The sequence below is a fragment of the Macellibacteroides fermentans genome (assembly GCF_013409575.1).
Lineage (GTDB): Bacteria > Bacteroidota > Bacteroidia > Bacteroidales > Tannerellaceae > Macellibacteroides > Macellibacteroides fermentans.
The window spans coordinates 692,058-749,728 of the sequence record NZ_JACCCY010000001.1 but is presented as its reverse complement, the minus strand read 5'-3'; the positions used below and the strand labels follow the sequence as shown (position 1 = coordinate 749,728).

53 protein-coding genes and 1 pseudogene (2 of these 54 cut by a window edge) are annotated in these 57,671 nt (G+C 40.5%); 26 read left to right on the top strand and 28 right to left on the bottom strand.

Annotated elements, in window-relative coordinates:
- Positions 1–132, top strand: partial view of a hypothetical protein gene (locus F5613_RS03145; RefSeq protein WP_179398653.1) — the 3' portion only. 87 nt of this gene lie to the left of the window's left edge; the window shows 132 of its 219 coding nt (coding positions 88–219); its start codon lies off the left edge, out of view; it ends in the stop codon at positions 130–132.
- A 24-nt stretch (positions 133–156) separates the two neighbouring features.
- Entirely contained in the window at positions 157–762 is a 606-nt protein-coding gene (locus tag F5613_RS03140; protein WP_079683499.1) for an OmpH family outer membrane protein, read from the top strand.
- Positions 763–871: 109 nt separating this feature from the next.
- Here F5613_RS03140 and F5613_RS03135 read toward each other — a convergent pair whose 3' ends face one another.
- Entirely contained in the window at positions 872–1,198 is a 327-nt protein-coding gene (locus F5613_RS03135) for a hypothetical protein (protein WP_079683500.1), read from the bottom strand.
- Complete coding sequence (locus F5613_RS03130) at positions 1,199–1,504, bottom strand: FtsB family cell division protein (RefSeq protein WP_179398652.1); 306 nt, start codon at positions 1,502–1,504, stop codon at positions 1,199–1,201.
- 93 nt (positions 1,505–1,597) lie between these two features.
- Between F5613_RS03130 and F5613_RS03125 the strand changes: the two genes are divergently transcribed.
- The gene (locus F5613_RS03125; protein WP_179398651.1) at positions 1,598–3,364 is read left to right on the top strand and encodes a DNA polymerase III subunit gamma/tau; all 1,767 of its coding nucleotides are present in this window, start codon (positions 1,598–1,600) and stop codon (positions 3,362–3,364) included.
- 52 nt (positions 3,365–3,416) lie between these two features.
- Here the strand turns inward: F5613_RS03125 and F5613_RS03120 are convergent, their stop codons facing one another.
- Positions 3,417–4,211 (bottom strand): 3-keto-disaccharide hydrolase, encoded by a 795-nt coding sequence (locus F5613_RS03120; protein WP_179398650.1) that lies wholly within the window; start codon positions 4,209–4,211, stop codon positions 3,417–3,419.
- 135 nt (positions 4,212–4,346) lie between these two features.
- Complete coding sequence (gene queF / locus F5613_RS03115; protein ID WP_079683504.1) at positions 4,347–4,799, bottom strand: preQ(1) synthase; 453 nt, start codon at positions 4,797–4,799, stop codon at positions 4,347–4,349.
- A 196-nt stretch (positions 4,800–4,995) separates the two neighbouring features.
- On the opposite strand from queF, the gene F5613_RS03110 reads away from it, so the two are divergent.
- The gene (locus F5613_RS03110; RefSeq protein WP_179398649.1) at positions 4,996–7,014 is read left to right on the top strand and encodes a beta-L-arabinofuranosidase domain-containing protein; all 2,019 of its coding nucleotides are present in this window, start codon (positions 4,996–4,998) and stop codon (positions 7,012–7,014) included.
- 69 nt (positions 7,015–7,083) lie between these two features.
- Here the strand turns inward: F5613_RS03110 and F5613_RS03105 are convergent, their stop codons facing one another.
- The 8 genes and pseudogenes from F5613_RS03105 to F5613_RS03070 all read right to left on the bottom strand — a co-directional run bounded on the left by F5613_RS03105 (position 7,084) and on the right by F5613_RS03070 (position 18,086).
- Entirely contained in the window at positions 7,084–7,608 is a 525-nt protein-coding gene (locus tag F5613_RS03105; RefSeq protein ID WP_179398648.1) for a hypothetical protein, read from the bottom strand.
- Between the two features lie 237 nt (positions 7,609–7,845).
- Positions 7,846–10,245, bottom strand: a complete 2,400-nt coding sequence (locus tag F5613_RS03100; RefSeq protein WP_179398647.1) for an alpha/beta hydrolase family protein — start codon at positions 10,243–10,245, stop codon at positions 7,846–7,848.
- A gap of 87 nt (positions 10,246–10,332) precedes the next feature.
- Positions 10,333–10,557, bottom strand: a pseudogene (locus tag F5613_RS03095) (RagB/SusD family nutrient uptake outer membrane protein); the annotation flags it as partial.
- Positions 10,558–10,770: 213 nt separating this feature from the next.
- The gene (locus F5613_RS03090) at positions 10,771–11,592 is read right to left on the bottom strand and encodes an IS3 family transposase (protein WP_179398646.1); all 822 of its coding nucleotides are present in this window, start codon (positions 11,590–11,592) and stop codon (positions 10,771–10,773) included.
- Positions 11,589–11,888 carry a transposase gene (locus tag F5613_RS03085; protein WP_179398645.1) on the bottom strand — a complete coding sequence of 100 codons (300 nt, stop codon included), beginning with the start codon at positions 11,886–11,888 and terminating at the stop codon, positions 11,589–11,591. The genes F5613_RS03090 and F5613_RS03085 overlap by 4 nt, the downstream gene beginning before the upstream one ends.
- 76 nt (positions 11,889–11,964) lie before the next feature.
- A complete protein-coding gene (locus tag F5613_RS03080; RefSeq protein ID WP_179398644.1) occupies positions 11,965–13,239 on the bottom strand; it encodes a RagB/SusD family nutrient uptake outer membrane protein in 1,275 nt (424 codons plus the stop codon).
- 29 nt (positions 13,240–13,268) lie between these two features.
- Positions 13,269–16,433, bottom strand: a complete 3,165-nt coding sequence (locus tag F5613_RS03075; RefSeq protein WP_179398643.1) for a SusC/RagA family TonB-linked outer membrane protein — start codon at positions 16,431–16,433, stop codon at positions 13,269–13,271.
- A 972-nt stretch (positions 16,434–17,405) separates the two neighbouring features.
- On the bottom strand, positions 17,406–18,086 hold the full coding sequence (locus F5613_RS03070; protein WP_079683510.1) for a queuosine precursor transporter: 681 nt from the start codon (positions 18,084–18,086) through the stop codon (positions 17,406–17,408).
- Between the two features lie 239 nt (positions 18,087–18,325).
- Here F5613_RS03070 and F5613_RS03065 point away from each other — a divergent pair, with 239 nt between their 5' ends.
- Positions 18,326–19,294, top strand: a complete 969-nt coding sequence (locus F5613_RS03065; protein WP_079683511.1) for a hypothetical protein — start codon at positions 18,326–18,328, stop codon at positions 19,292–19,294.
- 233 nt (positions 19,295–19,527) lie between these two features.
- Complete coding sequence (locus F5613_RS03060; RefSeq protein WP_179398642.1) at positions 19,528–20,901, top strand: OmpP1/FadL family transporter; 1,374 nt, start codon at positions 19,528–19,530, stop codon at positions 20,899–20,901.
- 91 nt (positions 20,902–20,992) lie between these two features.
- Here the strand turns inward: F5613_RS03060 and F5613_RS03055 are convergent, their stop codons facing one another.
- The 4 genes from F5613_RS03055 to F5613_RS03040 form a co-directional block, all read right to left on the bottom strand.
- The gene (locus tag F5613_RS03055; RefSeq protein ID WP_246303324.1) at positions 20,993–22,654 is read right to left on the bottom strand and encodes an IS1182 family transposase; all 1,662 of its coding nucleotides are present in this window, start codon (positions 22,652–22,654) and stop codon (positions 20,993–20,995) included.
- 288 nt (positions 22,655–22,942) lie between these two features.
- Complete coding sequence (locus tag F5613_RS03050; RefSeq protein ID WP_179398641.1) at positions 22,943–24,391, bottom strand: IS1182 family transposase; 1,449 nt, start codon at positions 24,389–24,391, stop codon at positions 22,943–22,945.
- 158 nt (positions 24,392–24,549) lie between these two features.
- Entirely contained in the window at positions 24,550–27,120 is a 2,571-nt protein-coding gene (gene glgP, locus F5613_RS03045; RefSeq protein ID WP_179398640.1) for an alpha-glucan family phosphorylase, read from the bottom strand.
- A gap of 83 nt (positions 27,121–27,203) precedes the next feature.
- The gene (locus F5613_RS03040; protein WP_179398639.1) at positions 27,204–28,880 is read right to left on the bottom strand and encodes a glycosyltransferase; all 1,677 of its coding nucleotides are present in this window, start codon (positions 28,878–28,880) and stop codon (positions 27,204–27,206) included.
- 144 nt (positions 28,881–29,024) lie between these two features.
- On the opposite strand from F5613_RS03040, the gene F5613_RS03035 reads away from it, so the two are divergent.
- The 3 genes from F5613_RS03035 to F5613_RS03025 are packed head-to-tail and all read left to right on the top strand — an operon-like array spanning position 29,025 to position 30,684.
- Positions 29,025–29,333 (top strand): hypothetical protein, encoded by a 309-nt coding sequence (locus F5613_RS03035; RefSeq protein ID WP_179398638.1) that lies wholly within the window; start codon positions 29,025–29,027, stop codon positions 29,331–29,333.
- On the top strand, positions 29,314–29,856 hold the full coding sequence (locus F5613_RS03030) for a 1-acyl-sn-glycerol-3-phosphate acyltransferase (protein WP_179398637.1): 543 nt from the start codon (positions 29,314–29,316) through the stop codon (positions 29,854–29,856). The genes F5613_RS03035 and F5613_RS03030 overlap by 20 nt, the downstream gene beginning before the upstream one ends.
- A gap of 42 nt (positions 29,857–29,898) precedes the next feature.
- Positions 29,899–30,684 carry an amidohydrolase gene (locus F5613_RS03025; RefSeq protein WP_179398636.1) on the top strand — a complete coding sequence of 262 codons (786 nt, stop codon included), beginning with the start codon at positions 29,899–29,901 and terminating at the stop codon, positions 30,682–30,684.
- A gap of 75 nt (positions 30,685–30,759) precedes the next feature.
- Here the strand turns inward: F5613_RS03025 and dnaK are convergent, their stop codons facing one another.
- From dnaK to F5613_RS03010, 3 genes are all read right to left on the bottom strand, one after another.
- Positions 30,760–32,676, bottom strand: coding sequence for a molecular chaperone DnaK (dnaK, locus tag F5613_RS03020; protein ID WP_179398635.1), 1,917 nt, complete (start codon positions 32,674–32,676; stop codon positions 30,760–30,762).
- Positions 32,677–32,891: 215 nt separating this feature from the next.
- The gene (locus F5613_RS03015; protein WP_079683519.1) at positions 32,892–34,463 is read right to left on the bottom strand and encodes an Rne/Rng family ribonuclease; all 1,572 of its coding nucleotides are present in this window, start codon (positions 34,461–34,463) and stop codon (positions 32,892–32,894) included.
- A 229-nt stretch (positions 34,464–34,692) separates the two neighbouring features.
- Complete coding sequence (locus tag F5613_RS03010; protein ID WP_068180855.1) at positions 34,693–34,965, bottom strand: HU family DNA-binding protein; 273 nt, start codon at positions 34,963–34,965, stop codon at positions 34,693–34,695.
- A 187-nt stretch (positions 34,966–35,152) separates the two neighbouring features.
- On the opposite strand from F5613_RS03010, the gene mutY reads away from it, so the two are divergent.
- The 4 genes from mutY (at position 35,153) to F5613_RS02990 (ending at position 38,818) form a co-directional block, all read left to right on the top strand.
- Positions 35,153–36,238: an A/G-specific adenine glycosylase gene (mutY, locus tag F5613_RS03005; protein ID WP_179398634.1), complete on the top strand. Its 1,086-nt coding sequence runs from the start codon at positions 35,153–35,155 to the stop codon at positions 36,236–36,238.
- Between the two features lie 44 nt (positions 36,239–36,282).
- Entirely contained in the window at positions 36,283–36,762 is a 480-nt protein-coding gene (locus tag F5613_RS03000; RefSeq protein ID WP_079683521.1) for a single-stranded DNA-binding protein, read from the top strand.
- Between the two features lie 82 nt (positions 36,763–36,844).
- The gene (gldE, locus tag F5613_RS02995) at positions 36,845–38,161 is read left to right on the top strand and encodes a gliding motility-associated protein GldE (RefSeq protein WP_179398633.1); all 1,317 of its coding nucleotides are present in this window, start codon (positions 36,845–36,847) and stop codon (positions 38,159–38,161) included.
- A 36-nt stretch (positions 38,162–38,197) separates the two neighbouring features.
- The gene (locus F5613_RS02990) at positions 38,198–38,818 is read left to right on the top strand and encodes a 4'-phosphopantetheinyl transferase family protein (protein ID WP_179398632.1); all 621 of its coding nucleotides are present in this window, start codon (positions 38,198–38,200) and stop codon (positions 38,816–38,818) included.
- A gap of 6 nt (positions 38,819–38,824) precedes the next feature.
- On the opposite strand, the gene F5613_RS02985 is transcribed toward F5613_RS02990, so the two are convergent.
- From F5613_RS02985 to F5613_RS02970, 4 genes are read right to left on the bottom strand one after another with little or no spacing between them, the layout of a single operon-like run.
- Positions 38,825–39,568, bottom strand: a complete 744-nt coding sequence (locus tag F5613_RS02985) for a shikimate dehydrogenase family protein (protein ID WP_179398631.1) — start codon at positions 39,566–39,568, stop codon at positions 38,825–38,827.
- Between the two features lie 16 nt (positions 39,569–39,584).
- Positions 39,585–40,322, bottom strand: coding sequence for a bifunctional demethylmenaquinone methyltransferase/2-methoxy-6-polyprenyl-1,4-benzoquinol methylase UbiE (gene ubiE / locus F5613_RS02980; protein ID WP_079683525.1), 738 nt, complete (start codon positions 40,320–40,322; stop codon positions 39,585–39,587).
- The gene (locus tag F5613_RS02975; protein WP_079683526.1) at positions 40,322–41,269 is read right to left on the bottom strand and encodes a phosphoribosylaminoimidazolesuccinocarboxamide synthase; all 948 of its coding nucleotides are present in this window, start codon (positions 41,267–41,269) and stop codon (positions 40,322–40,324) included. The genes ubiE and F5613_RS02975 overlap by 1 nt, the downstream gene beginning before the upstream one ends.
- A gap of 4 nt (positions 41,270–41,273) precedes the next feature.
- Positions 41,274–42,269, bottom strand: coding sequence for a PhoH family protein (locus F5613_RS02970; protein WP_079683527.1), 996 nt, complete (start codon positions 42,267–42,269; stop codon positions 41,274–41,276).
- 230 nt (positions 42,270–42,499) lie between these two features.
- Here F5613_RS02970 and F5613_RS02965 point away from each other — a divergent pair, with 230 nt between their 5' ends.
- Positions 42,500–43,147, top strand: a complete 648-nt coding sequence (locus tag F5613_RS02965; RefSeq protein WP_179398630.1) for a DUF5715 family protein — start codon at positions 42,500–42,502, stop codon at positions 43,145–43,147.
- Here F5613_RS02965 and F5613_RS02960 read toward each other — a convergent pair.
- A complete protein-coding gene (locus F5613_RS02960; protein WP_079683528.1) occupies positions 43,144–44,457 on the bottom strand; it encodes an anaerobic C4-dicarboxylate transporter family protein in 1,314 nt (437 codons plus the stop codon). The two genes, F5613_RS02965 and F5613_RS02960, sit on opposite strands and share 4 nt — an antisense overlap.
- A 94-nt stretch (positions 44,458–44,551) precedes the next feature.
- Here F5613_RS02960 and F5613_RS02955 point away from each other — a divergent pair, with 94 nt between their 5' ends.
- The 8 genes from F5613_RS02955 to F5613_RS02920 all read left to right on the top strand — a co-directional run bounded on the left by F5613_RS02955 (position 44,552) and on the right by F5613_RS02920 (position 52,023).
- The gene (locus tag F5613_RS02955) at positions 44,552–47,047 is read left to right on the top strand and encodes a DUF4982 domain-containing protein (protein ID WP_179398629.1); all 2,496 of its coding nucleotides are present in this window, start codon (positions 44,552–44,554) and stop codon (positions 47,045–47,047) included.
- A gap of 127 nt (positions 47,048–47,174) precedes the next feature.
- Positions 47,175–47,933, top strand: a complete 759-nt coding sequence (truA, locus tag F5613_RS02950; protein WP_179398628.1) for a tRNA pseudouridine(38-40) synthase TruA — start codon at positions 47,175–47,177, stop codon at positions 47,931–47,933.
- 3 nt (positions 47,934–47,936) lie between these two features.
- Entirely contained in the window at positions 47,937–48,836 is a 900-nt protein-coding gene (locus F5613_RS02945; protein ID WP_179398627.1) for a DMT family transporter, read from the top strand.
- 7 nt (positions 48,837–48,843) lie between these two features.
- Positions 48,844–49,476 (top strand): DUF3256 family protein, encoded by a 633-nt coding sequence (locus F5613_RS02940; protein WP_179398626.1) that lies wholly within the window; start codon positions 48,844–48,846, stop codon positions 49,474–49,476.
- Positions 49,477–49,583: 107 nt separating this feature from the next.
- Positions 49,584–50,081, top strand: a complete 498-nt coding sequence (locus tag F5613_RS02935) for an RNA polymerase sigma factor (RefSeq protein ID WP_179398625.1) — start codon at positions 49,584–49,586, stop codon at positions 50,079–50,081.
- 4 nt (positions 50,082–50,085) lie between these two features.
- Entirely contained in the window at positions 50,086–50,583 is a 498-nt protein-coding gene (locus tag F5613_RS02930; RefSeq protein WP_179398624.1) for a hypothetical protein, read from the top strand.
- Positions 50,584–50,629: 46 nt separating this feature from the next.
- A complete protein-coding gene (locus F5613_RS02925; protein WP_068181154.1) occupies positions 50,630–51,085 on the top strand; it encodes a DUF6108 family protein in 456 nt (151 codons plus the stop codon).
- Between the two features lie 35 nt (positions 51,086–51,120).
- The gene (locus F5613_RS02920; RefSeq protein ID WP_179398623.1) at positions 51,121–52,023 is read left to right on the top strand and encodes an outer membrane beta-barrel protein; all 903 of its coding nucleotides are present in this window, start codon (positions 51,121–51,123) and stop codon (positions 52,021–52,023) included.
- Between the two features lie 7 nt (positions 52,024–52,030).
- On the opposite strand, the gene F5613_RS02915 is transcribed toward F5613_RS02920, so the two are convergent.
- The 4 genes from F5613_RS02915 to F5613_RS02900 form a co-directional block, all read right to left on the bottom strand.
- Positions 52,031–52,591 carry a phosphatase PAP2 family protein gene (locus F5613_RS02915; protein WP_179398622.1) on the bottom strand — a complete coding sequence of 187 codons (561 nt, stop codon included), beginning with the start codon at positions 52,589–52,591 and terminating at the stop codon, positions 52,031–52,033.
- A complete protein-coding gene (locus tag F5613_RS02910) occupies positions 52,585–52,962 on the bottom strand; it encodes a diacylglycerol kinase family protein (protein ID WP_179398621.1) in 378 nt (125 codons plus the stop codon). Before F5613_RS02910 ends, F5613_RS02915 begins: the two co-directional genes overlap by 7 nt.
- A 115-nt stretch (positions 52,963–53,077) precedes the next feature.
- Positions 53,078–54,172: a phosphotransferase enzyme family protein gene (locus F5613_RS02905; protein WP_179398620.1), complete on the bottom strand. Its 1,095-nt coding sequence runs from the start codon at positions 54,170–54,172 to the stop codon at positions 53,078–53,080.
- Between the two features lie 126 nt (positions 54,173–54,298).
- Positions 54,299–54,556 (bottom strand): type B 50S ribosomal protein L31, encoded by a 258-nt coding sequence (locus tag F5613_RS02900; RefSeq protein WP_068180925.1) that lies wholly within the window; start codon positions 54,554–54,556, stop codon positions 54,299–54,301.
- A gap of 218 nt (positions 54,557–54,774) precedes the next feature.
- Between F5613_RS02900 and F5613_RS02895 the strand changes: the two genes are divergently transcribed.
- From F5613_RS02895 to F5613_RS02880, 4 genes are all read left to right on the top strand, one after another.
- Positions 54,775–55,770 (top strand): class II fructose-bisphosphate aldolase, encoded by a 996-nt coding sequence (locus tag F5613_RS02895; RefSeq protein ID WP_068180929.1) that lies wholly within the window; start codon positions 54,775–54,777, stop codon positions 55,768–55,770.
- A 94-nt stretch (positions 55,771–55,864) separates the two neighbouring features.
- On the top strand, positions 55,865–56,935 hold the full coding sequence (gene mnmH, locus F5613_RS02890; protein ID WP_246303323.1) for a tRNA 2-selenouridine(34) synthase MnmH: 1,071 nt from the start codon (positions 55,865–55,867) through the stop codon (positions 56,933–56,935).
- Between the two features lie 21 nt (positions 56,936–56,956).
- Complete coding sequence (gene yedF, locus F5613_RS02885) at positions 56,957–57,556, top strand: sulfurtransferase-like selenium metabolism protein YedF (RefSeq protein ID WP_179398619.1); 600 nt, start codon at positions 56,957–56,959, stop codon at positions 57,554–57,556.
- Between the two features lie 4 nt (positions 57,557–57,560).
- A protein-coding gene (locus F5613_RS02880) for an aminotransferase class V-fold PLP-dependent enzyme (protein ID WP_179398618.1) crosses the window boundary here: on the top strand, positions 57,561–57,671 show its 5' end (the start). 1,017 nt of this gene lie beyond the right edge of the window; the window shows 111 of its 1,128 coding nt (coding positions 1–111); it begins with the start codon at positions 57,561–57,563; its stop codon lies off the right edge, out of view.

Below are 57,671 nucleotides of genomic sequence, written 5' to 3'. Positions count from 1 at the left end.
CAATTTCCTAATACGCATGTTGGAGGGAATAAAGCTCTTGCGGAGAAAGGAATTCATTGTCACACTTCGCAAGATAAGGAAGCCGAAAACAATAAAAATTTGTTTGAGCGTTTGGAAGAAATAAAAAAATAATATAAAGATTTTAAATTACACTTTATGAAGAACATTAACTACATTATTAATGGTGTACTTGCGTTAGCAGTCGTGATTTTGTTTGTATTGCAATTTACAGGTAAAAAAGAATCTGGTGTTACCAAAACATTTACGGCTGAAGAAAGTGCCTCCGGCTTACTTCCAATAGCTTATGTTAATGTGGATTCTCTGCTTCTTAATTATAATTATTCGAAGGATTTGAATGAAATAATAATAAAGAAACAAGAAAATTCCCGTGCGAGCGTTAATCAGAAACTACGTTCGTTACAAACAGAAATGCAGGATTTTCAACGTAAGGTAGAAAACAATGCTTTCCTTACCCGCGAACGCGCAGAGCAGGAACAGGCACGTTTGATGAAGAAGCAGCAGGAACTTCAGGATTTCGACAATCGTTTGGCACAGGAGCTGGTTTCCGAGCAACAGAGATTGAACGAACAACTTCGCGACACATTGGTTTCTCAGCTTCGTGTCTATAACAAAGACAAAGGTTATCAGGTTATTCTAAGCAACACAATGGGTGATAATATCTTGTTGGCTGGTGATGCATATGATATCACAAAAGAGGTTATAGAATACCTTAATAAGAATTATGCACCTGCAAGCAAGTAATTCAATCAATAAAATAGAATAAAAAAGGAGTCTCTTTCGGGACTCCTTTTTTATTCTATCTAAAATATACTGATGTCAGCGACTGTAATCGTATTGACAGTAAAGCAGATTATTTTTCCTTGGGTGTAACAAATGCCGTATAGACCTGCAGCAATGCTGCGATGGATAAGCATAAAATCCATTCGGTCCGGTGTTTGAACATAAATGCCGAAGATGCCAACATGAGTATTCCGGCAAAAATATTAAAACGATGCAATCTCCTCCGTCTGAAGTCGAGAACCTGATAGGGAGCTGTAAGGTAACTTAGACAAATCCCTGCCGATCCGAATGCAAATACGTACGGAGCATAAATCCATTGGGTAAGATAAAGAATAGTCCCTGTAAGTACCAGTATCCCGGAAAAATTGTAAATGGTAGTTCTTATTTGCTTGTTCATTTATTTCTCTTTAATAATAAAAACATCTTCGTCGGCTTTTTTCATCAGATACTCTTCGCGGGCAAAGCGTTCCAATCCTTCCTTATCGGTTCGAAGATCATTTAATTTTTTAGTGTTGATTTCAATCTCTTCTTTGTATTGTTTAATCTCTTTTTCCAGCTCCTGTATTTTCTTGATATAGACGTATCGTTTATACAGATTACTGTCTCCTGCCGTAAAGGTAAGGCCGAGGAAAAGAATCGTAACCAGCCAATACTTGTTGATTCTGGAAAGATACCGATCATAAAAATCTTTTAAACGCGACATACAAGTAATTTTTGCAAAGGTAAAAAATTTTCCCTGTATAGTATTGCATGAAGGATTTGTTTATCTTTGTGTGATTAATAAAAAGAGCATAGAATGGATAACTACATAGTTTCGGCAAGAAAATACAGACCCTCTACGTTTCAAAGTGTTGTTGGTCAGCAATCTCTCACCACGACCCTTAAAAATGCAATCCACAGCAACAAACTGGCACATGCCTACTTGTTTTGCGGGCCTCGTGGAGTAGGGAAGACATCCTGTGCCCGTATTTTCGCAAAGACTATCAATTGTATGAATCTTACTTCGGAGGGAGAAGCTTGTAACGAATGTGAATCTTGTAAGGCATTCAACGAACAACGCTCATACAATATTCATGAATTGGATGCTGCGTCTAACAATTCGGTAGACGACATCCGTTCCTTGATCGAACAGGTTCGGATTCCTCCACAGATTGGAAAATATAAAGTGTATATAATTGATGAGGTTCACATGTTATCTCCAGCCGCCTTCAATGCTTTCCTGAAGACGCTTGAAGAACCTCCGCATCATGCATTATTTATTTTGGCAACCACAGAAAAGCATAAGATATTACCAACCATCTTGTCGCGTTGTCAGATTTACGACTTCTCCAGAATTTCTATTTCGGATACGGTTGCTCATTTGCAATATGTCGCAGCCAGCGAAGGGGTTACGGCCGATGCCGATGCTTTGAACGTTATCGCTCAGAAATCGGATGGAGGAATGCGTGATGCACTTTCTATTTTTGACCAGGTTGTGAGTTATACAGGTGGTAATATTACATATCAGACTGTAATTGATAACCTCAATGTGCTGGATTATGAATACTATTTTAAACTAACAGAAGCCATTCTGTCTTCCAAGGTTTTTGATGCGTTATTGATTCTGAATAATATATTAAATAAAGGATTTGACGGACAGCATGTGATTACCGGACTGGCCAGTCACTTCAGAGACCTTCTTGTTTGCAGAGACAAAGAAGCCCTGGTGTTATTTGAAGTAGGAGCAACCATTCGAGAAAGGTACCTTTCTATGGCAATGAACTGTCCGGATACGTTTTTATTTAAAGCCATTGAACTGGCTAATACATGCGACCTCAATTACAGAGCAAGTAACAATAAGCGCCTTTTGCTGGAACTCACTTTAATTCAATTGTGTCAGTTGCAAGCTCAGAACGAAGGTCCTGATTCAAAAAAAAAAGGAATAATTGAATCAATCCCTCAGCAAGCTCCCGTTCATTCCAATTCATCTGTTCAGCAGGGTCCGCAACGAACCGCCCCTGTAACGCAGCAAACAGCACCGGTAAATAATTCTGCTCAACCTATTCAGCAGCATCAGACTACCGTAGCAGTACAAACTCCTGCACCAGCAGCCAATGCTGGTAAAAAGCCAATGGGGATGCCCCGCGCTATTTCTATCAAAAATATAGGAGAAGAGAAGCCGGTGGAGGAAGTTAAACGAGAAGTTGTGCAGCATGAAATAGTCACATCGTTTCGTGAAGAAGAGTTGATTCGCTTTTGGGATTCATTTGCTGACGAGGCAGGTGAGAAGGTATATTTAAAGAATACCATGATTAACTGCAAACCGGTTCTTAAAGATAATTATGTTTTTGAAGTAGCTGTGCATAATCCCGGGCAACAGCAGGAACTGGAAAACTCGGCAGTCGACTTACTTCCGTACCTTAGGAGTAACCTTCGGAATACGCGTATCCAGATGTCTATACGTATTATCGAATCGAACGAAAAGCATCTGGCCTATACTTCCACCGAAAAATATGATTTGTTATTACGCACAAATCCTGTTCTTACCAAATTAAAAGAAGAGTTCAATCTTATTCTGGATTAGTAAATCAGATATATAATAAGGGCTGCATCCGTTAAAGATGCAGCCCTTATTCTTATAATTTACGTAACCAAACGTTACGGAAGCTGATTGGTTCGCTGGGGTCACCATGTGATTGAAGTATGATCGGACCGGCACCGTGTTTTTTTACCTGTGGAAATCCGATGTATTCGGTAGTACCCAAAATGGTGGTGTTGTTTTGAAGAACAATTCCATTCTGAATTACGGTTACACGTGGTGGTACACGATAGGTACCATCTTCTTTAAAAATGGGAGCAGAATAGATTATATCATACACATTCCACTCTCCCGGTTTACGCATAGCATTTGCCAAAGGAGGAGTCTGCTTGTAAATACTACCTGTTTGTCCGTTTACGTAGGTCTTATTATCGTAGCAGTCTAATACCTGTATTTCGTACATACCCTGCAAAAAGATACCGCTGTTGCCTCGTCCCTGACTCTTCCCAGTGATATTTGCCGGAATCTGCCACTCGATATGAAGCTGAAAGTCGTTAAATTCCTCTTTAGTCTGGATATCGCCAGCTTTTTTGTTTACAGTAAATGCACCGTTGTTTACAATCCATTCAGCAGGTCCGCCTGTTCTTGTGCTTTTCCAGGCAGAAAGGTCTTTGCCGTCAAAAAGGACAATAGCATCCGATGGTGCTGTTAAAAATGCATTGGGAGTTGTTGTTCCGGGGGTAACCACTGTAGGTTGTGGAGTCCAGTACTCAGACATGCCCGGTGTCATCTTTTCTTGTTTTGGAAACTCTTCTTGAGCCTGAAGACTAACACAGGCAGTACACGCCAGTGTTGCCAATACCGCTTTCACGGGAATCATTCTTTTAATCATGGTCTATTAAATTTAAGTTCTTTCGAATTTATTTGACGGCAAATTTACATATTATTTTATTAACGAACTGTTATATCAGCCGGAAAAGTAATATTGAGTTTAAAACTTTTCCGGCTTATATTCTATCTTTGTTTATTAAGAATTGTGCGCAAACAAACGTTTTTCTGCTAATTCTTCAAATTTGGTGCCTTTTCGTCCGTAGTTGCAATAGGGGTGAATGCTGATTCCTCCTCGCGGTGTAAAGATCCCGGTAACTTCGATATACTTGGGGTCCATAAGTTTTATAAGATCTTTCATGATAATGTTAACACAATCTTCGTGAAAATCGCCGTGATTACGGAAACTGAAAAGATATAACTTCAGACTTTTACTTTCAACCATTTTTATATCGGGAATATAATCGATGTAGATCGTGGCAAAGTCGGGCTGACCGGTTATAGGGCACAGGCTGGTGAATTCAGGGCAATTAAAGCGTACCCAGTAATCATTGTCCGGGTGTTTGTTGGTAAATGCTTCCAGCACTTCGGGAGCATAATCGCTTTTATATACAGTTTTGTTTCCTAACAGGCTTAATTCTTTTTCGTCCATGTCTTCTTGTATTAATTGGTTTGAAGTCTTGTTTACTCAGTTTGCAAAAGTAAGAACTATCTTTGGTCTGGCAATGGAACGATAATCTGGATTGAAGACACAGTTCTCACATATTTTTACCTGTCCTTTAGGGGATGGATTTCTTTTTTGCGTCTACTATGTATTGGTAAGTAGATTTATTGAATAATTTAACATCATGAAGAAGACATTTCTTTTACTCTCATTAACCTTGTCTATGGCTATTTCTGCAAAAAATCAGACCGTGGAAATGGTTAAAAGACTTCCGGGTGCTTCGTACAATTCGCATTATGTAAGTAACCGATCCCCGTTGCAACCACAACAGTTTATAAAACTTCCTGTAGGAAGCATTCAGCCCGAAGGATGGTTGCTTAAGCAGCTAGAACTTCAGAAAGATGGTTTGAACGGGCATTTAGGAGAAATCAGCGCCTGGCTCCAGAAGGATGACAATGCCTGGCTTAAAACCGGTGGGAAGTGGGGCTGGGAAGAGGTTCCTTATTGGCTGCGTGGCTATGGTAATCTTACTTACCTGATGAAGGATGAAGCAATGTTGAAAGAGACAAAATTCTGGATTGAAGGCATTTTGAAAAGTCAACGTGAAGACGGAAACTTTGGTCCTTTGGTATTAAACAATGGTAAACAGGATTTCTGGCCGAATATGATTGTACTTTGGATAGTTCAGTCTTATTATGAATATAGCAACGACGCTCGTATACTCGATTTTATGACTAAATATTGTCATTATCTGCTTACTGTTTCCGATGATGACTTTCTTTCCAGCTATTGGGAAAATAGTAGGGGAGGAGATAATCTGTGGAGTGTGGTGTGGCTTTATAATCGTACCGGTGACAAGCAATTGCTTTCCCTGGCAGATAAAATTCACCGTAATACAGCCGATTGGACAAAATCTACACAATTGCCAAACTGGCACAATGTGAATGTGGCACAATGCTTCCGCGAACCGGCAACCTACTATTTATTCAAAAAAGATACAGCCTTATTGGAGGCCAGCTATAATGTACAGAGCCTTATACGCAGGGCATTCGGTCAGGTTCCTGGAGGTATGTTTGGAGCCGACGAAAATGCACGCATCGGTTTCTTTGATCCGCGGCAGGGTACAGAAACGTGTGGGTTTGTAGAACAAATGGCTTCAGATCAAATAATGCTTTTGATAAGTGGCGATCCTTATTGGGCAGAAAACTGCGAAGATGTAGCTTTTAACAGCTATCCTGCAGCCATGATGCCCGATTATAAAGCTTTACGTTACATAACAAGTCCCAATCATGTAGTAAGTGACAGCCAGAATCATCATCCGGGAATAGATAACAGTGGACCTTTTCTGGCAATGAACCCTTTCAGCAGCCGCTGTTGTCAGCATAATCACGGATTCGGCTGGCCTTATTATGCCGAACATTTGGTTTTGGCTACACCCGATAACGGATTGGCGGCCGTAATGTATTCGGCTTGTAAAGCTAAAATCAAAGTAGGAAGTAAAGGGACTGAAGTAACCTTGCACGAACAAACCAACTATCCATTCGAGGAGGCTGTGCGGTTTACGTTATCTACACCCTCGAAGGTTCGTTTTCCTATGTATCTTCGTATTCCGTCCTGGTGTAAAAACGCATCTGTAAAAATCAACGGAAAGCAAGAAGCTGTAACTTTAGTTGCAGGAGAGTATGCACGCATTGAAAGAGAATGGACTAACAAGGATGAGGTTGAATTGATGATACCTATGGATTTAAGCATGCGCCAATGGCAGGCAAATAAAAATAGTGTAAGTGTGAATTGGGGACCTCTAACCTTGTCGTTGAAGATAGAAGAAGAATACAAGCAGCTGGACAGCCGGGCAACAGCCATCGGAGATTCAAAATGGCAGGAAAACGCAGATGCTTCTGCATGGCCAACGTATGAGATTTATCCTAAAACACCATGGAACTACGCTTTGGTAACCAGTCTGCCTATTCAAATAAAGCGTAAAAACTGGCCAGCCGACAATAATCCGTTTACTTTAGGCAACGTTCCGCTGGAGTTTAAAGCTAAAGGGCGGATTGTGCCAGGATGGATTATTGATGAATACGGATTGTGTGGTGTTCTTCCCTACGAAAATGCCCGTAAGAGCGACCGTATCGATGAAATAACCTTGGTGCCGATGGGAGCAGCCCGTTTACGAATCTCTTCATTTCCAACCGCAGAGTAGGCTTGGTTTAAATTAAATAGATTTGTATTTGTATTACTTCCCTGTTCTGAAAAGAATAGGGAAGTTTTTTTATGGAAGACTGTTGTATGTTTTCCAAGCGTTGGCTTTTTTGAGGTTTCGCTTTTTAGCTCTTGCCGTTTTGGAAAAAATAGATTGCAGCAGATCTTCAGCCGAAAAAGAGAACCCGGCAGGAGTAGCCCTGAGTTCTTCCGACTTATTACTTACTTTAAAAGCTCTTATTTCTTTTTCGGGAAGATAATTGAATGTGAGTTCATGGAGTACTCTGGGAGGAATTTTTATAGAATCGGAGGCTTCCATAGGTATTCCGGCAACCGGTTTGAGTCCGAAATCTTTTGTAATAGGGATCTTCGACACGAAAGGCCTGGGTTTATTAGCCTGTTTAGGTCCGTCAAAATTAATCAACGTTCCCGATTTAATAGCCCTCATGGTTGCTTCATTCAATTTGATCTTTTGTTTTTCCGGTTGATACTCGTTTATTATAAGCGTGTCTTTCTCTGCCTCTGCAAACTGTCCATATATTGGTCCCAGGTTTATCAGACAAAATGAAACTGATACAATAATTCGGCTGCACATAAAAGAGTCTGGTTTGTTTTATGATAGTCAACGACAAATGTATAAGATTTTCAATTGTAATTGTTAATTTGACTTTTTAATTAGTTGTATTTAATAGTTTTTGCAGTTTGTTGTCAATTAGCCCTGTTTATGGGTATGTAACGTTAATTTTTATGTATCCTTATCACAAATAAAACTCGCCCTTATACATAGACACATGCATAAGGGCGAATTCCGTTGTTATACTAATTCTTGATGTTATTTTACATATTTCTCAAGCCACGAGTCTGTTTCGTATAGCATGTGAAGTATGTTTTCTTTGGCAGAATATCCATGACTTTCCAGAGGCAGCACTACATAGCGAACTGTAGCTCCGTGCCCTTTCAATGCTTGAAAAAAACGTTCGGATTGGATTGGAAAAGTACCGCTATTGTTATCGAGTTCACCGTGGATCAATAATAAAGCACCATTCAGTTTATCTGCATACATAAATGGCGACATCGCATTATAAACCTCCGGAGCCTGCCAATACGTACGTGTTTCGGCCTGAAACCCAAAAGGAGTTAATGTTCGGTTGTAAGCACCACTTCTTGCAATTCCTGCTTTAAATAAATTAGTATGTACCAATAGATTGGCTGTCATGAAAGCTCCGTATGAATGTCCTCCTACAGCAAGTCTGGAAGTATCGCCAACTCCCATTTCGTGTATAACCTTTGCAGCAGCTTCTGCATTCATTACAAGTTGTTCGGTGAAGTTGTCATTTGGCTCTACACCATTGCCACCTACAATGGGCATTTCTACATTGTCCATTACGCAATAGCCTTTTTTAACCCAAAAAATGGGCGATCCGTAGCTTATGCTTGTAAAGGTGTATTTCGAACCTCTTACCTGTGCGGCATCCGATGCTGATTTGTACTCACGTGGATAAGCCCACATAATTACAGGAAGTCTCCCGTCTTTTTCCTTGCTGTATCCTGCCGGAAGATAAACGGTTGCTGTCAGATCTACTCCATCCTCTCTTTTGTAGCGGATCTGTTCTTTACTTACCCCTTTCATGCTGGGGTAAGGATTCGGAAAGTTGGTCAACTGTTTAACTTTATTGGACTTAATTTGTCTGATAAAGAAATTAACAGGTTCTGCTATTGATTGTCTTGCAGTGATGATCTCTAGTTTTACGGGATCTTTAATACGGGAGATCGTTTCGTAATAAGGGGCTTTACACCTCCAAAGAATAGTGTTTTTCTTTTTCGTAATATCGTAAAGACTCAGGTAAGGCATATTCCCTTCGGGTGATGCACCGTCCGAAAGCAACAAAAGCTGATTGTTCTTCTTATTTGTATAAAGAACATATTTGTCATACTGATTTTTTACTACATGCGGTCTGCCTGGATTGTTGTAACTGTCATCGCGTGAGAATTCAAAAAGAGGCACCGGATCTTTATCCGATCCGGGCTTAAAACAAGATGTTTTAACCAGACGTGTTGCAGCAGATGATTCCGTTATAAGTGCCAGAGAATCATTCCCCCATTGAACTCCGTACGAACGGAGTTTGGTTTTAACTACTTCTTTTTTTACATCGGTAAAAGGAAAAGTCTGCTGATAAATTATGTCGGCATATTCGGTTTTGTTTTTCTTAGGGTCCCCGTTGTCCTGTGCCTCAGTCCAGAAAAGAGTAGCCGGTTTATCCGGTCTCCATCCAAAATTCCTTGGATAAGGAGAGGTAGTGTCATAACCCATAGCTGTGATAACTAAAGGTATTTCGGCGATTGTTTTAATAAGTTTACCATTTATGTCAGTTACAGATAACGTAGTGGGGAAATTACTTATGGGAACAATGTAAGAATAGGGTTTATGGGTTTTTTCAACTAAGAGCAATTCTTTATTGGGAGAGAGGGACACACTGGTAATAACACCTTTGATTCCGGTACTCAAACTCCCTTGGTTATTTATTTTTATTATTTCGGATGTAAAGTAGTAATCGAACAGCGATTCATCAAATTTATTTTTCAATAAATCCTGATAAGTACGCGCTGCCTGAGCTTTTCCACTATTTTCCTGTACGAGGGCTCCTTGTGGTACGGTGCTTCCAACAGGTGCGTTTCCGATGTTTTCGGGTATTGCCAATATTAATATTTCGTTATTATTAATCCAGAAAAGAGAGGTGCCGAAGCAGGCATTGATCTTTCTATTGCTAAGTTTTACCGCTTTATTATCTGTAGTTATACACTGATATAGATAAACTCCATCTCCTTCTTTTACGAAAAAAATAATTTTATCAGATTGTGGCGACCAATTAATATTCAGGATGATTGACTGATCCGGGAACCCTTCAATAACTCTTTCAAGCTTTGTTTCCATATTAACAAGGGTAACCCCTACATAACCGCGTTGCCGCGATTCGCTAAATGTTTCAGGATTGATGCGTATACCTGCAAGTCTTAATTCTGGTTGGGCAAGTTCACTTACCGAATAGTAAGGAGCCCGTTCAAGCTGAAGCATCCATTTGTAATCTTCACTGAAGTCAATTATGGGAGACAATTTTGCAAGAGCAATCTCTTTAATTTCTTTGGGAGGTTCCTGATAGGGCAGTTCCTGTGCATTTGCAATTACAGTACTTGCCAGAATAGTAGCAGATAAGAAGATGTTTTTTATTTTCATAGTCTATATGTTTTTAATAAAAAAGTACAGTATCCCGTATTAACGGGATATCTGTACTTTAAAGTGTGTATAAAATAGAAAAAAACACTATTCGTTTTGAGTCATTAACGGGTTAGCGTTTAATTCGTCTTGAGGAATCATATATTGCCATTCTTTTGACCCTGCAGGCTCAGACAGTTTAATTGCAATTGCTGCTTCGTGATTAGATCCTGTTCTGTCCAGCGGAAGATTCAATCGTTTAAGATCTGTAAATCTGAAGCCCTCTCCCCAAAGTTCCACACGGCGATGGATCATAATCTCTTCGGCAAGCTGTTTATAGTACTCCCTCTTTTTCGACCACTTGATCAGCCTTTTACCTATATGAAGGCCTTTTAATATTTTTATTCGTTTTTTTCTTTTCAATGCTTTTTTAAGGTATGAGTAGATTCATGCAAGGCCAGCCCGTAGCTTTAGCGAAGGGTTGTTCATTTTAGCCTTTCAAGAATCGGAGCATACCTTTTCTTTGCATTTAAAAGAAAAGAACGCTCAGGCAACCGTTTTATACACCACACCGGGAATTTGTCTTCCTATCCCCTGATGCGCCCGGTTGTAGTTGTAATATTGCATATATTTCCTGATTCCTTTATAAAGCTCCAGTCCGTCATCACACGGATTCAAATATACATACTCTTGTTTGATCGTGCGCCAAAATCGTTCAATCCAGATATTATCCTTGGCACGTCCTTTTCCATCCATGCTGATTTTAACGCCTTTTTCTTTAAGCGTTTGGATCCAGGACGGATTGGTGAACTGAACACCTTGATCCGAGTTGATGATTTCGGGTGCACCATATTTTCTGATCGACTCTTCAACCAGATCCAGGCAAACACTTTTCTCAAGCGTATTTGACAAGCTCCAGCCCACAATGTAGCGACTTCGCACATCCATGATAGCTGTTAGATACATAAATCCCTGTTTCATTGGAATGTAACTGATATCTATGGACCATACCTGATTCGTCTTTACAATGTCAAGACCTCGAAGCAGATAAGGGAGGATGTACTTGCGGGCACCCGGATTACTCAAGCTTTTTTGAGGATATTTGACCCGGATATTCATCAAGCGCATCAATCGTCGGATTCGTTTGTGGTTTATCTGAAATCCATTTAAACGAAGCATATCCTGCATCCCCAACACGCCACAAGTGGGATGTTCAATATGGTGCTTATCCATCTTTTGCATTATTTCCAAATTTTCAGGACTTTCTCCTATCGGTTTGTAATACAGTGTACTTCTTGGTATTTCCAATAATTCCGTTTGTGAACGAACGCTGAGCTCTTTATGCCTGGGATTTACAAGTTGTCTCATTTCTTTTTTAGACCGGCTCTCTTGCAGGCATCTGCTAAAAAATCCCGTTCGACGGTCAGGCGGCCGATCGTAGCATGTAGTTTTTGAATTTCCTCCTCACTGTCCTCTTTTTCAGCTGATCCAGCTCCCTCAAAAACCTTGCTGCTGCCATTTAAAAACTCTTGTTTCCATTTACTGATCGTCATGGCACTTACTCCAAAGCGATGAACCAACTCACTTAGCGTTTCTTGTTCCTTTAAGGCTGCAATAGCAACCTTGGCCTTAAATTCGGCCGTGTAATGTGTTCTTTTCCCCATCTCTAAAATACTCTTTTTTGATTCAAATTAAACCCTTTTTATTCGACTTCACAAGTGGTCCAGGTTTTGGGGAGTATTATAGTTCTTTGGTTGTACTGGAGGCTACATAAGATGGGTCGCGGGTGATGGCAAACTTTGTAAATGTGTTTTGAGCTTCTTCTACCTGTCCGCTACGCGCCAATGCTTCCGCTTTAATAAGATACATTTCGGCAAGCCTCATATAAGCGTAATCACCCACTGAATTTGAGGTGGCCTTTGCAGTAAACTTTCTGTTCTGATATTTATATTTCTTGTAAGTGGTTGCAGGCACAGCTGCAGTACCGGTTGGATCCCACCATTTTTTACGAATATCTGTGTTCGATATTTTATTATATAAAACAGAATTGATACATCTTGGTACAGCACGGATTGCCGATGCGTTAAAGTTCCACGACATATATGCATAGAATGAATAGAAATAGATTGTTTGATCATCCTGTGTATTGGCTGCCCACATCGCCTCGTCAGTATCGGTTAGGATTGTGGCAAAACCGCTCATAAGCTCTGTACTGTTCATAAGCTTCTTTCCGTCAGCTTCGGCTGTTTTAATACTTAAATCGGCAAATTTAGCAGCTTCGGGGTAATTGCCCATAGTGAGTAGAACCCTTGCTTTTAGTCCGTAAGCAACTTTAAGCGAGAAATGAGTCGTTGCTTTAGCAGTATAGTTTTTTAGCAATTCAATCGCTTCGTCCAAATCTTCGTTTATAAACTGATAGCATTCCTCTACCGTGTTACGAGTCATACCATCTGTATTTGCTTCTTTGCGATAAGGTACGCCAAGTTGGGAGTTTGAACCTGCGGGATCGTATCTTTTAGCATACAATTGTACAAGATTAAAATGAGACCATGCACGAAAACATAAGGCTTCACCTTTTACTCCATCGTGTAGTTTTTGATCCGTAAGTTGAACTTTGTCAACATTTTGTAAGATCAAATTCGCATTAAGGATAAACTGATAGTAAATATAGAATGGATATTTGGTTGAAGTAGCATTGGGATTACGGTGGGATACCCATCTCAAATCACTTAAAAACCATGAATTTCCGGTGGAAGGATGCACTAAGTCATCTCCAAGCACATCGCGGTAAATATTCATTGAAGGTTCTCCTCCGCAACTTTGAGACGATAGGTATTGTCTAACCAGGGAGCGGTGAATTCCATTTAATGCAATGTAAAGATTGTCGAGAGATCCGGATGCGATTGTTTCACTCACCTGATCTGTCGGCGCTGTTTCCATATAGTCTTCACTACATCCAGATAGTAAGACTGCGGATGCCATAAACGCAATGGCTATATTTTTTATTTTTTTCATATTGTTGTCTTTTTATATAGGTTGTAAAATCAGAAGCTAACGTTTAATCCAAATGTCCAAGAGCGTGCCGGTATGTGAGCATTGTTTATTATACCGTTGTATGATTGCTGTGTATCCATACCTTGAAGGGCATTTATCAGGAATAAATTTTCTCCACTGATCGAAACTCTGGCATTACGGATGCCTGTATTGCTATAGATGCTTTTCGGAATATTGTAGGCTAATGACAATGATTTCATGCTGATGAAATCGGAGCTGATCAGCCAACGGTCGGACTGGGCATTAAAGTCGGACGATTTGCTGCCATCCAGACGAGGTGTGTTTGTAACATCACCGGCTTTCTGCCAGCGATTCTTTATGTCACTGTGCATTGCAGCACCATAAGCCCCAACAGACATCAGAGATTGATAGCTTGAATTGTATATTTTACCACCTAAAGCATACGAAAATACGGTTGTCAATTCAAATGCTTTGTATTTTACACCCATATTGATACCACCGTATACATCTGGAATTGCGCTACCTGCATAATGGTATTTAGCTTTCGCCTGACTGGTTGTGAATTTTTCGTCGCCAATGATTCTTCCGTCGGTGTCTGACCATGTTTGAGCCGGAGTACCATCTTCTTTTACAGAGTCGTCAAATCGGTATAAAGCTGCTCCATCGTTAGGATCTACACCGGCATATTCTTTCAACCAATACTCGTAAATGGAACGGCCAACCATAATTTTCTTTGTTCCATCAATGATTTCTTTCTGTCCATCAGGTAATTTCTTAACCTCATTCTTTAGGAATGTAGCGTTTAGACCGATATTCCATCTCCAATCTTTGTTCTTTAGCAGAACGTAATCAAGCGTTACTTCCAATCCCTTATTGCTAACTTTTCCAATGTTTTCCCAGATAGATTCGGTTCCTGAAGATATAGGCTTCGGTACTTCAAACAGAAGATCTTTCGACTCTTTATTGAAAAACTCGAGGGTACCGGTAAGTTTCTCAAATAAACCGAACTCGATTGCCGCATCATAAGATACCTGAGTTTCCCATTTTAAATTATTGTTTCCAAAAGAGTCGAAAAGGATACCTGCTTCGGTAGCGTTATTGTATCCCATTCCATATAATGTCTGGTAGGGGTAATATCCAATTCCGGCATCGTTACCGGTTTCTCCATAAGACGCGCGGAGTTTTAACTGGTCTACCCATTTCAGGTCTTTGATGAAACTTTCCTGATCCATTCTCCATGAAGCACCTAACGACCAGAAGTTACCCCATCTTGAATCTTTGTGGAATCGGGAAGTTCCGTCACGTCTAAATGAGAACGATGCATAATACTTATCGTCGTAATTGTAGTTTAAACGGCCCAGATAACCTTCTTTCTTGTATGTATCAGTGTAGGAGGTAACCTCGTTGATGGTTACGAAATTATCCATTTCATAGAGTCCGTCCAATACCTGACCTTGTCTCATGGCGTATGAATACTGATATTCGTATGAATAATTTTCGTGACCGATTAAAGCATCAACTGTATGTTTATCGAAGGATTTAGCATAAGAAAGTAATTGGTTGAAGGTGTAGGTGGTACTTCTTGTGCTTTCAATACGCAGACGTCCGGCCGGAGCTCCGTCGCCAACCAGCTTATTGTCGTATCCTGCGTTACGATAGTTTGTAGATTCAAGTGTTGCATTGATAGTTGCAGTAAGTCCGTCATATAGATTCAAATCCAGATAAGTGCGGGCATTGAGTCCGTCGCGTGTATATTTACGTTGATTCCAGTTTGTTTCGGCAACAATATGTCGTCCGGAATAGGCAGAACCTGCTCTAACGCTGCTATAGTCGTATTGTTTAGCTCCTGTTTCATCTAAAATATATTCACCTGTCGTTGTATCGTGCAAATAGACGGGGTATATCGGACCGATTCCGCGTGCAAACATAAATGGGTTGGCATAACCGGAAGAGTTATCAGTTGCATTGGCAGTATTCGAAGTTGTACGGGTTCCGGCAATGTTTAAACCCGTTTTAAACCATTTTACAGGGTACACATTCACATTGGCTCTACCGGCAAACCGTTCAAAGTCCGATTTAATAACATATCCGTTGTCTTCCAGATAAGAAACAGAAACGTAGGTGTCGCTTTTGTTCGTTTTATTGGTATAAGACAAATTGTATTCACCGCGATAACCAGTTCTTTCCATTTCATCGTACCAATCCAGGTCGTCGCCCCATAATAAGGTATTTGCCGAGGGATTTAATTTGCCATCGATACCTACAATCTCGTTATTTGCAACTCCTTTAAACGGATTGTACATCAAAAGACCGAAAATGTTTGCCGATGCAGTCTGAGCTGCTTTTTCGGCAGTGTAACTATTAGCGGTCATGTATTGATTTTTAAGTTGCTCCCATTGCAAAGGGTAATAATCCATTACATTGATGCGGTTGTATTCCTTGATTGCCCTTTGAGAAAAACCTTGTGTGATTGATAAGTTTACTGCGGTATTTTCTTCTTTAGCTTTTTTTGTGGTAATTAAAATTACACCGTTTCCTGCGCTTGAACCATATAATGAAGTAGAAGCCGCATCTTTTAAAACAGTGATTGCTTCAATATCATTTGGATTGATATCTCCGATTGCTCCGTTGTAAATTGACCCGTCAACCACATAAAGAGGCGAATTTGATGCATTAACAGATCCAAAACCACGGATACGGATCGATGGAGAATCTCCTGGTTGTCCGCTGGCTGCTGCTACCTGAACACCCGGAGCAGCACCGTCTAATACAGAGGCTGCATTGGTTAAAGGTCTTATCTCGAGATCTTTCGATCCTATTGATGCTGCTGATCCGGTAAAAGAGGATTTTTTGGCTGTTCCGTAGGCTACCACAACGATTTCGTCTACCACTTTGGTGTCGCTTTTCAATACTATTCTCATGTTGGGCCTGGCAACTATTTCCTGCGTAGTCATCCCGATATATGAGACTTGTAATACCGCCTGGGCTGAGGGGAGATTACGTAACATAAATTTACCATCAGTGTCGGTTACAGTTCCTATTGTTGTTCCCTTAACTAAAACGGATGCACCCAGAACAGGCATACCATCTTCTTCGGAAATAACAACACCTGAGACTGCGGATGTCTGAGATGTTATTACTCCAATGCCTAGAACAAATAGGCTGACGAAGAACATCATTAATTTTCTCTTCATAATTGGTTTTCTTAGTGTGTTTAACAATATAAATATAATTTAAATAAAAATAGCATTTGCGCAAATATATATAAAGTTTTGTTATATTAATCAAAAAGAGCTTGAAAATGACGAATAAAGTTTTATATTGTTTGTAATCGTGGTATATATTGTCATATTAATGTTAAATAATAAATATAGTGATCAAAAATAAATTGAAATGTAAGTTAGTATATCTTATTAATGTTAATTGATATTTAATGATTGATGAATAATAAATTAATGTAATTTAAAACAATGGTAAATTAATGTAAATATTTTATGTGTTGCCATTATTCAAATTCTTTTACAGACATCAGGGCTTAAAAAGTAGTAAATATTGCTGCCAAACATAGTTTTCGTAAAAACAATCTGTCATCTCTCATAAAATGGCTCAGATCCCTTTATTGAAGAGGGTTGTGGGAATGATAGATGCCCGGTGACAGATTCATTTCATCTGTCATCTGTAATGCGGTGCCAGTAGAAAATTTTTAGGTTTGGACTGTAGCCCTTTCAAAGTTCTTATTGGAGGTATGGTAGGGTATCTTGGATATATTTACTTTTTATCTGTATATAAATAAATTCAATCTCTTAAGTGAAATAATTCTTTTATGCCTGTGGTTAAATTTAAAGACTTAATGGAAGTATTCGTTTGACAGCTGTGGAAATGTATTTTGACAACTGTCGTAATGCATTTCCACAATTGTCAAAATCGATTTCGACAACTGTCAAACGATTCATACATTTAAGTGAAAAACATTGTATACCGTTGTGTTTGAAATATTTGACTTAATACTTGTGCTTGTTTTATGGATGTATTTTTTTGTTTATCGAACGATGGTAAATGTATGTGGTTGAATCGTGTAAATGATGAGTACGGAATGGAAATAAAAAACTCCCGTTTCGGTCTGATCAGGACTGAAACGGGAGTTTTATTTAATAAGATCTTGTTACTTAAATGTCTTTTACCTTAAGTATATTGTACGAGATGTTGGTGTCGTATACATCTGTATTTTCAATCTTTTTGATGTATTTTACGACACGGATCGTAACAGGAAGAATTAATACTTCGTAAGCCGACTTTAAAAAGGCTTGTGTTCCGATCATAATTAATAATTCGTTTGCGGGAATTATACCTGCAAATGCTATCGGAAAGAATATCAGCGAATCGGCCGACTCTCCCAATAGCGTAGAGATAACTGCACGGGCGGAGAAGTTCTTTCCGTTGGAGGCAATTTTCATTTTACTCATTACATAAGCATTGATAAATGATCCCACCAGGAAAGCACACAAACTGGCAAATACGATTCGCGGAGCCATACCGAATACGAAGTTGAATCCTTCTTCGCCTTCCCAGAACGGTGCTCCCGGAAGCATAATTGCGAGTTGCGCGAAGGCTACCACCAGAAAATTCATGGCAAAGCCACTCCAGATGATCAGCCGGGCCTTTTTATAACCCCAAACTTCGGCAATACAGTCGTTGATGATGTACGAGATAGGAAATACCATTAATCCGGCAGTAGCGGTGATGCCTCCCACCTGGATTACTTTTGTTTCCAACAAATTGGATGCTATGAGGCATACATTGAAAAGTATACCCATCAGCATAAACGGAATGGTTACTGTTTTCTGCATATTCTTGTTTTTTACGTGGTTGATCAAGCACACGGGAAACCGACTCCGGTTTCCATTGTTAATAAATCAATTCGGCAGCAAAATTACGAATATTATTAAATTTGGACAATAGAAAACAGTGATATTTTGCCTTCAAATAGACACAATAACGTACGACTCAAAAAAAATACTGATTCTTCCATGATTTCTTTTATAGATTTAAATGTTATGATTACTTTTGAATCGTAAAACATATAGGAATGGATAGCTCGATTATAAAGTTTGCGAACAAACTGGAACTGCATTATTATTTCAGTGATAAATCGTATTACATGGATGCTTTGGTTAGGCATCGGTGTGAAAAGGAGGTGTTGACATTAATCCGTACGTTGGCGGATTTGCTTGAGGTAAGACTTACGGTTTATTGTGAACCTGCGTCTGGCGACGGTTATAAGGAGGTATGGGGTGTTGCCGGGGAGAATGCCCGTTCAATATCTGTAGTGCTCAGTATTATGATGCAATTGTTTACTCATCCGTTTGTAGCGGCCAATGGTCAGCTTACAATCGACCGTTCCGAAGAAGATGAGGCTCGCATGCAACGCGAGTTGGCCTCTTTGCGAAAGGATCTTAAATTACGCACACCGGGAGTTGCTATTTCACGCGAATTGATTGAAGATTTGAACCTTCATCCGCGTGTATGTAAATGTAAATCTAATTTCTACGAAGCGATGAAGGGCTATCCCAAAGTCCGGAAGTTTACGGTGAGGGAATTGAACGAAAATAACAAGAGCCGTTCCGGATTGATGGAGGTAAAAAGGGAGCATTTCAATTACTTTATTCTACGTACGGATGAATTGCCTCAGATGAAAGATCAAAAGGCTACCATCGAAATCGTTTCTCCTGTCTTGATGAAGGATAGCAAGTTGCGTTGGAAGGGAATTTATAACAAAGGGGGCGAAATTATAGATTTCTATATGCGTGATGAAGATTTTAAACGAGATATGGTTGAAGACAAAATTGCCTTTACAAGCGGAATGTGCATCGATTGCGTATTGGAAATAGACCGTAAACTGAATGAAATAGGCGAGATTGTAAATGTTAGCTATTCTGTTGTGACCGTTATCAAGACCCGTTTTGATAAAATGGAAATCATCACCCCGCAAGGAAAAAAGCATCTAAAGAAGCTGGAGGCCGAAAAGCAGCAACTTACTTTAGATCTGTTTGCATAAACACTTCTGGTAGATTTGATATATAAAAAGAGAGGATTGAGTTGATATTCAATCCTCTCTTTTTATTTAAATAGACTTTTATTATGTAATTCAGATCTGTTTTTATGCACAAAAACTGCATTGTTGTGCTGCACATTTTGTCTCAAAATGTGTAATGTATTAAAAAAGTATATATCTTTGCGCCTGTTTGACTCTAAAGTTCAAATAGATCAGGTAAAATTTAAATAGCGAATATGAAGAAAATTATCGTAGTGGCAGGCTTATTGTTAACAATGGGCTTTCATGCTTCAGCCGAAGGGTACCAGGTAAATTTGCAAAGTACAAAACAGGCAGGTATGGCTCATGTAGGGGCTGCCTTGAAACTTGGTGCAGAAAGCATGCACTTCAATCCTGCAGGATTGAGTTTTATGAAAGAGAATATTAGCTTATCTGCAGGAGCTAGTGCTGTTTTTACCGATTTGGAATACTCCAAGGATGGATACAAACACAATTCGGATAACCCGATTGGAACACCTTTATACTTATATGCAGGTTTTAAGATTTACGATAACCTGGCTGCTGGTGTGAGTGTGAATACTCCTTACGGCAGTTCGATCGACTGGGGGTTGAATTGGGCCGGATCAAGATTGGTTCAGGATATTACATTGAAGTCATTTTCTATACAGCCTACCATTTCTTATCGCCCGTTCGATAAGTTGAGTCTGGGTGCCGGACTGATGTTTATGTATGGTAATTTCTCATTAAGCAGAGCCTTGATTCCTGCAGGAGATCTGGAAAGCCTTCGTCCGTTTGCTGCAGCTGTACCTTCATTGGGACAAACGCTGGACAATTTTAAAGATATCGATGCTGCTTCTGCAACATTATCGGGTGATGCAGGTGTTAAGATTGGTTTCAATGTCGGTGCAATGTATGACATAACCGACAAAATCACTGTAGGTGTATCTTATCGCTCAAAAGTAACTATGAGGGTTCCCGAAGGTCATGCTGAGATGAATTATGCCAATGAAACCGAATTGAAACAGCTGATTGCAACGGTTAACCCGCTGTTAATCGCTTATAAGAAGAATCCCATTGTAATTCCTCCACTGGATAAAGGAACATTTACTGCCGAACTGCCATTACCTTCCAATCTGAACGTGGCTGTTAGCTATAAGGCAACCGACAGATTGTTGTTGTCTGGTGAAGTTCAGTTTGTGGGCTGGAGTGCTTACAAAGCATTAAATGTACAGTTTTCGCAGGAGGTGCTTGATGGATACAGCATCAATGCACCTAAAAATTACGAAAATACGCGTATCTATCGTTTAGGAGGTCAGTTTGCTGCTACAGAGCGTCTGGATTTACGTCTGGGTGCATACCTGGATGAATCGCCGGTTCCCGGAGAATTTTTAAATCCCGAAACCCCCAGTATGAATAAAATGGGATTAAGTACAGGATTGAGCTTCCGTCCGCTTGAAAGACTTTCTGTAGATCTTGCATTTACCTACGTTACAGGATTCGGTCGTGATGGTTCTTATCCGTATGTTTCTAACGATCAGGTAAAAGCATTTGGTGGTCATTACGATGTAAAGGCTTTTAATCCGTCGTTTGGTATTTCGTATGCATTCTGATGGCGAATCAGTATAAATAAAAAAGAGGGTGTGTCAAAACAAAGTAATTGACACATCCTCTTTCTTTTTTGTTTCGTTTTTCAAAAAAGCTTCAAGCCGCCCATTTTGGATTGATTTTTCTTTCGATTCGATTTTGATCGCTTATCACCTCATAAAACGCTGTTTTCAGAGTAATTTTCCTGTTATAAAAGCCCTTTGATATCCCTTTAGCTGCTTTTGCACACATCTTTTTTATGTTGAAGGCTATGGCAAAGAAGGCAAAGTCCATGGTGACTTTGTCGAGTCCGAAGTGACGGAATCGACGGTATGCCATATTGTATTTCATTTGTCCGAAAACGGCTTCTGGTTCTATAGGTCGTTTGGATCGGTGTTCAAGTCCCTCATCCGAGATCAGCTTCTCACGGGCTTTGCGTTTATATTCCACGAGTCTGCGGTTAACTTCGATGGAGCGATTCCCCTTGGCTTTGAAGCATCCGGTCCGAAGAGGGCATCCTTCGCATCTTGCTGCCCTGTAGCGATGTGATTCGGTAATATATCCGCTAGCTGTCCTTCCATGAGTCTTACCCACAAAGGTCATATGCTGCCCCATGGGGCAAACATAGTAATCATCTTTGGCATTATAATATAAATTATCCACCAGAAAAGGATTATTCTTAAACGAACGCTTCTGCTCTTTGTGGAACCAGTTGTATTTTACAAAAGACTCTATATCATGTTCTTCCATAAAACGATAATTCTCCTCCGATCCATAACCGGAGTCGGCAACGGCTTTGCCGGGAAGCCGGTTGTAACGTCCGGAAAACGAGCTAAGGAAAGGTATAAGGGTTAATGTGTCTGTAGGGTTGGGGAACAGGGAAAAGTCGGTGATGAATTGGTTCTCTGTCCCGATTTGTAAGTTGTAGCCGGGTTTGGTCTGGCCGTTGTTCATCGCATCCTCTTTCATCCGCATAAAGGTGGCTGAAGGATCACTTTTGGAATAAGAGTTACGATCCCCGAGTGTTTGCAGATGCTGGTCATATTCGGCAAGCTTATCGCCGTGCTTCTCTAACTCTTTTATCTCTTTCTCCCTTGCCCGACGGGCTTTTTTCTCTTCCCTGGTCCTGGCTGCGGGTTGCTCTGCCAGCGCCTCCTTCAACTCCCGGGCAAGATCGGAGATGGCTGCCGGAGTAAACGCCACGGATTGATTCTCTGCTGCTTTATCCTGGGCGATCGTTTCATCAATCTGTTCAAGTAGGATTCTTATTTTATCGAGAAGTTTGTCCCGGTTCTTCTCCACGCTTTTGCGCCAGACGAAGGTATATTTGTTGGCTTTGGATTCAATCTTTGTCCCATCAATGTATTCCACATCCAGACTCACATAGCCTTTACCGGCAAGAAGAAGCACTAGTTGGGTGAAAATCTGGTTAATCTCATGCTTTACCCGATTACGAAAACGGTTGATCGTAATAAAGTCTGGTTTCTCATACCCGGCAAGCCAGATATAATGGATGTCGCGAAGAAGCAGCTTCTCAATCTTGCGACAGGAATAAACGTTGTTCATGTAGGCGTAGATAATCACCTTGAGCATCATCTGCGGATGATAGGGACTACGACCATATTCTTTATAAAGAGCCTTAATCTTATCAAGATCAAGATTATCAACCAGGGCATTGACAACCCGCACAGGGTCATCTTCAGCAATATCTTCATCAATCCGGCTCGGAAAAAGAAGCGTTTGGTTGGATATATACGGGCGAAAATGTAACTTTGTCATATGAATTTTGAAAACCTAAAGTTACAAAAACTCTAGGAAATAGCAAAGGCCGAGCTTGGGAAAGTTCGACCTTTGTGCATAAAAAGAGGGTGTGCCTATTTTGACGAGGGCACTGAAAAAGTAGCTTTTTTACGAATATCCTTTTTTATTAGGTCTAAAAAATCAAGGTTGCAAGATTCGGGTGGACAATCCGTTTTCTTGCAACCTTTTTGATGAAATAGCTTTTTATAGTGAATAGAGCCTTCAACACCTCATTTTCTCAACGATCGGAGGCATAACTGACTCCTCTTAGAGTAATTTCAATATTCTTTTCAGATTTGCGGCGAAGATAGCCATTGCCCCCTGCATCTGCATACATGACAATCCATATGACTGTGCCCTGTCATATCCGTATACTTGTTTGAGTTCTGCGTTTTTCGCTTCTATCTTATAACGCTCTTTGGCTTTCTCTTTAAATCGTTCGGTCTGCTGGAAATCTATTTGGGCTTTCTGCTCATCCGTCTTTATTGGTACGGAATAGGTTTTTGATTTTGCGCCAGGCTTATAACAACCTTCTCTTCTTGCACAGACTTTGCATTTTTCTATATCAAAATAATAAGCATAAGCTTGATTCCAGGCACCATTCTTTTTACCATGTTTAGCTCTGCGTATTGCCATATGTCCTGCGGGGCATACAAACATCCCTGCATCTTTATTATAATCAAATTTGTCCTCTTCTCTGCGGCATCCCTGACTAATAGAGGGATTCAACTTAGAGACCAGCTCAAAATGCTCGTCTTTGGCTTTTTCCAGATTATCTTTCCCTGAATAAGCCGCATCACCTATAACTGTTTCTATATTCATCCCGTTAGCACGGCTTTGTTCCACTAATGCTGGAAGCTGAAGACCATCGCCCTTTTCTCCGGAAGTTATCACTGCTGCCGTTATAATACGCTCTTCACTCATGGCAATATGGGTTTTATATCCAAAGAAAGAGCTGTCTTCTGATTTGTGACCGATACGGGCATCCTGGTCTTGAGAAACGGTATAATGATCGGCTATATCTTCCAAGGTCTCTTTAAGCAGGTTCAGTTTTTCTTTTACTTTAGGCAAGCACACCAGAGTAACCTTGTCTTTCAGACTGTCAATCAATGATTGTGTGTAGGTGAGTTCGTGTTCCAACATATCATCTTCATTCTTTGCTGGCAATGAGTTTTTGATTGTTTCATCTGTTTCATAAAGGGATTTACGTAACTGTTTAGAACGCAACTTTAATACTTCTATTGGGGAATGGGGATTGGAACGGGAACCTGTATGCGTGGCATCCACTATGATGGAGGCTGATTTTATAATACCCTTCTCAATGGCTAAGATAACCGTTTTTTCGATAAGTAGATTCAAGAGATCCATGTCCTTAAGCCGGAGTTTACGAAATTTACATAGCGAACTGGGATCTATTACATCATCCTCTGGAACCATACCCAAAAAGTATTTGAAAGACATATCATACCGGGAACGTTCCACTACGTCAACATCAGAAAGGTCGTAGACGGTTTTTAATAAAAGATATTTGAACATACGAACTGGACTTTCCGCTGTGCGCCCATTTTCCAAACTATACTTGGACACTAATTCTTTGTAAACAAATGTAAAGTCAATCAGCATGTTGATCCGACGAAGAAGATTATCCTGAGGAATAATCAGATCGTAAAGATCTAAGTGGTTACTGAAAGCCAGACGGTCTTGTTGTGCGAGCATAGTCATTCTTCTTTTATGACTCTAAGATACAAAATAAAACGGCATAAATCCAACTTTAGGTCAGATTTATACCGTTCTGTTTTTGTTAAAAAGAGGGAAAGCTACTTTTTCAGTGCCCTCATTTTGACACACCCTCTTTTTTGTATGTAATTGGTATATTAAATCTGAATCCATTTCAAGTATGCAAAATCCATACGGTGAGGCAGGTCTTTGTTTACAGGGAATACTCTGAGAGCCAATTTAACAGACCCCGAAATACTTGGTACAATATTAAGATCGAAATAAAGTTTGGACCCTTCTTCCTTCATCAGTTTAAACGGATGTGTTTTCAATAAAGAAAGTTCTTTGGTCTCTGTCTTCTCTTTTGCAACGACTAGTTCAACTCCCAGCATTCCCTGAAGTTCTTTTCTATCAATTACAATGTTAAACTTTAATTCTTTTCCTAATACAGGTCCGCTCGTCTGAAGGTCTTTGCTGTAATTTATCGATTCAACCACAAAGCTATCCCAATGTGCATCAACCTCTTCTTTCCATGCCGCAATTTCTTTTGCTTTCGCATAGTTGTTATCGTGCAGGTTTTGAGACCGTGTTGCCAGTTTGTTATAGAATCTTTCAATATAATCGTCCAACATACGTTTCATTGTGTAGTCTGGAGCGATTTGAGCGATCGAATTCTTAATGTATTGTATCCATTCAGGTGAATATCCTTTACTGTTTTTTGCAAAATAGGTGGGGATAATCTCATTTTCAAGAATGGAATAGATAGTTGTTGCATCCAGCTGATCCTGGTATTGCTGATTCTCGTATGTCCGTTTGTCGGTAAGCGCCCAACCGGCACCTTCCCTGTATCCTTCGTACCACCAGCCATCTAAAACAGAGAAGTTCAATACTCCGTTCATTTCGGCTTTTTCGCCGGATGTGCCCGATGCTTCCAATGGTCTGGTAGGTGTATTTAACCAAACGTCTACTCCCGAAATTAAACGACGGGCTAAGCGCATGTCGTAGTTTTCAAGAAATATAATTTTGCCCAGGAATTCAGGACGACGGGAAATTTCAACAATATGTTTGATTAATCCCTGTCCGCCACCGTCTGCCGGATGTGCTTTTCCTGTATAAATAAACTGGATAGGGCACTTCTCGTTGTTTAAAATCTTAGAGAGCCTGTCAAGATCTGTAAATAACAGATGGGCACGTTTGTAAGTGGCAAATCGTCTGCCGAATCCGATCAGTAAGGCATTTGGATTGATTTTATCCAAAATACTTACAACCTGTGATGGATCTCCCTGATTTTTAAGCCAATTTTCTTTGAACTGAACACGTATATAGTCGATCAGCTTATTCTTCATCGTTTTACGGATGTTCCATATCTCTTCGTCGGGAACTTGTTGTATTGCACTCCAGATTTCCTTATTAGACTGGTCATTAAAGAAATTCTTGTCAAAGTTCTTTGCGTAGAATTGCTTCCATTCCGAAGTTGCCCATGTTGGCATGTGAACGCCATTGGTTACCCAACTAACATGTAATTCGTCCGGGAAGTATCCTTTCCAGATCGGAGCAAACATCTTTTGCGACACTTTACCATGAAGCCAGCTAACACCGTTGGCCTCCTGACAGGTATTGAGGGCAAATACACTCATAGAGAATTTCTCATGAGTTCCGGGGTTTTCCCGTCCCATATCAATGAATTCCTGCCAGCTGATGCCTAATTTAGCCGGAAATTCTCCCATATATCGTCCAAAAAGGTCTTCCTCGAAATAATCGTGTCCTGCAGGAACCGGAGTGTGTACCGTGTATAGCGAAGAGGCTCTCACCACTTCCAGAGCTTGATTGAAAGATAGGTTTTCCTGTTGGATGTAATCTACCAGGCGTTGAGCATTAATCAGAGCAGCATGGCCTTCGTTGCAATGATATATCTGCTTTTTAATTCCCAGTTTATTCAACATCATTATACCGCCTATACCCAGAAGATATTCCTGTTTCATGCGGTTTTCCCAGTCGCCGCCATATAGCTGGTGGGTAATGGAGCGGTCCCATTCGCTGTTTTCCTGGATGTCTGTATCCATAAGATATAAAGGAACACGACCTACTTTGACTTGCCAGATTTGAGAATAGACAATTCTGCCGGGATAGGGTATTTCAAGGATTACAGGTTTGTTGTGTTCGTCTGTAATCAACGTGATTGGCAAGGTGCTGAAATCCTGAGGTTCGTAATTAGCGATCTGCTGACCGTCCATGGAAAGGGATTGGTTGAAATATCCGTAACGATACAGAAAGCCCACCGCAGCCATGTCAATATTGCTGTCGCTTGCCTCCTTCAGATAGTCGCCAGCCAAAACACCCAGTCCTCCCGAGTAAATCTTAAGCACATTTGCAAGTCCATACTCCATGCTGAAATAGGCTACAGAGGGCTTGGTGAGTTTTGGCTTTTCTTCCATGTATGACTGAAACTTGGCATAAACCTTGTTCATTTCATCCATAAACTCCTTGTCGGCCATAATTTCTTCCATCCTGTTGTAGGATATCGTTTGTAACAAGAGTACAGGATTTCCTTCAGTTTTTTTCCAAAGGTCGCTGTCTATTTTGTTGAAAAGTTTTGTAGCGTCTGAGTTCCAAACCCACCAAAGATTGTATGCAATCTCACGAAGAGGTTCTAGCTTCGCAGGAAGCACAGAATGTGCGTGTACATCTTTCCATACAGGAGAGTTTGCATTGTTTGCTTTGATTTTCATTATTGAGAATTTTTAATTGTTTCGAGAAATTGATTTTATATTCATTACCTTATATAAACCAGCTACAAAGATAAGATTCTAAGTTAAATACTTACCATACTTTTAGCAATTCTTTTATCCTTGTTAACCAGTGCTTTATGAAAAGATTCCTGGTAATGCAGTATAAACTTGCTCCATGTTGCCTCTCTTGAAAGGGCAAAACAATGTTTATGGATTTCGGTTCTTTCGCTCTTATTTTTACGTGATAGCTCAAGAATAGCCTCGGCTATAGAGTCTGTTACTTCAAAATAATTGAAGTCGGTACGTTCCAGTACCATCACTCCTTCGGAAAGTGAATTGCCGGATACAAAATGCTTAGCCCACAGACCAAATCCGGCGAGGTTAGTCGTGATGGTCGGAATGCCAAATGCAATACTTTCCATCGGTGTGTATCCCCAAGGTTCGTAGTAAGAGGGGTATACGGTTGCGTCCATGCCGATTAATAAATCATAATATGGAGTATTAAAGATACCATCGCTTCCCGAAAGATAACAGGGTACGAAAATAATCTTAATTTTATCCGACGAATTATTTGTAAATCCGGCCTGACGAATATGACTGATAATTTTGTCGTGCTCCATGTCATAAAGCCAGTGTGTAACAAAGGGAGCCTGCAGAGGATTCTTGGTTTCATAATCCTGTTTCAAGATCTCTTTCAAGTCGGCTCGTGCATCGTAAACATGTCCGGGAACCATAATAAAGGCAATTATTTCGCGCTGTAATTCGCCCGATGTACGGATATGGCCCATTGCATCGATAAATATATCCAGCCCTTTGTTTCTGTATTCATACCTGCCGCTGGTGGAAACCAATATCGCATTTTCCGACACTTCAGATCCAATAAGTTTTTCGGCGATTCGGATTAGTTGTGCCCTTGCTTGTTTTCTTTTAGCACTGTATTGATCTCCTTCCGGAACAAAGTTCAGTTCGAACCCGTTTGGTGTAACTACATCCGGTTCTTTATCAAGCAACTTCTTACATTCAACCGCCGTAATGTCGCTTACGGTGGTAAAACAGTCAACGTGAAGTGCTGTTTGTTTTTCTAAGGAATGTTTTGCCTCCATATTCAGCTCGTAAGCCATCTGATCGCCATTATAGCCGTCCATGTAAGCATAAAGTGCTTTGTTGTTGCCGGCAATCGACCTGCCAATCGAAGTAGCATGAGTTGTGAAGATGGTTGCTATCTCGGGTATCTGTTTTTGCAGATACAGCGCACCCATACCTAACATCCATTCATTGAAATGGGCTACCACGCTTTGATTCTCAAGTTTGTAGTAGGAGTAGAAGCTCTCTATAACTTTTCCTACGGCATAGGCAAATATGCAGGATTCGTCGTAGTCTCCGTAGGCATTCAATGAATTTACGTTGAACGATTCCCACATGGAGAAAAACAGAGAATCTTTATCGCCAAAAAATGGCTTGAAGTCTACTAAAATTACAGGAGGATTGCCCGGGACATTCCATCTTCCGATTCTGACTTTGAGTTGCTCGTTCGTCAGGGCATATTCTTTCCATTCGGCAAAAAGGTTCTTATCTTCAATGAAATCGACAGCCGGTTCTTGTTCCCATATATCGGGACCGATAAATATGGCTTTGTCGTCGAAGATTTTTTTGAGGCTAAATGCTTTAGTGGATAAAACGGTATATATTCCGCCAACTTTGTTGCAGACTTCCCAGCTGCTTTCAAATAAATAGGTTGGCGTAGTTGTAGGTGTACTCATGTAAGATTTTTTGTAATCTGTTATATTGTAAACGCAAAGATAATGTATTTTGAGATTTTCTCTTCATATTGAATTATTATTAACAAGGTTTTTGTAGCTTTGTCATTGAATAATTGATTTTTATCATTTAAAAGTTTTCCAGATATGGCAAGTAAAAGATTATTAAAGAAAAACATTGGTTATATAGCCGGTGATTTATTTACAGAAGTGTTGATATGCAAGTTGTTTATCCCTGCTACAGACCAGGATAAGGCAGAGGTGTTGATGACTAGGATCCTCGATATGCAGGATGAATTTGCAAAAAGAGCAAATCGTCCGGATGCCAAAGAGAATAAAAAACGGGTTAAGGAGTATTATTCAAAGCTGATCGCAGATTTGCAGGCGGAAATTAATAGTATCGGTACAGAAATTGCAGAACTGAGCAAAAAAGTAAATGAGAGTCTTACTAAGTAAATTTCTGCTTAATTTAGCGGGTTGGAAGCTGGGACCGGTTGGTGAGGATGTTCCCAAATGCGTAGTGTGCGTAGCTCCTCATACCAGTAATTGGGATTTTATAGTAGGTAAGCTGTTTTATTCGGCTCTTGACCGTGACGCAGGCTTCCTGATTAAAAAAGATTGGTTTTTTTTTCCTTTTAATTTGTTTTTCAGTTGGTTGGGCGGTGTGCCGGTCGACCGCGACAAGCGAACATCGGTAACAGACCAAATGGTGGAGGAGTTTGCAAAACGGGATTCTTTTCATTTGGGAATAACGCCCGAAGGAACCCGTAAAAAGGTTACAGAATGGAAAAAGGGATTTTATTTTATAGCTCTGAAAGCAAATGTTCCCATTGTATTAGCTTATCTTGACTATGGGAAGAAAGAGGCTGGGGTGAAAGCTATTTTTTATCCTACAGGTGATTTTGAAAAAGATATTGAAACCATACGTTCTTATTATAAAGGTGTTCAAGGCAAAAATGCTGAGAATTTCGTTGAATAAAAGATACGTTAGCTTGTTAACCTTAAATTAATTATTACCGATATGGCAGAAAATTTACGAGTAAGTATGATTCAAACCCATATTATTTGGGAAGATTTGAACGAAAACCTTGGGTACTATGGAGAGTTGCTGCGCCGTATTAGCGGCAAAACAGATTTAGCTGTTTTACCGGAGACCTTTACTACGGGTTTCTCTATGAACGTGGAAGAATTGGCTGATGATGCAGATGGTGTTACTGTTGTCACGGTGAAAAAGTGGGCATCCAACTATCAGATGGCAATTGCAGGAAGTTTTATAGCTAAGGAAAACGGAAAGTTTTATAACCGCGCCTTTTTTATTACCCCCGAGGGTGAAGCCAGTTTTTACGATAAAAGACATCTGTTTCAAATGGGACAGGAGGATCTCCATTTTACACCAGGTAACAAGCGATTGATTGTTTCTTATAAGGGATGGAATATCTGTCTTCTGGTTTGCTATGATTTACGTTTCCCGGTATGGAGCCGTAATGTGAATAATGAGTATGATTTGCTTGTATATTGTGCTAACTGGCCCGAAGCCCGTAAGAAGGTCTGGAAGCTATTGTTGCAGGCAAGAGCCATCGAAAATATGGCTTATGTTTGCGGTGTAAACCGCGTTGGTATAGATGGAAAAGGTTTTACTTATCGGGGCGACTCCCTTATTATCTCACCCAAAGGCAAAAAAATAGCCGATGCCGGTAAACGGGAAGAGGTTACCCGCACTGTAACCCTGTCGATGGATGAAGTTACAGAACTGCGTACAAAATTCCCTGCATGGAAAGATGCAGACACTTTTACGATACTTCCCTGAAAGATTAACCATCCGGAAGAAAATAAAAAAGGCGCTCTAACATATTAGAGCGCCTTTTTTTATTGTAATATCTGATTACTTCACTTCTTCAAAGTCGACATCAGTTACACCTCCGTCTTGTTTGTTGCTTTGGCTTCCGCCGGCTTGCTGATTGAAGTCAGGTCCCGGTTGTGCACCGCCTTGCTGTGCATTCTGAGCATTGTACATCTCTTGACTGGCAGCCTGGAATACATTGTTTAATTCTGTTGTGGCAGAATCAATTGCAGCTAAGTCCTGAGCTTTGTGGGCCTCTTTCAATTTAGCAAGAGCTGCTTCGATCGGACCTTTCTTATCGGCCGGAAGCTTATCTCCAAACTCTTTCAGCTGCTTCTCAGTATTGAAAATCAAACTGTCTGCATGATTCAGTTTGTCGATACGTTCTTTTTCTTTCTTATCAGCTTCTGCATTTGCAGCGGCTTCATCTTTCATACGTTTGATTTCGTCATCGTTCAGGCCACTTGACGCTTCGATGCGGATACTCTGCGCCTTGCCTGTAGCTTTGTCTTTAGCCGAAACATTCAAAATACCGTTTGCGTCGATGTCAAATGTTACTTCAATCTGCGGAACACCACGTTGAGCAGATGGAATACCGTCCAGATTGAATCTACCGATAGATTTATTATCTTTCGCTAACGAGCGTTCTCCTTGAAGAACATGGATTTCAACCGAAGGCTGATTGTCTACTGCTGTTGTAAATGTTTCCGATTTCTTTGTTGGAATCGTAGTGTTTGCCTCAATTAATTTCGTCATAACACCACCCATTGTTTCGATACCTAAAGAAAGAGGAGTAACATCAAGCAAAAGAATATCTTTCACTTCTCCGGAAAGAACACCTCCTTGAATTGCAGCACCAACAGCGACTACTTCATCCGGATTAACTCCTTTTGACGGAGCTTTGCCAAAGAACTTCTCAACAATAGACTGGATAGCAGGAATACGGGTTGAACCACCTACCAAAATTACCTCATCAATATCTGAAGTTGATAAATTGGCATCACTTAATGCTTTACGACAAGGTTCAACACATGCCTGGATCAGTTTATCTGCCAATTGTTCAAATTTAGCACGGCTCAATGTTTTTACCAAGTGTTTTGGCACACCGTTTACCGGCATAATGTAAGGCAAATTAATTTCGGTGCTGGTTGTGCTTGAAAGCTCGATTTTAGCTTTTTCGGCAGCTTCTTTCAATCTTTGTAAAGCCATTGGGTCTTTACGAAGATCGATGCCCTCTTCATTAATAAATTCCTGAGCCAGCCAATCGATAATAACATGGTCGAAATCATCTCCTCCAAGGTGTGTATCACCATTGGTTGATTTTACTTCAAATACACCGTCTCCAAGTTCCAGAATGGAAATATCAAATGTTCCTCCACCAAGGTCAAACACTGCAATTTTCATATCCTTAGATGTCTTATCCAGACCATATGCCAAAGATGCTGCAGTTGGTTCGTTTACGATACGACGAACATTAAGTCCTGCAATCTCTCCTGCTTCTTTAGTAGCCTGACGTTGAGACTCGCTGAAGTAGGCAGGAACTGTAATAACGGCATCTGTTACCTCTTGTCCAAGGTAATCTTCGGCAGTTTTCTTCATTTTTTGAAGTACCATAGCCGAAATCTCCTGTGGAGTATACAGACGACCGTCTATATCAACACGGGGAGTGTTGTTATCGCCACGTACAACTTTATATGAAACGCGTGAGATTTCTTTCTGTACCTGATCAAACGTTTCTCCCATGAAACGCTTAATTGAGAATATTGTCTTTTCAGAGTTTGTAATGGCCTGACGTTTTGCTGGATCACCCACCTTACGTTCGCCACCTTCTACAAATGCAACAATTGAAGGTGTAGTTCTTTTACCTTCGCTGTTAGTAATAACAACCGGTTCGTTACCTTCAAGAACGGCAACACATGAGTTGGTTGTTCCTAAGTCAATACCAATAATCTTTCCCATGATTCTTATTTTATTATTAATTGTTTATTCTTTATCTATCCACCATCTTGTAGGAGGATGGAACAACTATTCAATAACAAATGCTATGCCAAAATCTAAACTTTTACAAAACCTAATAAGAATCTGTCAGAACTTATGTCATTTAGTCAGCTTTGCTTTCTGCTTATTATTAAAAGAAAGACCCTCTGTGGCAACTTCCACAGAGGGTCTTATCGTTATTTGATCTCTTTTTCTTCTAGCATATCCAATTCGTTTTTATCCGGATCGATAAATTTGTATTCCATAAAAGCGAGGCTTTGATTTGGAATGACTTTAAGACCATAGGTGTACTTCATTTTCCACCTCCAACTTAAAGGGAATATTCCCTTGTTAATAAATGCTGCAACATAGGGATGTACGTGCAGAACAAATTTCTTCACATTGTGTTTGTTTACCAAACAATCTATTTTTCCTTCCAGACTTTCCGTAAATAAAATGGAAGGTTTTACTGTGCCTGTTCCAAAACACGTTGGACACGACTCTGTTGTTTCAACGTCCATAGCCGGACGGACCCGCTGACGGGTTATTTGCATAAGACCGAATTTACTTAAGGGCAGTATATTGTGTTTTGCACGATCGCTAGACATTGCCTTGTTCATATGTTCGAACAGTTTTTGCCTGTTGGCAGATTCTGTCATGTCTATGAAGTCGATTACAATGATTCCGCCCATATCGCGGAGGCGAAGTTGGCGGGCTATTTCATCTGCGGCAGAAATATTAACATCAATAGCTGTTTTTTCCTGTGCATCGCTTCCCTTGGATCGGTTGCCGCTATTTACGTCAATAACGTGCATCGCTTCGGTATGCTCAATAATAAGGTACGCTCCACTTTTATATGTAACAGTACGTCCAAATAGCGATTTGATCTGTTTGGTTATTGCAAAATTATCAAAAATGGGAAGCTCGCCCGTATATAACTGTACGATATCAGATCTTCCCGGAGCAATTAAACTAACATAATCTTTTACACTATTATAAAAGTCCGTATCATTTACATAAATGTGTTGAAATGATGGATTGAATATATCACGAAGTAGCGCTACTGTTCTTCCTGTTTCTTCGTAAACAATAGAAGGAGCTTTAGCTTTAGGTACTTTTACAATATTATCTTCCCATCGTTTCAATAATGTCTTTAACTCATGATCAAGTTCGGCTACGCGTTTTCCTTCCGAAGAAGTACGAACAATTACACTAAAGTTTTTAGGCTTAATGCTTTGGATAAGCTGACGTAAACGAGCTCTTTCTTCGCTTGATTTTATTTTTTGTGAAACGGAAACCTTATCAGAAAATGGGATCAGTACTATATATCTTCCTGCAAAAGACAGTTCGGATGTAAGACGTGGCCCTTTTGTTGATATCGGTTCTTTTGCAATTTGAACTAACACCTCCTGTCCAACTTTCAACACATCACTGATACTTCCTTCTTTTTCAATCTCCGGAAGAATCTGTATTTTTGAAAAGACAGGTAATTTCTTTTGGTCGCTTAAAGCTTGCTTAAGAAATTTTTGTTGGGTGTTAAAATTTGGACCTAAGTCCAGATAGTGAAGAAATGCATCCTTTTTATACCCTACATCAATGAATGCAGCATTCAGCCCGGGCATAAGCTTCTTTACTTTTCCCAGATAGATATCACCTACTGCATACGATAAGTTTCTGGCTTCTTTCTGAAGCTCAACCAGATTCTTATCCTCCAGTATGGCTATTGATACCTCTTTTGGCTGTACATCTACTACTAATTCACTAATCACAATAAAGAGGATTTTTTTTAATTAGACCTTCTTAAATACGCAAAGAACAAACTTAAAAGGTCACAATTAAGTTTGTTCTTTAGAGTTACTTTACCTAGACTTATTTTTTCTTATGTCTATTCTTTTTCAGTCTCTTTTTGCGCTTGTGCGTAGACATCTTATGTCTCTTTCTTTTCTTTCCGCTTGGCATCGCTTTTAAATTTTAATTAAACGTATAATAATTATTTTTTTACTTAACTTCGTTCAGGAATGTTTTTGCTGGTTTAAACGACGGAATATTATGTTCCGGAATAATGATTGTCGTGTTTTTGGAAATATTACGAGCTGTTTTTTGAGCTCTTTTCTTGATTACGAAACTTCCAAATCCTCTTAAGTATACATTGTCTCCTTGTGATAGAGAATTCTTTACGATATCCATAAAAGATTCAACGCTTGCTAATACCGTTGCTTTGTCAATACCGGTATTTTTAGAAATCTCGCTAACAATATCCGCTTTAGTCATGTCTATAAATTAATTAAATGTTTTGACCTATTAATTTTTTGGAATGCAAATATATAGCTTTTTATTGAACCTAAAAAGCATTGTATCTCTATTTTTTAGAAAAAAGATTTATCGCAATCCATTTTATATCTGTAAGTTTGCGTTGCCCATTGATAAATTGGAAGGGTTTACATATTGAATTTATTGTATGAAACAAACTGATAAAGATATAGAAATAAGCACGATGCTTGTAGATTGGTATAAAGAAAACCAAAGAGATTTGCCCTGGCGACAAACAACGGATCCATATAAAATCTGGATCTCAGAAATTATTCTCCAGCAGACCCGGGTTGTTCAGGGATTAGATTACTATTATAGGTTTATTGACCGTTTTCCAACTGTTGATGCTTTAGCTGCAGCTTCCGAAGAAGAGGTTCTGAAGTATTGGCAAGGACTCGGTTATTACAGCAGAGCACGTAATTTGCATGCCAGTGCCCAATATATTATGTTACACTGTGGCGGGATTTTCCCCTCATCCTATGAGACAATCTTGTCCCTCAAAGGTATTGGAGAGTATACCGCAGCTGCTATTGCCTCTTTTGCATGGAATATGCCATATCCGGTTGTTGATGGAAATGTTTACAGGGTTTTCTCAAGGCTATTTGCTTTAGATACTCCAATTGATACCGGCAAGGGAAAGAAAGAATTCTATGAATTGGCAAATATGTTGATTAATCCATCTAACGCGTCGATGCACAACCAGGCGGTGATGGATTTTGGTGCATTGGTTTGTACCCCTCAGGCTCCATCCTGTACGTCGTGCCCATTTCAGCATAAATGTCTTGCCTTTGCTGGAGGAAATGTACTGGATTATCCCGTTAAACAACATAAAACGAAAAGTAGAAATCGTTACTTCAACTATTTTCATATTGAATGGAACGATCGGACATTCTTAAGCAGACGTGATAAAAGTGACATATGGAAAGGTTTATATGAGTTTCCCTTGATTGAAACCGGACAATCTGTCAATTTTACTGAATTAAGCAGTCTACCGGACTTTAAAGCCATATTTGGTTTTCAAACGCCTCTTGATATTATGTTAGTGTTAAATGAAAAAAAACATGTATTATCGCATCAGGTTATTTATGCCAATTTTTATAAAGTCCGAATCTCAAACAAAGATTCTGCATTGGATAAGTTTATCGAAATAAATTCATCAGAATTGGATAATTATGCAATTTCAAGATTGACTCATATTTATTTTGATAAACTGGCTGAAAGCTTTGCAAATTGAGCAAAAATTATTTTCTTTGTGTACTAATTAATAAATAGAAGCTTATGTCTTTGAATAAAGTAATATTAATCGGAAACGTTGGTAAGGATCCGGATGTAAGATATTTTGATAGCGGTAGTGCAGTTGCCAATTTTCCGATGGCTACATCAGAAAGAGGATACACTTTGTCAAACGGAACGGTTGTACCGGAGCGTACAGAGTGGCATAATATTGTGGTTCGTAGAGATCAGGTCCAGTTTGTTGAAAAGTGGGTGAAGAAGGGGTCAATGGTTTATGTTGAAGGGAAGATACGTACCCGTACTTATGATGATCAAAATGGAATAAAACGATATCTGACAGAGATTCATGCGGACAGAGTAGAGTTTTTCAGCTCGGGTCGTCCTGCCGAAAGTGGTACTCAACCGGCAGCTACAACTGCTCAGCAGCCAATGCAGAATCAACCATCAACTGCATATTCGCAACCAATGGCTCAACAGAATCCTTCTCTGGAAGGAAATAATAGTGAGGATGATTTACCATTCTAATAATATCGTATTTTTGTAAGGCAGTTTTAAAACATTGTAAACTTTTGAAACTGCCTTTATTGTTTAACTAAAATATATCCACTTGGACTCTGATTATTTTTTATCGGAATTTTTTAATGAAATAGGTATGCATACCCTTGCTACAGGGCCTGTTGTAGCTTTAGTATTGGCATTATTTCTTTTGTTTATATCTGCTTTTATATCTGCTTCGGAGATTGCTTTTTTTTCTTTGGAACAGGATGACTTAAATACAATACGCAAAGGAGAGCATTCATCAGATAATACGATCCAACATTTTCTTAAGAATCCGGCCTATTTGTTAGCGACGATTTTAGTCCTGAACAACCTTGTAAACGTAACTGTTGTAATGCTTTGTGCATATGGACTGAATTCTATTTTTGCTTTGCCATATATTTCTGGAGGGTCGATAGTCGTTCAGATCGCAGTAATTACTTTTTTACTCCTGCTTTTCGGCGAAATTATACCTCGAATATACGCATCAAAGAATTCGTTACGGTTTGTAAGAAAATCTGCTCCGGCATTGAGTGCTGCAGTAAAAGTAATCAGGCCTGTTGCTAAAATACTTGTATCTTCAACAGATATGATTAATAAGATGTTGGCAAAGAAGAGAAACGAGCTTTCTGTTGATGATTTATCTATGGCATTGGAGTTAACTTCGAGTGAAATACCAGAAGAAAAAGAGATGCTTGCCGATATAATAAAGTTTTATAGCAAAACTGCCAAAGAGATTATGACCTCAAGGCTTGATATGGAGGACATAGAGATTAAAGCGGATTTTCGTTTTGTAATAGATTCAATTATTAAAACCGGCTATTCCCGCATTCCGGTTTTTTCTGGAACAGAAGATAATATAAGGGGAATTCTATACATAAAAGATCTTTTGCCTTACCTGGATAAACCAGCTGCTTTTCGTTGGCAAAGCCTTATTCGCCCCGCTTATTTTGTGCCTGAAACAAAAAAAATAGATGATTTACTGGAGGAGTTCCGTACCAATAAAATTCACATGGCCATTGTTGTTGATGAGTTTGGGGGAACTTCCGGTTTGGTAACAATGGAAGATATTCTTGAAGAGATTGTCGGTGATATATCTGACGAATATGATGAGGAAGAAAAACAGTATTCATTGTTATCGGACGGCAGTTATATTTTTGAGGCTAAAATTCAACTGTCTGATTTTTTCAGGGTGGTGAATGTAAATGAGGATGAATTTGGTTCTCTTACCGAAGAAGTTGAAACCTTAGCCGGATTACTTCTCGAAATAAAAGGTGACCTGCCGGAGCGAAGAGAGATTATCGACTATAAACAATACCGTTTTCAGGTATTAGAGGCTGATAATCGTCGAATTTTAAAAGTGAAATATACCCTGTTGACGGAATAGAATAGCTTTTCGTTCAAAAATTTAAATGAATAAAAAATGCCGTTGCTTGTAGAACATAGCTTGCCTCTTTGGGGAATATGGAAGATTGAAGAGTCTTCAGATGAGTTGTTGAAGTTATTGGAAAATAAGCAACCCTATTATTCATTTGTTACAGATACGATGACTGAAGCTAGAAAGCGCGAATGGTTGGCCTCAAGAGTTCTTGTTAAACGATTACTTGGATTTGAACCTGATATTTCCTATACCGATGCCGGAGCTCCGTTCTTGGTTGGCTTATCCAAAAGGATTAGTATCTCTCATACAAAAGGGTTTGCTGCAGTGATTTTGTCTGATAACCCTGCTGCAGGTATAGATATTGAATATATGTCAGATCGGGTTAAAAAGATCCGTACCCGTTTTATGTCGGCTTCCGAAGACTCTCAAATTGATGCGCATTATGAAACAGAACATTTACTTGTTTATTGGAGCGCTAAAGAAACTCTTTTCAAGATGATAGGGCAATCGGATGTGGATTTTAAGGAACATCTTCAAATTCATCCGTTCCAATATTCGAATGAAGGAGTGTTTTTAGCAACAGAAAGGCGCACAAAAAAAAATGAATCATTTAAAATTCATTTTTTTGTAACACAAGAATTTGTGTTGACCCGAAGCGAGTAGTTTAATTTATTTTTGCCATATTTCCCAGGCAGCAAAGGCCTGAACAAGTAACATCTCTAAACCGTTTTTTACTACAGCTCCCTGTTCTTTACCTTTTTTCATAAAAAGAGTTTCGTCGGGATTGTATAGTAAATCGTAAAGCAAATGATTGGGAGTTACTAAATCGTAAGGAATATCAGGACATTCATTTATGTTCGGAAACATTCCAACAGGAGTCGTATTGATAATTACGGTGTATTTTTCCATGGTTTTGGGAGTTATCTCGTTATAGGTAATACAGAAATCCTGAGGTTTCCTGGATACGAATGTGGCTCCGACCCCCATTTGTTTTAACCCCTGGAAAACGGCTTTCGAAGCACCCCCGGTTCCTAAGATCAAAGCTTTACGATGGGTGTCATTCAATAAAGGCTCAATCGACTTCTTGAATCCTATAATATCCGAATTGTATCCCTTTAGTTTGGTTTTGCCAAAAAAACCTTTACTGAATTTTATCACATTAACAGCACCAATTAGTCTGGCATCTTCGTCGATGTCATCCAATAGTGGTATTATTTGCGTTTTATAGGGTAAAGTAACGTTTAGACCGCACAAATCAGGGTTTTCCTTTATAACATTTTTAAATTCTTTGATATTTGGAATCTCAAAGTTAACATATTCAGCATCAATCTTTTCAATTTCAAACTTTTGATTAAAGTAAGCTTTAGAAAATGAATGGCTGAGTGGGTAGCCTATTAAACCGTATTTTTGCATAAGAGATATAATGATATTATTTGATTCCTGTATACATAGAACAAATTCCAAACGTAAATGTACAGAATTTAGCCTCTTTAAAACCACATTTAGTCAGAATGGCTGTCATCTCCTTACCTTGAGGAACGACTTTTATTGATGCAGGCAGATAGTGATAAGCTGTTTTTTCTTTTGAAAGAAAACGACCTATAAATGGAATAACTGTGTTTGAGTAAATTTTGTAAAGTTGTTTCATGGGAAAATGCGCAGGAGTTGAAAGCTCCAATATCATAACATGACCTCCGGGACGAAGAACTCTGTACATTTCCGAAATGCCTTTTTCAATATTTTCAAAATTACGAACACCAAATGCAGCAGTAATTGCATCGAACGAATTTTCTTCATAGGAGAGATTCAAACAATCCTGTTGTTCAAAAAGGATAGTGGACGACAATCCTAAATCAGCTACTTTCTTTCTTCCTACATCCATCATCCCTTCCGAAATATCGGCTCCGATAATTTTGTTTGGAGCTAACATTTTATAAATCGAAATAGCCAGATCTCCTGTTCCGGTAGCTATATCCAGAACTTCCGACGGGGCATATGGTTTTAGAAAACTAATCCCTTTTTTTCGCCAACCTTTATCGATACCAAATGACAATGCATGGTTAAGCAAGTCATAGGTGCCGGCGATTGAATCAAACATTCGCCGGACCTGTGTACTTTTTTGTTCGTCGTTGTTATACGGTAATATTTTTTCTGGACCGTATTCCATTATTTCGACTGAAGATATGACATAACATTCTTTTCAATACGGCTTACCAGATTATCAGTATCCGCTTTCTGAAATTTTTCGCCAACAATATTTTCATAAAGTTCAATATAACGCTCCGATACACTATCGCAATATTCTGGAGTCATCAAAGGAACTTGCTGGCCGGTTTTACCTTGGAAGCCGTTTGCGATTAACCACTGACGTACAAATTCTTTTGAAAGTTGCTTTTGTTCTTCACCTTTTTCGAAACGTTCTTCGTAACCTTCTGCATAAAAATAGCGTGATGAGTCCGGAGTGTGGATTTCGTCAATCAGATAGATCTTACCGTCTTTTTTACCAAACTCATATTTTGTGTCAACTAGGATAAGGCCTTTTTCTGCTGCCATTTCAGTTCCACGCAAGAACAAAGCCATTGTGTACTTTTCAAGCATCTCATAATCTTCTTTCGATACAAGACCTTGTTCTATAATTTCTTCTCTCGAAATATTCTCATCATGTCCTTCATCCGCTTTCGTTGTTGGAGTAATAATCGGAGTTGGGAATTTTTGATTTTCTTTCATGCCTTCTGGTAAAGCTACACCACACAACGTACGGGCGCCAGCCTTATATTCTCTCCATGCACTACCTGTAAGGTATCCACGTATCACCATTTCTACACGGAATCCTTCACACATGAGGCCTACGGTTACCATTGGATCTGGTGTTGCCTGTTTCCAGTTCGGAACAATGTCTTGTGTGGCATCCAGAAATTTGGAAGCAATCTGGTTTAAGACTTGTCCTTTGTAAGGAATACCTTCCGGTAAAACCACATCAAATGCCGAGATACGGTCGGTTGCCACCATTACCAGCAAATCGTCATTGATGTTATACACATCACGAACTTTACCATGATATACACTCTTCTGTCCTGGGAAATTGAAATCTGTTCTAACTAACGCCTTCTTCATAACCTTATTTATTTTGAGAATCTTCGTTTATAAATTGCCTTTTTTCTTCACGTTCGGCAGCTCGTTTCGCATCGTGTTTTTCGTAAGCCTCCACAATCCGTTTTACGAGTTTATGCCTTACTATATCTTTTTTATTAAATTCAATTTTGCCAATACCTGAAACACCTTTCAAGATTTTCATAGCTTGTATAAGACCAGATGTAGCAGTAGGAGGCAGGTCAATCTGCGTAATATCTCCGGTAACTATCATCTTGGCATTTATGCCTAGCCTTGTAAGAAACATTTTTATCTGGTGAGTTGTTGTGTTTTGAGCTTCATCCAGAATAATTACAGCATCATTGAGCGTGCGTCCGCGCATGTATGCCAAAGGAGCAATCTGAATAATATTGTTTTCCATATATTCCTTTAACTTGGCTCCCGGAATCATTTCCTGAAGCGCATCATATAAAGGTTGCAGATATGGATCCAATTTATCTTTCATCTCGCCGGGAAGGAATCCAAGCTTTTCTCCAGCCTCAACAGCCGGTCTGCTTAATATAATCTTTTTTACCTCTTTGTTTTTTAGAGCCTTGACTGCAAGAGCAATTGCAACGAAGGTTTTGCCGGAGCCTGCAGGTCCGGTTGCGAAAACAAGATCGTTTTCTTGAAAAGCCTCCACCAGAAGTTGTTGATTGGGGGTGCGGGCAACAATGGCCTTTCCATTCATCCCATGAATAATCAGGTTCTCCTGCTTTACGACCGGAGGTGTATTGCCCTTAATGATATCAAGAATAATATCTTCAGTCAACGAATTATATTCTTCACAGTATTTTTCCACTTCGCGTATCTTCTTGAGGAAGAGTTCGGATTCGTCTTCGTCTCCGATTACTTTCATAACATTTCCGCGTGCAACTATGCGTAATTTGGGGAACAGCGTTTTAATCAGCTGCATGTTTGAGTTGTTTACTCCGTAAAAAATGACCGGATCTACACTCTCAAGAATATATATGCGTTCAATCATTCAGTGTTTATTCTAATCTTCTGTTTTTTGGAATTACAAAAGTAATAATAATCTCAATCAGTTGTTGTATCCGCGCTTTTTATTTGCTTTTTATATTATGGTCCTTTTATTAATTTTAGTTTTTATTATATTTGCATTGAAAAACTAAAAAATGAAACGAGCGTTAATTGTCCGAAGGCCAAAAACTTTTTCATTTAACAAGCTCCTTTTCTGTAATATAAATAATAAGTATGAAAATAAATAATAAGCTTCTGCTATTGCTTTTAACAATCTCTTTTACAACTATCTTCTATTCATGCAACGAAAAACGCGGCGAATTAAAACGCATTTGGTTTAAAGGAAGCTATAACCGGGATTTTAATGATTTAAACGATCTTCATCTTTCTTCTGCATTAAAAATAGGAATAGAGCCGGTTTCTTCCAGAGAAGAAGCTGAACATGCTTCACGCAAAATGGAAGAAATAACCACCAACGATTATTACGAAGTGGAAGAGCTCACACACTCAATTCCTTTTCTTGTCCCGGAGGCAGCCGAACTTCTGGAGGAAATAGGACGTAATTTTCAGGACTCACTGACTAATCATAATGCCTCAATTTATAAAATAAAGGTAACCAGTATTACTCGTACAGTTGATGATATTAAAAAGCTTAGAAAAAGGAATTTAAACTCTTCGCTAAATTCGGCTCACCAATACGGAACTACTTTCGATGTTTCGTGGAACCGTTTTGTCAAAATAGACGAAACAGATATGCTCTCAATACCGAAAGAAGATCTTAAAATGGTTTTAGCTATGGTTTTAAGGGATTTGCAAAAGGCGGATCGTTGTTATGTTAAACACGAGCGTAAGCAAGGTTGTTTTCACATTACAGCCCGTTAATTAAATAGCTGAATCATCAGTAATCCCAATCCAACAGCCACACCTGTGGCAATTAGTCCCGGCATCATAAATGAGTGGTTTAGTACGTATTTGCCAATACGTGTGGTACCTGTACGATCAAAATTAATAGCTGCGACAACAGTTGGGTAATTGGGTACAAAGAAATATCCGTTTACTGCAGGAAATAAGGCAATAAGCATATAGGGCGAAATTCCCAAAGCTATACCTAATGGAAGCAGGGCTCTGATGGTTGCGGCCTGACTGTAAAGCAAGATGGACATTATAAACAAAGCAAAACCGAACAACCAAGGCATTTGAGTAACAACACCCTCAATCGCACCTCTTAATTCAGCCATATTTCCTGCAATAAAGGTATCTCCCATCCAGGCAATACCGAAAATAGCTACTACAGCTTGCATACCAGCCATAAAAACAGATCCTTGGGCTGCTTTAATCCCATCGGTTTTAGTAGTCAGAAGAATTAGAGCGGCGGCAGATAGCATACAGATTTCGATAATAGCACTCATTCCCAGGGTTATGCTTTCTCCATTGGTGGTGAATGTGGGTCGCAGACTTTCAAATGATCCGAAAAGGACGATACAAAGGGTTGAGAAAATAAAGATGCCAACAGAGATAGCCGCTTTTGTTCTGTTTTTTACATCAGTCAACTCAAGTTTGCGCTCGTCAAATTCGCCTAAACTTACTCTTCTTTTGAATTCAGGATCATCCATTAACTCTTTCCCAACGCGAAGTGAAAAAAAAGCGCCAATAAGAATTCCAGCCAATGTACATGGCACCGTTATCTTCAGTATGTCAAATAAGGAAATATCAAAACCAGATAACATACTTAGCAGGGCAACGGTGGCTGCAGATATCGGACTTGCAGTAATTGCCTGTTGTGATGCAATAACTGCTATACCGAGAGGACGTTCAGGACGTATTTTTGTTTCAGTCGCTACTTCTGCGATCACTGGCAAAACCGAGTAGGCCACATGGCCGGTGCCGGCAATGAATGTAAAAAGATAGGTTACGATAGGACTTAATATCGTTATCTGTGCAGGATTTTTCCGAAGTAGTTTTTCGGCAAGCTTTACCATCAGATCAAGTCCTCCGGCAGCCTGCATGCAACCTGCCGCCGCAATAACGGCAACAATCATAAGCATCACATCGATAGGGGGTGAGGTGGGGGCAAGTCCGAATCCGAAAGTAAGAACCGCTAATCCGAGTCCTCCCAGAATTCCAAGACCGATACCTCCGAGCCTTGCACCTAGTATTATAGCTGTTAAAACGAAAGCAAGTTGGATAAACATGGTGTTTTTTGTTATATGAATTTGTTTAAAGGTGCAAATTTAGCTATTTTTGTTGCGAAACAAGAAACTAATATTTAAACAATCAGTATCAAGCATGAGAAAAATTAATCTGGCATTATTTTGTTGGTTATGTATTCTGTCGGCAACTATGGCACAGGTACGGACCGAAATTCTTCTTGAAAAGAACTGGAAATTTACCAGAGAAGATAATTCCGGGGCAATCAATCCCGAATTTGATGATAGTAAGTGGCAGACTGTTACAGTGCCTCACGATTGGGCGATTTACGGTCCTTTCAGTTCACAAAATGATAAACAAGAGGTAGCCATAACCCAGGATGGTCAAAAGGAAGCCTTAGAACATGCCGGCCGTACAGGCGGACTTCCATTTGTTGGTGTTGGCTGGTACCGTACTTCTTTTGAACTTCCTCAGTTTACAAAAGGAAAAAAAGCTTCCATACTTTTTGATGGAGCTATGAGCCATGCGAATGTCTATATAAATGGAAAGAAGGTAGGCTACTGGCCTTACGGCTATAATTCATTCCATTTTGATATAACAGAATTTCTTAACCCGGGAGAAAAAAATACGATAGCCGTTCGTTTGGAAAACTATCCAGAGTCTTCACGTTGGTATCCCGGAGCCGGTATTTACCGGAATGTACATGTTATCGTAACAGAAGATGCCCACATTCCTATCTGGGGTACGCAGATTACTACGCCAGTTATTACAAAAGAATTTGCGAAGGTAAATGTGAAGACAAAACTAGTCCGCCCGTCGGCCTCGGCACCTGATCAATACAGACTGGTGACAGCATTGAAAGATGAGCAGGGAAGAACAGTTGCATCTCAGGAAAAAGTTCTTTCGTCTTACGACCAAGATCTTTTTACCCAGGAACTGGTTGTTGAAAACCCAGTGTGCTGGGATACAGAAAATCCGGTTTTATACACTGCCGAGTCAAAGCTTTATCAAGGGAATATTGAGAAAGATGTATATACAACTACTTTTGGAATCAGATCTATTGAGGTAATCCCCGACAAAGGGTTTTTCCTGAATGGCAAGCGAACTGTATTTAAAGGTGTTTGTAATCATCACGATCTCGGACCGTTAGGAGCTGCCGTAAACGATGCCGCAATTCGCAGACAAATCCGTATTCTTAAAGATATGGGATGTAACGCGATCCGTACATCACATAATATGCCTGCCCCCGAATTGGTACGTGCCTGCGACGAGATGGGGATGATGGTGATGGCCGAATCATTCGACGAATGGAAACACCCCAAGGTAAAGAACGGTTACAATCATCTGTTTGATGAATGGGCCGAAAAAGATATGGTGAATCTGCTGCATAACTATCGCAACAGCGCTAGTCTGGTTATGTGGTGTATCGGAAACGAAGTACCGGAGCAAGGAATTGAAGGCGGCTCTAAAATAGGCCGTTTCCTTCAGGATATCTGTCACCGCGAAGACCCTACGCGTCCAGTAACTCAGGGGATGGATCAGCCGCAACATGTACTTAACAATAACTTTGCAGCAGTAATGGAAGTGGCCGGATTTAACTACCGTCCTCATATGTATCAGGAAGCTTATAAAAAACTACCGCAACAGATTGTATTGGGAAGCGAAACCGCTTCAACTGTTAGCTCACGTGGTGTATATAAATTCCCGGTAGTAAGAGCCTCGATGAAGACATACGACGACCACCAGAGTTCTTCTTACGATGTTGAACATTGCGGATGGTCTAACCTGCCGGAAGACGACTTTATCCAGCACGAAGACCTGCCTTACGCCATTGGCGAATTTGTATGGACAGGTTTCGACTATTTGGGTGAGCCAACACCTTATTATACCAACTGGCCAAGTCACAGCAGCTTATTTGGTATTATAGACCTTGCCGGTATTCCAAAAGACCGTTACTACCTGTACCGCAGTCATTGGAATTCTAAAGAAGAAACGTTGCATATCCTGCCTCACTGGAACTGGAAAGGACGTGAGGGAGAAGTAACGCCAATTTTCGTTTATACCAACTATCCTTCTGCAGAGGTGTTCATCAATGGAAAGAGTCAGGGTAAACGCACCAAAGACCTTACCAAAACAGTACACAACACCGGTAGTAAAGAATCGCAGGAAGCATTCGAGCGTCAGCAACGCTATCGTCTGATGTGGATGGATACGAAGTACGAACCCGGTACGGTAAAAGTTGTTGCATACGATGAAAACGGAAAAGCTGTTGCCGAAAAGGAAATTCGTACTGCTGGAAAGCCTCATCGTATTGAACTGTCGGCCGATCGCAGCGAATTGTCGGCCAATGGAAAAGACTTGTCATTCATCAATGTGAGAGTGGTAGATAAAGATGGTAACCTGATCCCGGATGCCACCAATCAAATTGAATTTAAAGTGAAAGGTGCAGGATCTTATCGTGCTGCAGCCAACGGAAACAGTGTAAGTCTGGAGTTGTTCCATCATCCACGTATGAAGCTGTTCAGCGGCCAGCTTACTGCCATCGTTCAATCCGGCGATAAAGCAGGAGAGATTACCTTTGAAGCAACCACGAAGGGACTGAAAGGAGCAAAGCTGAAAATTGTAACAAAATAGTCACACGTTTCTGCTAAAGCATATATGAAAAGGAGAGGGTATCGGTAACACGGTATTCTCTCCTTCTTATTTTTGGAAAAGAAATTGCTACCTTTGCACCATCGTTTAAATAAACAGACAATCAATCGTGAATCGGTATTTTATTTATTTAGGTTACAACGGAAAGAATTACTGTGGATGGCAGGTGCAACCCAATGGAGTAACGGTACAACAATGTCTCGAAGAAGCACTTGGTATATTGCTTCGAAAACCGGTTCCTGTGGTAGGTGCCGGAAGAACAGATGCCGGTGTGCATGCCCGTTTGATGGTAGCCCATTTTGATTGGGAAACAGAAATAACCGATCTTTTTCATTTAGCCGGCAAATTGAACCGTCTGTTGCCCAAAGACATTGCCGTATACAATATTGTTCCTGTAGTATCTGATGCACATGCCCGTTTTTCGGCCACATCACGTACCTACAATTATTATATCACCGATAAGAAAGACCCCTTTAATCACGAAACTGTATATAAACTACCGGTGCAGCCCGATTTTGCAAAAATGAATGAGGCCTGTAGGGAATTATTCAAGTATACAGATTTCACCAGTTTCAGCAAATTACATACCGATGTGAAAACAAACAATTGCAAGATTATGCAAGCCGAATGGAAGCAGGATGGCGATGTTTGGATATTCACCATTCAGGCAGATCGTTTTCTGCGTAACATGGTAAGGGCAATTGTAGGCACGCTCCTTGAGGTAGGACGCGGCAAATTATCTATCCAGGGATTTCGGGATGTAATTGAACAACAAGACCGCTGTAAAGCCGGGACATCCGCACCGGGACATGCCCTTTTTTTGGTGAACGTTACCTACCCGGAGGAACTATTTATTAAAAACAACTAAGATATGTGGTTAGGCTTGGCCTTCGTTTCTGCCTTTTTATTGGGCTGTTACGATATAAATAAGAAGCTTTCTCTTAACGGGAATGCAGTAATTCCAGTGCTATTTTTCAATACTTTAATTTGTAGCATAGTCTTTTTGCCTTTTGTGGTGATCTCGGCATGGAATCCTCAGTTATTGGAGGGAACACTATTTTACGTACCAAAGGTTCCGTTATATGTACATGGCTATATTATTCTAAAGGCGGTTATCGTGCTTGCATCCTGGCATTTTGCCTATTTTGCAACCAAACATCTGCCACTCACATTAACCGGTCCAATTAAAGCAACTCAGCCGGTAATGACTTTATTAGGAGCATTACTTATTTTTCAGGAGCGGTTAAATGTATATCAATGGATTGGCGTTTCGCTAGCTATTTTCTCTTTTTATATGCTCTCTTCGTCCGGCAAAAAAGAAGGGATTCGTTTTACACACAATAAATGGATCCTTTGCATGGTACTATCGGCAGTTACCGGATCTATGAGTGGTCTGTACGATAAATACCTGATGAGCTTTATCGATCCCATGGCTGTTCAATCCTGGTATAATTTTTATCAATGTATCTTGATGATTTTTGTACTTGTATTTCTTTGGTATCCCGGCAGGAAGCAAACAACACCTTTTACCTGGCGCTGGAATATCGTACTGATATCTCTATTTCTTTGTGTGGCCGATTTTGTCTATTTCTATGCATTAAGTTTTCCGGATTCCATGATTTCCATTGTTTCTATGGTACGAAGAAGCAATGTGTTGGTTACATTTGCAGCCGGAGCGCTGTTCTTCCATGAAAAAAACTTAAAGAACAAAGCTGTCGATCTTTTCTTTGTGTTGTTAGGAATGATATTCTTATATTTGGGGACTAAATAAACAATAAATGAAAAAAATACTATTTGCCTGTTGTTTTATATTTGCATTAACAGCTCTGCGTGCGCAGGAGATGGCTTCTTTGTTCACCGCAATGCCCGATCAATATATTCCTCAGCTTGAGAATGCCTGGCGCAAGGACCTGGTCGATTTATATAATTCGGGAAAAGAGGCAAAACTGAAAAATACAATGGAGGGTTATTCTACTCTGAAGAAGCTCACCACCGATTATCTTTTATTACAGGTAACGGACAACAGCACTATGGAAATAAAGCGCCTTCCTCTTGTAAATAACACCTATATCATCTGCGTGGTTAATACGGTTTTTGGTCCGGCGGCCGACAGTCGTGTGGCATTCTTTACAACAGACTGGAAAAGCCTTGATGCAACCGATTTATATACTCCGGCAACAACCGACTGGTTTTTCAAAGAGGATGCCGACCGCAAAAGTGATGAATTCCTTTTTGCAGCATCCTGGCTGGATATTCAGCTTATACAGTATTCGCTAAGCGAAGACAATTTTACGATGAAGGCTACCTTTACAACACCACAATACCTAGGTAAAGAAGAACGCGAGAAAGTAGCCCCATTTCTCAAAACAGAACCTCGTATTTATACGTGGGAAAAATCTCACTTCAACTGATAAAAATGAACCTTCCCCAGTCTGAATATACTGCCGGAAGGTTTTTTTTTGAAAAAATCACCTCTTCATGTTATGTTTTTTCTTTTACTGCGTCTAATCAGTAAACAATGGAACTGGAAACATTCAAATCGACCGTATTGCCACTTCGGGATAAACTACTAAAGTATTCCGTGAAGCTGACTGACGATGGAGCCGATGCCGAGGATATCGTGCAGGAGGCTTTCCTGAAGCTGTGGTATATCCGCGATCGGCTGGATGGATACCAGAGTGTGGAAGCATTATCGGTTCAGGTGGTAAAGAACCTTTGTCTGGACAAACTAAGATCAAAACGTATGGACAGAATGCCTGAAAACAGCGAATCGATCCTTGCAGACACAGTGACCCCCGAACAATTGCTCGAGCAGCACGATGCTGTTGCAATAATCGGCCGACTTATTCAACAGCTGCCCACATTGCAGCAATGTATTATCCGGATGAAAGATGTAGAGGGATACGAATTAAGCGAGATTGCTCAAATTACGGGCACTCAGATAGAATCCGTCCGCGTCAATTTATCCAGAGCCCGTAAAAAAGTAAGGGAACAATTTTTAATGCTAAACAAATAGAACAATGAATATAGAGGAATTGCTGAACAAGTATTTTGAAGGCGAAACATCCGCCCAGGAAGAGCGAATGCTGCGCAGCTTCTTTTCGAAGGCAGATGTGCCGGAAGAGCTGGCTGTTTATAAGCCCCTGTTCGCCTACTTTGATCAGGAGATTGCCCGGAAAGAGACGGAACCGGAGTTAGCTACCGTAATTCCGATGCCAAAAGAAAAAAGGCGGTATTATTGGTTCTCGGTAGCGGCAGCCTGCCTGTTTGTAATGCTACTGGCCGGAAAATACTTTTTCCCTGCAAACAACGGCCTGCCGTGTTCTGGTAATTACGTGATCATCAACGGTCAGTGCTACTCCGACCCGGATAAAGTTCGTTCCATGGCTCTGGTATCTCTTCAGGAAGTAGCTACCACCCCCGATGAATACAAACATACCATGGATGTTTTTTCTGATAAGGAACTTATAGATAATCAACTAAAGGAGCTGGGCAGCTTGCTTGGCGACGAAGAATAAATACAACGTTATGAAACGGGCAGATATACATCTTACAAACAAAGCGATGAATAAGAAAAAATACACGCTGTTGCTGCTTCTGGCAGCGCTCCTGTTGCTTCCTGTGGCAGCAAATGCCCAGAAAGACCTTAAAATTCAGGAGGTTTTCCAACGGTACGGCAAAAACCGGAATGTAACTATGGTGGAGCTATCTAACGAAATGCTTGAAACCTATGGTATGACTCACTACAAAAGCATAACCATAAAAGAGGATGCCGAGGCACTCCGGTTTGTGAGGCGTTGCCTGGCTTCAGATCAGGAGGGAGCGCGCAAGATAAAGGAGGTGACAGATGGGGGAGGGGTTATTTCGGCCTATTACCAGATGCCATCGAAAGAGGCGGACATCAATCGGTTTATTCTTTTCAAAGTGAGCAAGAAAGGCGTTATAACGTTGGTTTACATAGAAGGCGATTTGGATAGCGACGACCTGATAACCCTGCTCTTTACCAAGAAAGATCTTTAATAAACAATAATAACAATATAATAAATAATATACAGATGAAAAAAGTACTACTATTTACGGCAGCTCTTATTTCACTTACTCAATTCGCGGCTGCAACCACAACTCTGGAAGGCGATACCACCATCCTGTTCAATAACAAACGCATCAAGGTTAGCGAGACGACAGACCGGGTAAAGGTGAAAGTGTACGAACTAACCAACTCTGGTGATTCTGTGGAAAGCGAAAAGGTATTTGAAGGTATCTACAAAGACGGACGCAGTTACGAGACACGCCGGAATACCAAATCCTTTACTATCTCCGTTCCATCCTGGAACAGAGATTACGATCCCCACTGGGCTGGCTTTGGTGTAGGATTTGCCAACTTTTCGGATGCATCCCTTAGCTTGAATGACGTGGACGGCGTAAGTCTGAATTCAGGTAAATCACTTGACTATAACCTGAATGTATTTGAAAAAGCATATCCTATCTCCCGCAACGGCTGGGCTGTTGTAACCGGTTTGGGAATGCGCTGGACGCGTTACAGATTGGATAAAAACGAATATTTCAAAGAAATAGGCGGAGTTACCACGCTGCTGCCAGCTCCCGAAGGAGTAACCTATAAATCCAGTAAGCTGGGAACTACCCACATCACTATTCCTTTGTTATTGGAATGGCAGAATCCACACCGTAAATCCGAACTGTTTTTCTCTGCCGGACTTGTTGGAGCCATCAAAACATGGTCGTCTTCCAAAGTAGTTTACAGAGATTCAGAAGGCGACAAGCACAAACAGAAAATGGATAGCGGGATGAATATCCGCCCCTTTAATATAGACGTGCTGATTCAGGGAGGTCTGGATAATGTAGGATTCTATGCCCGATACTCACCTATGACGATGTTTGAGAAAAACAAAGGTCCCGAATTACATCCGGTATCCATAGGTTTACAGTTTCATTTCTGATTGCGGACTAAAAACTAAGCGAAGCGTGGAAGCCGCAATGACGGTCGGTAACAACCGGACATAAAGACAAGGTATATTTTTCGGCAAAGGGGCGCGTATAGATGTACGCGCTACCGATGCCTATTGCTGCACCGGCTGCCACATCCCACCAATCATGTTTTTTTCCATATACCCGGCTCCATCCCACATACGACGAAACGAGATATGCCGGCACACCCCACTTCCAACCATAACGACGCTGTATAAATGCCGCTCCGGTAAAAGAGATGGAAGTATGGCTGGAGGGAAAAGAGAGTTTGTTGCTTCCATCCGGCCGCTCTTTCTGAACAATATACTTTAAAGCGTAAGTGGCTGCTACGGTAGTAACACCAGCCAGAGCGCCTTGTTTTAATCCTTCATAATCTTTCAGGGCCAGGGTGGTAACCAAACTTGCCATCGGGGTAACCATTGCCATCACATCTCCCGATGTACGGATATCCTCTCTGGATTGCCCCTTGGCAAACGGACTAATAATACCGAGCAGCAAAACAAACAGGCATACCCGGTTCCATATTCTTTGTTTTAACATAATGCCATAATTTTAGGAATAAAGATAAGTAATCCCACAACGGCAGCTGCAATGGCAACAATAAGTACCGCTCCGGCAGCCAGATCTTTCGTGTGCTTAATTGCCTCCTGATAGGCGGGTGATGCAAAGTCGCACAGCGCTTCGATGGCCGTATTGAAAGCCTCGGCAGCCAATACGCTTCCGATGGCAAAAACGATGGCGACCCACTCCATTGCCGAAAGTCCGAAACAGAATCCCGCCACTATAACACAAAGCGCAGCAAAGCAATGTATCCACGCGTTATGCTCCTCTTTGATTAGTTTGCCAATCCCTCTGAAGGCAAAGCCGAAACTGCGTATCCTTCTTTTAAAGGAAAACTTTTTCTTGCTCATATTACTATTATCCGGTTGCGATAGTACATTACAAAATACTACCTGTAAGTACAAAAGTAACTAAAAAGCCGTGCACGGGCAAACCCGGCACGGCTTTTTACTATGTTGAAATTAATTATAGCCAGGTCTGCATAAATCCATCCATCTCCGGAGCATGTGCCTCCAGGCTAAGCAACAGCTTAAATTGTGCTTTTGTACGGATCAGGTTATGTTTCGGACTGTGAATCTTATAATACGTATCACCATTGATATAGTCAGTCAGAAAACGGACCGTCTGCATGTAGGTAAGCAATCTGCCTCCATATGGCAGTAATTTAATTTCCTGCGGAGTAAGGAAGGCCTTGGCCGTTTCCATATAGCCACGGGTATAAGCCTCAAAAATCTCCAGATTCACTTCCACATTGTCCAGGTTCTCATCATCTTCCGCACCGGTGTTAGCTCCGGTACGGATAAAGTCGCCAATGTCCGAAAGAACAAAGCCCGGCATTACCGTATCCAGGTCAATTACACACAATACCTTGCCTTCTTCGTCAAACATAATATTGTTAACTTTGGTATCGCAGTGATTGGTGCGTTTTTTCAGTTTGCCTTCGCGGTATAACTCCTCCTGGATGCACATATCTTTGGCGCGTTTTTCAATTTCAGCAACCAAATCCTTTACCTCTTCCAGTCTGCCGGCAGCATTAGCTTCAACCGCATCGTGGAATTGCTTAAGACGGAATTCCATATTGTGGAAATTAGGAATTGTTTCACCCAGTGCATCTGCCGGAAGGTCAGACAGCATGGTCTGGAAATCGCCGAAAGCCTTTCCTGCTTCATAAGATAATTGGGGAGTAACCTCTTCAAAACTCTTGCTACGCGGAATAAACAGGCAAACCCTCCAATACGAATCACCGTCAAAATGATACAGCTTACCATCTTTTGCCGGGATAAAAGTAAGCACTTTGCGGTCTACATCCTGTTCGCCTCTGGCAACCAGCTTTTCGCGGATATGCGAAGTAACTGTGAAGATATTGTTTTGCAACATATCCACATTGGTGAAAATGTGATGATTGATTCGTTGAAGAATATACTTTATCTCGCCTTTGGAGTTGGTAACCTTAAGGGTGTCGTTAATGTGTCCATTTCCGAAAGGTACGGCCGATACCATATCTTCGTCAATTGCAAACTGCTTTAAAATGGCCATCAGCTGTTCGTTTGTTTTTTCCATGTGTTTTTTTTCTGTTTAAATTAAGTTATCAATGAAATGCAAAAATAGCGTTTATATTATTTATTCAACAAAAAAGCCTCAACAAAATTGCTGAGGCTTTTCTTTAGACGCTTTAAAAGCGGCTATTTATTTCTTCAATTCGCGTTTACCGTAACGGCTCATGAACTTATCTACGCGACCTGCAGTATCCACAAGTTTAGACTTACCGGTATAGAATGGGTGAGAAGTGTTGGAGATTTCCACCTTAATCAAAGGATAAGTAACTCCGTCAATTTCAATTGTTTCTTTAGCGTTAATTGTTGAACGCGTAATAAATACATCGTCGTTAGACATGTCCTTGAACACGACGGGACGATAGTTTTCAGGATGAAGTCCTTTTTTCATTTTTTTTATTGTCTATTATAATTATTACTTTTACTTAAGTGGTAACCGGTAATTGGCTGGCAAAGGTACAGAATAGAGTTGAACAATCAAAACAAAATAATTTATTTTTTGCTCTTTGTCATCTTTTGTATTATTTTATATGTCTTATAGCATAAAATTTTTTTATAAATGTTATCTTTGTAGAGTTTTTAATCATTAACGTAAAATTATATACAACAATGGTAAGTTACAAAGAGTTAGGTCTGGTAAACACAAAAGAAATGTTTGCAAAGGCTGTTGCAGGTGGATATGCTATTCCTGCTTTCAACTTCAACAACATGGAACAGATGCAGGCTATCGTTCAGGCTGCAGTAGCAACAAAGTCGCCTGTTATCCTTCAGGTATCTAGTGGTGCACGTAAATATGCAAATCAGACATTGCTTCGTTATATGGCTCAGGGTGCTGTAGAATATGCAAAAGAACTGGGTTGCGAAAAACCTCAGATTGTTCTTCACCTGGATCACGGAGATTCATTGGAATTGTGTAAATCTTGTATTGAAATGGGCTTTTCTTCAGTAATGATCGATGGTTCACACCTTCCTTACGACGAAAACGTAGCATTGACAAAACAAGTAGTTGAATACGCACACGCACACGACGTAACTGTAGAAGGTGAACTAGGTGTATTGGCTGGTGTGGAAGATGATGTTTGCGCAGAACACCACACATATACAGAGCCAGATCAGGTTGTGGATTTCGTAACCAAGACTGGTGTTGATTCATTGGCTATCTCAATCGGTACTTCACACGGAGCTAACAAGTTTACTCCTGCACAGTGTACCCGCGACGCCAACGGAATCCTGGTTCCTCCTCCCTTGCGTTTCGATATCCTGGAAGAAATCGAAAAGAGAATCCCCGGATTCCCTATCGTACTTCACGGATCTTCTTCTGTACCTCAGGACAAAGTTGCCACAATTAACAAATATGGTGGTGCTTTGGTTGATGCAATCGGTATTCCTGAAGAACAATTGCGCAGAGCAGCTGCATCTGCAGTATGTAAGATCAACATCGACTCAGACGGCCGTTTGGCTATGACTGCAGCCGTTCGTGAAATCTTCGCTACAAAGCCAGGTGAATTCGACCCACGTAAATATTTGGGCCCGGCTCGCGATAGCTTGAAGGAACTTTATGCAGACAAGATCAAGAATGTTCTTGGTTCAGCAGACAAGTTGTAATCCGTACAGATAATAATAATTAAGAAAGCCATCCCAGCAGGGGTGGCTTTTTTGTATTGAATTTGTTACCTTTGAAGGACCAATTTATATAGACATGGAAGATGTATTAATGGCCGATGATTTTTTGGAGCAAAGCAAGACCGGCATCCTGATTGATGTACGGTCGCCTTCCGAATTTGAGGCTGGACATATTCCCGGGGCACGTAACCTGCCCTTGTTCTCGGACAACGAAAGGGCCGAGATAGGGACACGCTATGTACAATATGGGAAAGACAACGCTGTAGAAAGGGGATTGGAGATTGCCGGCCCTAAACTGGCAGGGTTTGTTAAACAGGCCAGGCAATGGGCAGACGGCGCACCTATTTATATGTATTGTTGGCGCGGAGGCATGCGCAGCGGAAGCATGGCATGGCTTTTCCGTACAGCCGGACTTACAACCTATCTGCTCTCTGGTGGATACAAGGCTTATCGTAACTCCTTCGCCCAGTTGCTGGAAGCTCATCCGTGGCAGTTGCTGATACTGGGTGGACCAACCGGGTGCGGTAAAACCGAGGTGTTGCATCAGCTGCAACGTATGGAACAGCAGGTAATCGATCTGGAGAGACTGGCGCATCATAAAGGATCGGCTTTCGGATCATTGGGAGAAACCGCACAACCAAGCACCGAACAATTTACCAATCAGCTGCACGCTTTGATGCGTACCTTCAATCCGGCAAGACCGATCTGGTGCGAAGGCGAAAGTGCCAGCATCGGCAAGGTTGTTATCCCTTCCGCCTTTTATGCCCTGATGCTGTCGGCTCCGTTTTTGAACCTCGAGATACCTTATCAGGAACGCATAAGACATATACTGAATGACTACGGAACCTTTCAGCCCGACGAGCTGATTCTCTCCTTCCGTAAAATAGAAAAACGTTTGGGGGGCGAGGCTACCCGTAAAGCCATCGAGTGCGTAGAACAGCATGACCTTGAAAGCGCCGTTTGCATAGCACTTAGCTATTACGACAAAGGATACCGGCGTTCGTCGGGAAAGCAATGGCCCAATCAGATTCCGTGCTTGTGGGAAGATTCGGATCCCGCCGTTATAGCCCGTAAATTACTCGCTTTGTACGAAAACGGATGCAACGTAGGCATTGAACAGGTACAACAATTAGCGAAAATCAGATAAATTGAAGAAACAACAAAGAATATGAAACAGATAGATACCAGAGGACAACTTTGTCCCGCTCCCCTCATCCTGGCCAAAAAAGGCATCGAAGAGGCAACCGCCGGCGAAATAATTGAGATTCTTACCGACAATGATACTGCTTTGTGCAACCTCCGGAATTACCTTGCCGAACTGAAACTTACACCTCAGCTCAGAAGCGAAGGAGAGGTGCATACCCTTACCCTGGTCAAACCCGGTCGGCTTCCCGATACCTCCGGAGCCGAGCGCTTTTGTACCACACCCGGCAACGATTACATCGTCGTAATCAAATCGGATGTCATGGGCCAGGGCGATTCCCAACTGGGACAAATCCTCCTGCGGGCTTTTGTAAACTCGCTTAAAGAGGCGGCATTGCTGCCCAAAGCCATTCTCCTGTATAACAGCGGTATTAAAATAGCCCTTACCGGAACCGATACAGCAGCATCGTTGCAGGAGCTGGAAGAAAAAGGCGTAGCCATAATTGCCTGCGGAACATGCGTGGACTATTACGAAGTTAAAAATCAATTGGCTGTGGGCATGATAAGCAACATGTTTACACTTACACGCTATATGTCTGAAGCCGGTCACATTGTTTATCCCTGATCATATGAACTGTTATTTTGATAATGCGTCCACCTCTTTCCCCAAGCCGCCGGAAGTAGCATCCCGTATAAGCCGCTACCTAACCGACGAAGGGGGTACTTACGGACGGGCAGCC

Bases quoted from the DNA above. Each gene is read 5' to 3' on its own strand.
- F5613_RS03140 (WP_079683499.1), top strand. From the start codon at position 157: ATGAAGAACATTAACTACATTATTAATGGTGTACTTGCGTTAGCAGTC.
- F5613_RS03135 (WP_079683500.1), bottom strand. From the start codon at position 1,198: ATGAACAAGCAAATAAGAACTACCATTTACAATTTTTCCGGGATACTG.
- F5613_RS03130 (WP_179398652.1), bottom strand. From the start codon at position 1,504: ATGTCGCGTTTAAAAGATTTTTATGATCGGTATCTTTCCAGAATCAAC.
- F5613_RS03125 (WP_179398651.1), top strand. From the start codon at position 1,598: ATGGATAACTACATAGTTTCGGCAAGAAAATACAGACCCTCTACGTTT.
- F5613_RS03120 (WP_179398650.1), bottom strand. From the start codon at position 4,211: ATGATTAAAAGAATGATTCCCGTGAAAGCGGTATTGGCAACACTGGCG.
- queF (WP_079683504.1), bottom strand. From the start codon at position 4,799: ATGGACGAAAAAGAATTAAGCCTGTTAGGAAACAAAACTGTATATAAA.
- F5613_RS03110 (WP_179398649.1), top strand. From the start codon at position 4,996: ATGAAGAAGACATTTCTTTTACTCTCATTAACCTTGTCTATGGCTATT.
- F5613_RS03105 (WP_179398648.1), bottom strand. From the start codon at position 7,608: ATGTGCAGCCGAATTATTGTATCAGTTTCATTTTGTCTGATAAACCTG.
- F5613_RS03100 (WP_179398647.1), bottom strand. From the start codon at position 10,245: ATGAAAATAAAAAACATCTTCTTATCTGCTACTATTCTGGCAAGTACT.
- F5613_RS03090 (WP_179398646.1), bottom strand. From the start codon at position 11,592: ATGAGACAACTTGTAAATCCCAGGCATAAAGAGCTCAGCGTTCGTTCA.
- F5613_RS03085 (WP_179398645.1), bottom strand. From the start codon at position 11,888: ATGGGGAAAAGAACACATTACACGGCCGAATTTAAGGCCAAGGTTGCT.
- F5613_RS03080 (WP_179398644.1), bottom strand. From the start codon at position 13,239: ATGAAAAAAATAAAAAATATAGCCATTGCGTTTATGGCATCCGCAGTC.
- F5613_RS03075 (WP_179398643.1), bottom strand. From the start codon at position 16,433: ATGAAGAGAAAATTAATGATGTTCTTCGTCAGCCTATTTGTTCTAGGC.
- F5613_RS03070 (WP_079683510.1), bottom strand. From the start codon at position 18,086: ATGCAGAAAACAGTAACCATTCCGTTTATGCTGATGGGTATACTTTTC.
- F5613_RS03065 (WP_079683511.1), top strand. From the start codon at position 18,326: ATGGATAGCTCGATTATAAAGTTTGCGAACAAACTGGAACTGCATTAT.
- F5613_RS03060 (WP_179398642.1), top strand. From the start codon at position 19,528: ATGAAGAAAATTATCGTAGTGGCAGGCTTATTGTTAACAATGGGCTTT.
- F5613_RS03055 (WP_246303324.1), bottom strand. From the start codon at position 22,654: ATGACAAAGTTACATTTTCGCCCGTATATATCCAACCAAACGCTTCTT.
- F5613_RS03050 (WP_179398641.1), bottom strand. From the start codon at position 24,391: ATGCTCGCACAACAAGACCGTCTGGCTTTCAGTAACCACTTAGATCTT.
- glgP (WP_179398640.1), bottom strand. From the start codon at position 27,120: ATGAAAATCAAAGCAAACAATGCAAACTCTCCTGTATGGAAAGATGTA.
- F5613_RS03040 (WP_179398639.1), bottom strand. From the start codon at position 28,880: ATGAGTACACCTACAACTACGCCAACCTATTTATTTGAAAGCAGCTGG.
- F5613_RS03035 (WP_179398638.1), top strand. From the start codon at position 29,025: ATGGCAAGTAAAAGATTATTAAAGAAAAACATTGGTTATATAGCCGGT.
- F5613_RS03030 (WP_179398637.1), top strand. From the start codon at position 29,314: ATGAGAGTCTTACTAAGTAAATTTCTGCTTAATTTAGCGGGTTGGAAG.
- F5613_RS03025 (WP_179398636.1), top strand. From the start codon at position 29,899: ATGGCAGAAAATTTACGAGTAAGTATGATTCAAACCCATATTATTTGG.
- dnaK (WP_179398635.1), bottom strand. From the start codon at position 32,676: ATGGGAAAGATTATTGGTATTGACTTAGGAACAACCAACTCATGTGTT.
- F5613_RS03010 (WP_068180855.1), bottom strand. From the start codon at position 34,965: ATGACTAAAGCGGATATTGTTAGCGAGATTTCTAAAAATACCGGTATT.
- mutY (WP_179398634.1), top strand. From the start codon at position 35,153: ATGAAACAAACTGATAAAGATATAGAAATAAGCACGATGCTTGTAGAT.
- F5613_RS03000 (WP_079683521.1), top strand. From the start codon at position 36,283: ATGTCTTTGAATAAAGTAATATTAATCGGAAACGTTGGTAAGGATCCG.
- F5613_RS02990 (WP_179398632.1), top strand. From the start codon at position 38,198: ATGCCGTTGCTTGTAGAACATAGCTTGCCTCTTTGGGGAATATGGAAG.
- F5613_RS02985 (WP_179398631.1), bottom strand. From the start codon at position 39,568: ATGCAAAAATACGGTTTAATAGGCTACCCACTCAGCCATTCATTTTCT.
- ubiE (WP_079683525.1), bottom strand. From the start codon at position 40,322: ATGGAATACGGTCCAGAAAAAATATTACCGTATAACAACGACGAACAA.
- F5613_RS02975 (WP_079683526.1), bottom strand. From the start codon at position 41,269: ATGAAGAAGGCGTTAGTTAGAACAGATTTCAATTTCCCAGGACAGAAG.
- F5613_RS02970 (WP_079683527.1), bottom strand. From the start codon at position 42,269: ATGATTGAACGCATATATATTCTTGAGAGTGTAGATCCGGTCATTTTT.
- F5613_RS02965 (WP_179398630.1), top strand. From the start codon at position 42,500: ATGAAAATAAATAATAAGCTTCTGCTATTGCTTTTAACAATCTCTTTT.
- F5613_RS02960 (WP_079683528.1), bottom strand. From the start codon at position 44,457: ATGTTTATCCAACTTGCTTTCGTTTTAACAGCTATAATACTAGGTGCA.
- F5613_RS02955 (WP_179398629.1), top strand. From the start codon at position 44,552: ATGAGAAAAATTAATCTGGCATTATTTTGTTGGTTATGTATTCTGTCG.
- F5613_RS02945 (WP_179398627.1), top strand. From the start codon at position 47,937: ATGTGGTTAGGCTTGGCCTTCGTTTCTGCCTTTTTATTGGGCTGTTAC.
- F5613_RS02940 (WP_179398626.1), top strand. From the start codon at position 48,844: ATGAAAAAAATACTATTTGCCTGTTGTTTTATATTTGCATTAACAGCT.
- F5613_RS02935 (WP_179398625.1), top strand. From the start codon at position 49,584: ATGGAACTGGAAACATTCAAATCGACCGTATTGCCACTTCGGGATAAA.
- F5613_RS02930 (WP_179398624.1), top strand. From the start codon at position 50,086: ATGAATATAGAGGAATTGCTGAACAAGTATTTTGAAGGCGAAACATCC.
- F5613_RS02925 (WP_068181154.1), top strand. From the start codon at position 50,630: ATGAATAAGAAAAAATACACGCTGTTGCTGCTTCTGGCAGCGCTCCTG.
- F5613_RS02920 (WP_179398623.1), top strand. From the start codon at position 51,121: ATGAAAAAAGTACTACTATTTACGGCAGCTCTTATTTCACTTACTCAA.
- F5613_RS02915 (WP_179398622.1), bottom strand. From the start codon at position 52,591: ATGTTAAAACAAAGAATATGGAACCGGGTATGCCTGTTTGTTTTGCTG.
- F5613_RS02910 (WP_179398621.1), bottom strand. From the start codon at position 52,962: ATGAGCAAGAAAAAGTTTTCCTTTAAAAGAAGGATACGCAGTTTCGGC.
- F5613_RS02905 (WP_179398620.1), bottom strand. From the start codon at position 54,172: ATGGAAAAAACAAACGAACAGCTGATGGCCATTTTAAAGCAGTTTGCA.
- F5613_RS02900 (WP_068180925.1), bottom strand. From the start codon at position 54,556: ATGAAAAAAGGACTTCATCCTGAAAACTATCGTCCCGTCGTGTTCAAG.
- F5613_RS02895 (WP_068180929.1), top strand. From the start codon at position 54,775: ATGGTAAGTTACAAAGAGTTAGGTCTGGTAAACACAAAAGAAATGTTT.
- mnmH (WP_246303323.1), top strand. From the start codon at position 55,865: ATGGAAGATGTATTAATGGCCGATGATTTTTTGGAGCAAAGCAAGACC.
- yedF (WP_179398619.1), top strand. From the start codon at position 56,957: ATGAAACAGATAGATACCAGAGGACAACTTTGTCCCGCTCCCCTCATC.